Source organism: Allobosea sp. (assembly GCF_035999205.1).
Classification (GTDB): Bacteria; Pseudomonadota; Alphaproteobacteria; order Rhizobiales; family Beijerinckiaceae; genus Allobosea.
Map to the genome: position 1 here is coordinate 340,528 of NZ_DASYHA010000025.1, position 54,845 is coordinate 395,372.

At 65.7% G+C, this 54,845-nt stretch carries 56 protein-coding genes, 2 tRNA genes and 1 other annotated feature (2 of these 59 only partly in view); of the genes, 24 read left to right on the forward strand and 34 right to left on the reverse strand.

What is annotated here, in order from left to right:
- On the forward strand, positions 1 to 770 hold the 3' portion of the coding sequence (locus VGN82_RS17030; protein ID WP_327528229.1) for an ABC transporter permease. Its footprint begins 67 nt before the window's first position; only the last 770 of its 837 coding nucleotides appear in the window; the start codon falls outside the window, past its left edge; its stop codon occupies positions 768 to 770.
- Positions 771 to 805: 35 nt separating this feature from the next.
- Here VGN82_RS17030 and VGN82_RS17035 read toward each other — a convergent pair whose 3' ends face one another.
- Positions 806 to 1,093, reverse strand: a complete 288-nt coding sequence (locus tag VGN82_RS17035; protein WP_327528230.1) for an AIR carboxylase family protein — start codon at positions 1,091 to 1,093, stop codon at positions 806 to 808.
- 664 nt (positions 1,094 to 1,757) lie between these two features.
- Here VGN82_RS17035 and VGN82_RS17040 point away from each other — a divergent pair.
- Positions 1,758 to 2,087 (forward strand): hypothetical protein, encoded by a 330-nt coding sequence (locus VGN82_RS17040; protein WP_327528231.1) that lies wholly within the window; start codon positions 1,758 to 1,760, stop codon positions 2,085 to 2,087.
- On the opposite strand, the gene VGN82_RS17045 is transcribed toward VGN82_RS17040, so the two are convergent.
- Complete coding sequence (locus VGN82_RS17045; RefSeq protein ID WP_327528232.1) at positions 2,088 to 3,056, reverse strand: hypothetical protein; 969 nt, start codon at positions 3,054 to 3,056, stop codon at positions 2,088 to 2,090. It abuts the gene before it with no gap.
- Positions 3,057 to 3,222: 166 nt separating this feature from the next.
- Here VGN82_RS17045 and VGN82_RS17050 point away from each other — a divergent pair, with 166 nt between their 5' ends.
- Entirely contained in the window at positions 3,223 to 6,081 is a 2,859-nt protein-coding gene (locus VGN82_RS17050) for a tetratricopeptide repeat protein (RefSeq protein WP_327528233.1), read from the forward strand.
- Between the two features lie 101 nt (positions 6,082 to 6,182).
- On the opposite strand, the gene VGN82_RS17055 is transcribed toward VGN82_RS17050, so the two are convergent.
- The 5 genes from VGN82_RS17055 to VGN82_RS17075 all read right to left on the reverse strand — a co-directional run bounded on the left by VGN82_RS17055 (position 6,183) and on the right by VGN82_RS17075 (position 10,161).
- Positions 6,183 to 7,028, reverse strand: a complete 846-nt coding sequence (locus VGN82_RS17055) for a hypothetical protein (protein WP_327528234.1) — start codon at positions 7,026 to 7,028, stop codon at positions 6,183 to 6,185.
- A 251-nt stretch (positions 7,029 to 7,279) separates the two neighbouring features.
- The gene (locus tag VGN82_RS17060) at positions 7,280 to 8,854 is read right to left on the reverse strand and encodes a hypothetical protein (protein WP_327528235.1); all 1,575 of its coding nucleotides are present in this window, start codon (positions 8,852 to 8,854) and stop codon (positions 7,280 to 7,282) included.
- A 163-nt stretch (positions 8,855 to 9,017) separates the two neighbouring features.
- Entirely contained in the window at positions 9,018 to 9,227 is a 210-nt protein-coding gene (locus VGN82_RS17065) for a hypothetical protein (RefSeq protein ID WP_327528236.1), read from the reverse strand.
- 12 nt (positions 9,228 to 9,239) lie between these two features.
- A complete protein-coding gene (locus VGN82_RS17070; protein ID WP_327528237.1) occupies positions 9,240 to 9,953 on the reverse strand; it encodes a hypothetical protein in 714 nt (237 codons plus the stop codon).
- Between the two features lie 7 nt (positions 9,954 to 9,960).
- Positions 9,961 to 10,161 (reverse strand): hypothetical protein, encoded by a 201-nt coding sequence (locus tag VGN82_RS17075; protein WP_327528238.1) that lies wholly within the window; start codon positions 10,159 to 10,161, stop codon positions 9,961 to 9,963.
- Here VGN82_RS17075 and VGN82_RS17080 point away from each other — a divergent pair.
- From VGN82_RS17080 to VGN82_RS17090, 3 genes are all read left to right on the forward strand, one after another.
- Positions 10,160 to 10,312 carry a hypothetical protein gene (locus VGN82_RS17080; protein WP_327528239.1) on the forward strand — a complete coding sequence of 51 codons (153 nt, stop codon included), beginning with the start codon at positions 10,160 to 10,162 and terminating at the stop codon, positions 10,310 to 10,312. The genes VGN82_RS17075 and VGN82_RS17080 overlap by 2 nt on opposite strands.
- The gene (locus VGN82_RS17085) at positions 10,313 to 11,041 is read left to right on the forward strand and encodes a helix-turn-helix domain-containing protein (RefSeq protein WP_327528240.1); all 729 of its coding nucleotides are present in this window, start codon (positions 10,313 to 10,315) and stop codon (positions 11,039 to 11,041) included.
- A 486-nt stretch (positions 11,042 to 11,527) separates the two neighbouring features.
- Entirely contained in the window at positions 11,528 to 12,391 is an 864-nt protein-coding gene (locus VGN82_RS17090; protein WP_327528241.1) for a universal stress protein, read from the forward strand.
- 230 nt (positions 12,392 to 12,621) lie between these two features.
- On the opposite strand, the gene VGN82_RS17095 is transcribed toward VGN82_RS17090, so the two are convergent.
- Genes VGN82_RS17095 through VGN82_RS17110 form a run of 4 tightly spaced genes read right to left on the reverse strand, consistent with a single transcriptional unit; the run spans position 12,622 to position 16,073 of the window.
- The gene (locus VGN82_RS17095) at positions 12,622 to 13,452 is read right to left on the reverse strand and encodes a shikimate dehydrogenase family protein (protein WP_327528242.1); all 831 of its coding nucleotides are present in this window, start codon (positions 13,450 to 13,452) and stop codon (positions 12,622 to 12,624) included.
- Between the two features lie 43 nt (positions 13,453 to 13,495).
- A complete protein-coding gene (locus tag VGN82_RS17100) occupies positions 13,496 to 14,560 on the reverse strand; it encodes a LacI family DNA-binding transcriptional regulator (protein ID WP_327528243.1) in 1,065 nt (354 codons plus the stop codon).
- A 45-nt stretch (positions 14,561 to 14,605) separates the two neighbouring features.
- On the reverse strand, positions 14,606 to 15,295 hold the full coding sequence (locus tag VGN82_RS17105; protein WP_327528244.1) for a hypothetical protein: 690 nt from the start codon (positions 15,293 to 15,295) through the stop codon (positions 14,606 to 14,608).
- Between the two features lie 22 nt (positions 15,296 to 15,317).
- Positions 15,318 to 16,073: a 3-ketoacyl-ACP reductase gene (locus tag VGN82_RS17110; protein ID WP_327528245.1), complete on the reverse strand. Its 756-nt coding sequence runs from the start codon at positions 16,071 to 16,073 to the stop codon at positions 15,318 to 15,320.
- 145 nt (positions 16,074 to 16,218) lie between these two features.
- On the opposite strand from VGN82_RS17110, the gene VGN82_RS17115 reads away from it, so the two are divergent.
- A complete protein-coding gene (locus VGN82_RS17115) occupies positions 16,219 to 17,844 on the forward strand; it encodes an acyl CoA:acetate/3-ketoacid CoA transferase (RefSeq protein WP_327528246.1) in 1,626 nt (541 codons plus the stop codon).
- Between the two features lie 3 nt (positions 17,845 to 17,847).
- Here the strand turns inward: VGN82_RS17115 and VGN82_RS17120 are convergent, their stop codons facing one another.
- Positions 17,848 to 18,783 (reverse strand): ketopantoate reductase family protein, encoded by a 936-nt coding sequence (locus tag VGN82_RS17120; protein ID WP_327528247.1) that lies wholly within the window; start codon positions 18,781 to 18,783, stop codon positions 17,848 to 17,850.
- 195 nt (positions 18,784 to 18,978) lie between these two features.
- Here VGN82_RS17120 and VGN82_RS17125 point away from each other — a divergent pair, with 195 nt between their 5' ends.
- The 6 genes from VGN82_RS17125 to VGN82_RS17150 all read left to right on the forward strand — a co-directional run bounded on the left by VGN82_RS17125 (position 18,979) and on the right by VGN82_RS17150 (position 23,961).
- Positions 18,979 to 19,833: an ABC transporter permease gene (locus VGN82_RS17125; protein ID WP_327528248.1), complete on the forward strand. Its 855-nt coding sequence runs from the start codon at positions 18,979 to 18,981 to the stop codon at positions 19,831 to 19,833.
- Between the two features lie 80 nt (positions 19,834 to 19,913).
- Entirely contained in the window at positions 19,914 to 20,912 is a 999-nt protein-coding gene (locus VGN82_RS17130) for an ABC transporter substrate-binding protein (RefSeq protein ID WP_327528249.1), read from the forward strand.
- 44 nt (positions 20,913 to 20,956) lie between these two features.
- Entirely contained in the window at positions 20,957 to 21,469 is a 513-nt protein-coding gene (locus tag VGN82_RS17135; protein ID WP_327528250.1) for a MaoC/PaaZ C-terminal domain-containing protein, read from the forward strand.
- An 11-nt stretch (positions 21,470 to 21,480) separates the two neighbouring features.
- Entirely contained in the window at positions 21,481 to 22,305 is an 825-nt protein-coding gene (locus tag VGN82_RS17140) for an ABC transporter ATP-binding protein (RefSeq protein WP_327528251.1), read from the forward strand.
- 3 nt (positions 22,306 to 22,308) lie between these two features.
- A complete protein-coding gene (locus VGN82_RS17145) occupies positions 22,309 to 23,112 on the forward strand; it encodes an enoyl-CoA hydratase/isomerase family protein (protein WP_327528252.1) in 804 nt (267 codons plus the stop codon).
- A 36-nt stretch (positions 23,113 to 23,148) separates the two neighbouring features.
- Positions 23,149 to 23,961, forward strand: a complete 813-nt coding sequence (locus VGN82_RS17150) for an IclR family transcriptional regulator (protein ID WP_327528253.1) — start codon at positions 23,149 to 23,151, stop codon at positions 23,959 to 23,961.
- A gap of 494 nt (positions 23,962 to 24,455) precedes the next feature.
- Here the strand turns inward: VGN82_RS17150 and VGN82_RS17155 are convergent.
- Positions 24,456 to 24,546, reverse strand: a tRNA-Ser gene (locus VGN82_RS17155).
- A gap of 202 nt (positions 24,547 to 24,748) precedes the next feature.
- Between VGN82_RS17155 and VGN82_RS17160 the strand changes: the two genes are divergently transcribed.
- Positions 24,749 to 24,824 (forward strand) — tRNA-Phe (locus VGN82_RS17160).
- Positions 24,825 to 25,190: 366 nt separating this feature from the next.
- Here the strand turns inward: VGN82_RS17160 and VGN82_RS17165 are convergent.
- Positions 25,191 to 25,337 (reverse strand): hypothetical protein, encoded by a 147-nt coding sequence (locus VGN82_RS17165; protein WP_327528254.1) that lies wholly within the window; start codon positions 25,335 to 25,337, stop codon positions 25,191 to 25,193.
- Between the two features lie 446 nt (positions 25,338 to 25,783).
- Between VGN82_RS17165 and VGN82_RS17170 the strand changes: the two genes are divergently transcribed.
- Positions 25,784 to 26,392 (forward strand): class I SAM-dependent methyltransferase, encoded by a 609-nt coding sequence (locus tag VGN82_RS17170; RefSeq protein WP_327528255.1) that lies wholly within the window; start codon positions 25,784 to 25,786, stop codon positions 26,390 to 26,392.
- Between the two features lie 8 nt (positions 26,393 to 26,400).
- On the forward strand, positions 26,401 to 27,957 hold the full coding sequence (locus VGN82_RS17175; protein WP_327528256.1) for a tetratricopeptide repeat protein: 1,557 nt from the start codon (positions 26,401 to 26,403) through the stop codon (positions 27,955 to 27,957).
- A 261-nt stretch (positions 27,958 to 28,218) separates the two neighbouring features.
- On the opposite strand, the gene VGN82_RS17180 is transcribed toward VGN82_RS17175, so the two are convergent.
- The 5 genes from VGN82_RS17180 to VGN82_RS17200 form a co-directional block, all read right to left on the reverse strand.
- Positions 28,219 to 28,503 (reverse strand): hypothetical protein, encoded by a 285-nt coding sequence (locus tag VGN82_RS17180; RefSeq protein ID WP_327528257.1) that lies wholly within the window; start codon positions 28,501 to 28,503, stop codon positions 28,219 to 28,221.
- Between the two features lie 116 nt (positions 28,504 to 28,619).
- The gene (locus tag VGN82_RS17185) at positions 28,620 to 28,973 is read right to left on the reverse strand and encodes a hypothetical protein (RefSeq protein WP_327528258.1); all 354 of its coding nucleotides are present in this window, start codon (positions 28,971 to 28,973) and stop codon (positions 28,620 to 28,622) included.
- Positions 28,974 to 29,084: 111 nt separating this feature from the next.
- Positions 29,085 to 29,324 carry a DNA gyrase inhibitor YacG gene (gene yacG / locus VGN82_RS17190; protein WP_327528259.1) on the reverse strand — a complete coding sequence of 80 codons (240 nt, stop codon included), beginning with the start codon at positions 29,322 to 29,324 and terminating at the stop codon, positions 29,085 to 29,087.
- Positions 29,317 to 30,138, reverse strand: a complete 822-nt coding sequence (locus tag VGN82_RS17195; protein ID WP_327528260.1) for an SDR family NAD(P)-dependent oxidoreductase — start codon at positions 30,136 to 30,138, stop codon at positions 29,317 to 29,319. The genes yacG and VGN82_RS17195 overlap by 8 nt, the downstream gene beginning before the upstream one ends.
- Positions 30,139 to 30,282: 144 nt before the next feature.
- The gene (locus VGN82_RS17200) at positions 30,283 to 30,891 is read right to left on the reverse strand and encodes a Maf-like protein (protein ID WP_327529166.1); all 609 of its coding nucleotides are present in this window, start codon (positions 30,889 to 30,891) and stop codon (positions 30,283 to 30,285) included.
- A gap of 335 nt (positions 30,892 to 31,226) precedes the next feature.
- Here VGN82_RS17200 and VGN82_RS17205 point away from each other — a divergent pair, with 335 nt between their 5' ends.
- Positions 31,227 to 31,610, forward strand: coding sequence for a hypothetical protein (locus tag VGN82_RS17205; RefSeq protein WP_327528261.1), 384 nt, complete (start codon positions 31,227 to 31,229; stop codon positions 31,608 to 31,610).
- A gap of 179 nt (positions 31,611 to 31,789) precedes the next feature.
- Here the strand turns inward: VGN82_RS17205 and VGN82_RS17210 are convergent, their stop codons facing one another.
- From VGN82_RS17210 to VGN82_RS17235, 6 genes are all read right to left on the reverse strand, one after another.
- On the reverse strand, positions 31,790 to 32,626 hold the full coding sequence (locus VGN82_RS17210; protein ID WP_327528262.1) for a CDP-alcohol phosphatidyltransferase family protein: 837 nt from the start codon (positions 32,624 to 32,626) through the stop codon (positions 31,790 to 31,792).
- A gap of 75 nt (positions 32,627 to 32,701) precedes the next feature.
- Positions 32,702 to 33,478: a phosphatidylserine decarboxylase gene (locus VGN82_RS17215; protein WP_327528263.1), complete on the reverse strand. Its 777-nt coding sequence runs from the start codon at positions 33,476 to 33,478 to the stop codon at positions 32,702 to 32,704.
- Positions 33,479 to 33,542: 64 nt separating this feature from the next.
- The gene (locus VGN82_RS17220; protein WP_327528264.1) at positions 33,543 to 34,073 is read right to left on the reverse strand and encodes a hypothetical protein; all 531 of its coding nucleotides are present in this window, start codon (positions 34,071 to 34,073) and stop codon (positions 33,543 to 33,545) included.
- Positions 34,070 to 34,624 (reverse strand): hypothetical protein, encoded by a 555-nt coding sequence (locus tag VGN82_RS17225; RefSeq protein ID WP_327528265.1) that lies wholly within the window; start codon positions 34,622 to 34,624, stop codon positions 34,070 to 34,072. The genes VGN82_RS17220 and VGN82_RS17225 overlap by 4 nt, the downstream gene beginning before the upstream one ends.
- A gap of 131 nt (positions 34,625 to 34,755) precedes the next feature.
- Positions 34,756 to 35,244 (reverse strand): hypothetical protein, encoded by a 489-nt coding sequence (locus tag VGN82_RS17230; RefSeq protein WP_327528266.1) that lies wholly within the window; start codon positions 35,242 to 35,244, stop codon positions 34,756 to 34,758.
- A 103-nt stretch (positions 35,245 to 35,347) separates the two neighbouring features.
- On the reverse strand, positions 35,348 to 37,261 hold the full coding sequence (locus tag VGN82_RS17235; RefSeq protein ID WP_327528267.1) for an ABCB family ABC transporter ATP-binding protein/permease: 1,914 nt from the start codon (positions 37,259 to 37,261) through the stop codon (positions 35,348 to 35,350).
- Between the two features lie 169 nt (positions 37,262 to 37,430).
- Between VGN82_RS17235 and VGN82_RS17240 the strand changes: the two genes are divergently transcribed.
- Positions 37,431 to 37,778, forward strand: a complete 348-nt coding sequence (locus tag VGN82_RS17240; RefSeq protein WP_327528268.1) for a hypothetical protein — start codon at positions 37,431 to 37,433, stop codon at positions 37,776 to 37,778.
- 106 nt (positions 37,779 to 37,884) lie between these two features.
- Here the strand turns inward: VGN82_RS17240 and cimA are convergent, their stop codons facing one another.
- Complete coding sequence (gene cimA / locus VGN82_RS17245; RefSeq protein ID WP_327528269.1) at positions 37,885 to 39,483, reverse strand: citramalate synthase; 1,599 nt, start codon at positions 39,481 to 39,483, stop codon at positions 37,885 to 37,887.
- 158 nt (positions 39,484 to 39,641) lie between these two features.
- Positions 39,642 to 41,102 carry a cysteine--tRNA ligase gene (cysS, locus tag VGN82_RS17250; RefSeq protein WP_327528270.1) on the reverse strand — a complete coding sequence of 487 codons (1,461 nt, stop codon included), beginning with the start codon at positions 41,100 to 41,102 and terminating at the stop codon, positions 39,642 to 39,644.
- 326 nt (positions 41,103 to 41,428) lie between these two features.
- Here cysS and VGN82_RS17255 point away from each other — a divergent pair, with 326 nt between their 5' ends.
- Positions 41,429 to 41,767, forward strand: a complete 339-nt coding sequence (locus VGN82_RS17255) for a hypothetical protein (RefSeq protein WP_327528271.1) — start codon at positions 41,429 to 41,431, stop codon at positions 41,765 to 41,767.
- Between the two features lie 93 nt (positions 41,768 to 41,860).
- Here the strand turns inward: VGN82_RS17255 and VGN82_RS17260 are convergent, their stop codons facing one another.
- From VGN82_RS17260 to VGN82_RS17270, 3 genes are all read right to left on the reverse strand, one after another.
- On the reverse strand, positions 41,861 to 42,379 hold the full coding sequence (locus VGN82_RS17260; RefSeq protein ID WP_327528272.1) for a CreA family protein: 519 nt from the start codon (positions 42,377 to 42,379) through the stop codon (positions 41,861 to 41,863).
- 74 nt (positions 42,380 to 42,453) lie between these two features.
- Positions 42,454 to 42,987, reverse strand: coding sequence for a hypothetical protein (locus VGN82_RS17265; RefSeq protein ID WP_327528273.1), 534 nt, complete (start codon positions 42,985 to 42,987; stop codon positions 42,454 to 42,456).
- 105 nt (positions 42,988 to 43,092) lie between these two features.
- Complete coding sequence (locus tag VGN82_RS17270; RefSeq protein WP_327528274.1) at positions 43,093 to 43,908, reverse strand: fumarylacetoacetate hydrolase family protein; 816 nt, start codon at positions 43,906 to 43,908, stop codon at positions 43,093 to 43,095.
- A gap of 63 nt (positions 43,909 to 43,971) precedes the next feature.
- Here VGN82_RS17270 and VGN82_RS17275 point away from each other — a divergent pair, with 63 nt between their 5' ends.
- Both VGN82_RS17275 and VGN82_RS17280 read left to right on the forward strand, forming a co-directional pair.
- Complete coding sequence (locus tag VGN82_RS17275) at positions 43,972 to 45,057, forward strand: TRAP transporter substrate-binding protein (RefSeq protein WP_327528275.1); 1,086 nt, start codon at positions 43,972 to 43,974, stop codon at positions 45,055 to 45,057.
- 35 nt (positions 45,058 to 45,092) lie between these two features.
- Positions 45,093 to 45,587, forward strand: a complete 495-nt coding sequence (locus tag VGN82_RS17280) for a MarR family winged helix-turn-helix transcriptional regulator (protein WP_327528276.1) — start codon at positions 45,093 to 45,095, stop codon at positions 45,585 to 45,587.
- Between the two features lie 12 nt (positions 45,588 to 45,599).
- On the opposite strand, the gene VGN82_RS17285 is transcribed toward VGN82_RS17280, so the two are convergent.
- Entirely contained in the window at positions 45,600 to 46,550 is a 951-nt protein-coding gene (locus VGN82_RS17285) for a phosphoribosylaminoimidazolesuccinocarboxamide synthase (protein ID WP_327528277.1), read from the reverse strand.
- A gap of 305 nt (positions 46,551 to 46,855) precedes the next feature.
- On the opposite strand from VGN82_RS17285, the gene VGN82_RS17290 reads away from it, so the two are divergent.
- Positions 46,856 to 48,028, forward strand: a complete 1,173-nt coding sequence (locus VGN82_RS17290; RefSeq protein ID WP_327528278.1) for a DUF2865 domain-containing protein — start codon at positions 46,856 to 46,858, stop codon at positions 48,026 to 48,028.
- 204 nt (positions 48,029 to 48,232) lie between these two features.
- Entirely contained in the window at positions 48,233 to 49,558 is a 1,326-nt protein-coding gene (locus VGN82_RS17295; protein WP_327528279.1) for an MFS transporter, read from the forward strand.
- 81 nt (positions 49,559 to 49,639) lie between these two features.
- Here VGN82_RS17295 and VGN82_RS17300 read toward each other — a convergent pair whose 3' ends face one another.
- Entirely contained in the window at positions 49,640 to 51,238 is a 1,599-nt protein-coding gene (locus tag VGN82_RS17300) for an ABC transporter substrate-binding protein (RefSeq protein WP_327528280.1), read from the reverse strand.
- A 204-nt stretch (positions 51,239 to 51,442) separates the two neighbouring features.
- Positions 51,443 to 52,786, reverse strand: coding sequence for a glutamate--tRNA ligase (gene gltX / locus VGN82_RS17305; RefSeq protein WP_327528281.1), 1,344 nt, complete (start codon positions 52,784 to 52,786; stop codon positions 51,443 to 51,445).
- A 103-nt stretch (positions 52,787 to 52,889) separates the two neighbouring features.
- Positions 52,890 to 52,945: a sequence feature (sul1 is cis-regulatory element that is thought to sense ions involved in sulfur or methionine metabolism; They are found in Alphaproteobacteria), on the forward strand.
- A 62-nt stretch (positions 52,946 to 53,007) separates the two neighbouring features.
- On the opposite strand from gltX, the gene VGN82_RS17310 reads away from it, so the two are divergent.
- Complete coding sequence (locus VGN82_RS17310; protein WP_327528282.1) at positions 53,008 to 54,489, forward strand: SulP family inorganic anion transporter; 1,482 nt, start codon at positions 53,008 to 53,010, stop codon at positions 54,487 to 54,489.
- A gap of 15 nt (positions 54,490 to 54,504) precedes the next feature.
- Here VGN82_RS17310 and VGN82_RS17315 read toward each other — a convergent pair whose 3' ends face one another.
- Positions 54,505 to 54,845: the 3' portion of an NAD+ synthase gene (locus VGN82_RS17315; protein WP_327528283.1), read on the reverse strand. It continues 1,399 nt past the right edge of the window; 341 of the gene's 1,740 nt are visible here — the last part of the coding sequence; the start codon falls outside the window, past its right edge; the stop codon is at positions 54,505 to 54,507.

Below are 54,845 nucleotides of genomic sequence, written 5' to 3' on the forward strand. Positions count from 1 at the left end.
GGCTCGGCCTCTGGGTCGCGCTGTTCATGACCTTCCTGCTGCTGCCGATCATCGCCGTGGTGGTGGTCTCCTTCTCCTCTGCGACCTACATCGCCTTCCCGATGCCGGGCCTGTCATTGCGCTGGTATGCGCGCATCTTCGAGTATCGCCCCTTCATCGACTCGCTGATCACCTCGCTGCAGATCGCGATCGGCTCGGCAGTGCTGGGCATCGCGATTGGCGTTCCCGCCGCGCTCTGGATCGCCCGTTCCCGGACCACATTCGCGGGGATGGCCGCCAACCTGCTGCTGGCGCCGCTCTCCGTGCCGGCGATCGTGCTGGGCTTCTCGCTGCTCTATCTGCTGTCGGCGCTCGGGTTGGGCATCTCGTTCAATGCTCTGCTGATCAGCCACACCGTCGTCTCGATCCCCTACATCACGCGGACCGTGCTGGCAGTCTATCGCGCGCTGCCGCCCGATTTCGAGGAGGCCGCGTCGGTGCTGGGCGCGACGCGCTGGCAGACCCTGCGCCACACGACGCTGCCGCTGATCCGGCCGGGCATCTTTGCCGGCAGCCTGTTTGCGGTGCTGATCTCGCTCGACAACCTGCCGCTGTCATTCTTCTTCGGCACGGCGCAGGCGAACACGCTTCCGGTGGTCATGCTGAGCTACATGCAGACGCAGTTCGACCCGTCGATTGCTGCGATCAGTACCGTCCAGATGCTGATCGCGGTCGTCGCGCTGCTCATCCTCAACGCGACCTACGGCATCGACAAACTGACGGCCGCATGAGGGTCGACGTCGAGGCAAGGGCCCTTCGGCCCTGCTCAGCGTGACGCCCGGACCATGCGCAGGGCGGCCTGCGCCGCGCCAAAGCCATTGTCCACGTTGACGCAGATCAGGTCCGGAGCGCAGCTCGCGAGCGCAGAGTGAAGCGCGACCAGCCCTCCCTGCGACACGCCACGACGGACCGAGGTCGGCACCGCGTTGATCGGCGCCGCGATCAGCCCCGCAAGCACGCTGGACAGCGCGCCTTCCATGCCGGCGACAGCGATCACCAGCCGCGACTTGCGGATGTCCTCGATGCGATCGAGCAGGCGCCAGAGCCCGGCCACACCGACATCCGCGACGATCTCGCAACCGACGCCACAGAAGCGAGCGTGCGGGCAGCCTCGCCGACGACCGGCATGTCCGACAGCCCGGCGGCGACGATCATGATGCCGGATGGGCCCCGGGACCGGCGGCGCATCCGAAATAGCGCCGCTTCAGCCCGCCTCATCAGGAGGGACGAACAGCGTCAGCTGACAGACGCGCTCGCCGTCATCTGACGATCATGATGACGCCGGCGCTGGACTTCCCCTCAAAGGTACAGTTGCAAGGCGCGTTTTCCTTCGTCGATCGCGTCGGGCACGACCTCTTGCCGCTCCTGCAGACGAAGGTTTGCGCGACGTCGTCCTCGCCAAACCCCAGTCCGCTTCGCGGCAGCGTGACCGGCTTGGTCCGAACCACCGAGGGGTCGGGCGTCAATGGACTGGTCGCCTGTGCCAGTACAGCGTCAGTGCTTCCGCAAATGAGCCCGAGGCAAAACAGGAAAATAATGCAGGATCGGGAAGACACCGTTACGCCTTGTATGCCAATGGTGTGACCATAAGGAACTTGTCCCGTGATGAGAAGGGCCCGCGGCTTGCAGGCTGACCTGTCGCGGAAGCAGGAAGCCAATGACGGGGCTCAACGATGCGACGGTCGATATTCGCCGGGTTTCTGCTCCTGGCGTGGTGCGTGCAGCCGAGCCTGGCGCAGCAGGGGCAGAAATTCGATCCGAACATGGACTACGACGAGATGCAGCGGCAGTATCTGCCCGGCATGCTCCAGGAACTTCGGACGGACAAGCGCAAACAGAGGGAAGCGTACGACGGCTGCGTGAAACTGTTCCAGCAGACCCTGCCTGTGCAATGTCGCAAGAACCTCCCGCACCTGGACAAGTCACGCTGCACCGAATTGATGGGAACTCGCAGCGAGATCGAGCGGACTTGTCGCGCCATGGCGTCCGGCAAGACCGCTTCCGGATACGTCGATAAGCAGGGCCGCCACCGACATGCTCCTGACTAGTCACCGAAGCAGATCGCATTTGGGAATCGCGCCTCCGCCTACGGCCGCATAGGCAACGCGATGCATGTCAGTTATCCGCTCCATGATGTCGACGCGATCACGATAAGGCTGCAACAGTCGCTGGACATCCGTTTCGCCAGTGAACCGCGCGTCATCGAACAGGAAATAGACAAAGCGGCATTCTTCAGGTGGGTGAGCCCTCGCCTTCGAGAAGGGATCGCTGGTCCTGTACCTCGCCATGAGATCGAAGATTATCGCGGCCGGTATGCGTGATGCCGCGGTGCCGAAAAGGACGGACCCGGTCTTTTCGGCCTCTTCCTCCATATCGCGCAACTTCGCGACGGCGTTCGTCTTGACGGGAACGTGGCGCAGCAGGTGGTGCGCGTATTCATGCCCGAGAATGAGCCCCAGGCCGGGGAGAAGCGTCTGGCGGAAGATCGCGCCCGCCTGCTCCCGGAACCTGCCGTCCTCTCGTAGTCCCGGCACCCCGCAATAATCGGCCGGGCGCACGACCGTGGCCAGGAACGCCTCCGGCTCCTGCCGCGCGCTGGTTTTGTAAAATTCCCCGAGATAAGTCAGATAATTCTTGCAGTTTCCATTATGCCGGCTTGGATAATGCGTCCGGATCGTCGCGTATTCCGAATAGATGTGGACAGCCACCGTTACGCCGACGTTCATCTCGATTGACTTCTTGCCGTCTTGAGCAAGAGCTATTCCACCCGGCCGTACAAAATCCTTGACATCGACTTTCACGGAATCGAACAGGGGCAGCCAAGACGGCATTTGCTGCTCAACCGTGACGCGAAGCACCCGCTTGGCGATGAGGTTGCTGACGACCTCGGTCAGCTTGTGCAAATCGACCGCAGATTGGGACGGCGACCATTCGACGATCTGAGACCAGGCAGCGGTCGGAGCAAGGAAAGCCGCGGCGAGAAGGCCGCATGCCCAGCGTCTCAATGTCGTCGGCAAGTGTTTCGAGCCCCCGGATCGTCCTTCGCCATCGCTGCCGTCATGCCGCGCTGACGACGCAAGGTTAGCGAAATATCGCGGTCTTCCAAGTGGGTAGGGGCGAAGCCGCTGGCGGGCTGACGCTGCGTCGTGCAAGATGCAGCACAACCAGCGAATTCGGATCTCCATGCCACCCGTCCGTGACGGTCACCTACCCGCCGCCAACAAGCAGTTCGTCGATCGCGAGGAGCCGCAGCGGACGTTCGAGAAGGCCGCGTTCTCGATCCCGAACGACCGGGCCATCCTGCGCGTCTTCTACGGTGTCGGCGGGCAGGGCAAGACCGCGCTGTGCCGCGAGCTGGTCCGCAAGACGCGCGCGGCGGACGATCCGGCATATGGCCATCTCCGCACGGCGCATATCGACCTGAGGAACAAGCCGACCGACCCGGATCTCCTGCTCGTCCTGATCCGGAACGAATTTGCGAGGGCCGGCATCGTGATGCCGTGCTTCGACATCGCGCTTGCCATCGTCTGGGAAGGCACACGCGGCGAGCAGCCCTTCCCTGCCCTGGTCAACCCCTGGCTTGGGCGCCTGACCAGCGGCGCCAAATCGGCCGTCGATCGCGGAGCCGACAAGGCCGGCGACTGGCTCGGCGCCACGGGGGCGACCGAACTCGTCGGCGACGTACTCGACCAGATTCCGGGCGTGGGCTTTCTGCTCAAGCGCATCGGCCATTGGGCGATCGACCGCGGCAAGCGCCTGTATCTGGCTCGCACGCGCGACCACCTGCAGCGGCTCCACCGGGACGGCAATCTGCGCCCGGCGCATGAGCTGTCGATGCTGCTGCCTTGGATGCTGGCGCAGGATCTCAACCATCATCTCGTCGAGCACTCACGCGAACGCTTTGTCCTCTTCGTCGACGAGTACGAGCGGGTGTTCGACCAGGGAGGGGCCGGAAGCCGCTGGGTCGACAACCCGTTCGACCGCCACCTGCGGACCTTCATCCAGGAGACGAACGGGCTGCTCGCCGTCCTCTTCTCGCGCGAGCGCCTTCCTTGGGCGGAGGATCCCGACTGGCGCGCCGATCTCGCCGACAACCAGCACCTCCTCGGCGGCCTGTCCGACAAGGACGCCAACGACTTCCTGGCTGCCGTCCCGATCACCGACCCGTTGATCCGGGCGGCCATTCTGGAGGGAGCGAGGGAAACCGCCGCCCCCAAAGCACCGGTCTATCCGCTGATGCTCGACCTCCAGGTCGAACATTGGCGCTCCCTCACCGCGCGCAACGAGGTTTCGCCGGATCGCTTCGATGTGTCCGAAGAGACCTTCGAGGGCCGTTGCCGCGGCATGGTCGGAATCGTGCTCCGCGATTACGATCCCTCACTCCAGGCGACGATCGACCGCCTGTCGGCAGCCCGGCGCTTCGATCGGGCCGCCTTCCGGCACGTCGTTCGCGAGTTCGGCACGGGCCTGCCGCTCGACCGCTTCGAGCGGGTCACCGAACTCTCCTTCGTCACGACGGGCGCAGACGGCTTCTTCAGCTTTCACAACGCCATCGCGACGGCCATCCGGGAGCTTCTGGGCGATGAGCGCCAGACAGAGTCGGCAGCCAGTCTCCTCGCGCATTTCGAGGAGCGCGCCGGCTGCGAAGCAGGATCGACGCCCTCGCCGGAGAATCTCGCGGCGCTCATCGAGGCGGCGCATCTTCATCGCGGGCTCGATGAGCGAGGTCATGTCGCCTGGCTCGAGGACGCGACACGCGCGCTTGGACCGGGCAGCTGGCGCGCCGAGCAGGCGCAGCTATGGCGCGATGGCGTTACCGCCAGCGAGGTCGCCAACGGGCCCGATCATCCGGCGACGGGGCGAGCGCTCGGCCATCTCGGCGTCATCCTGCACAATATGGGCGATCTTGCGGGGGCACGTCCCTTGCTGGAACGAGCCCTTGCTATCTTCGTAGCAACGGCGGGTTCCGAACACCCCGCGACCGCGCTCGCGCTCAACGATCTCGGCAGCCTGATGAAGGATATCGGCGATTACGCCGGTGCCCGCCCGCTGTGCGAACAAGCCCTGGCGATCAACGAGAAGGTGCTCGGGCCCGACGCCCCGATGACCGGCCGGAGTGTCAACGACCTTGGCCTGCTGCTGCATGCCACGGGCGCCTACGGTGAGGCCCTCGTCCTGTTGAGGCGCGCCCTGGCACTGGCCGAGCGAGAGCATGGCCCAGAGAGCGCCGCGACGGGGATCGCCCTGAACAATCTCGGCTTGGTGCTCAGGGACATGAGCGATCTCGCGGAGGCACGGCTCCTTTACGAGCGCGCCCTCCGCATCAGCGAGCGGATCAACGGCACCGACCATCCCTGGACAGCGGTCAGCCTGAACAATCTCGGCGGCGTCTTGCAGGACTTGGGAGACCTGGCCACCGCCTTGCCGCTGATGCAGCGGGCGCTTGCGATCGGGGAGCAGTGCGACGGCGCGGATCACCCGGTGACGGCGACCGCGCTGAACAACCTTGGCCTGCTGCTGCGGGACATGAACGACCACGACGGCGCAAGGCGTCTTTTCGAGCGCGCGCTCGGCATCAGCGAGGCTGTCAACGGCGCAGGGCATCCCGCCACGGGCGCCAGCCTCAACAATCTCGGCCTCGTCCTTTGGGACATCGGCAAGCCCGCCGAGGCCCTGCCGGTCTTCGAGCGTGCGCTCGCCATCAGCGAGGAGACCGAAGGTCCGGAGCACCCCTCGACGGCCGTCAGGCTGAACAATCTGGCCCTGGTCCTGAGGGATCTTGGTGACCCTGCTCGCGCTCAGCCCTTCTGCGAGCGTGCGCTCCGTATCACGGAGGCGGCCAATGGTGCCGAGCACCCCTTCACCGGACGGATGCTGGACAATTTTGGCATCCTCCTCGAGGCGTCAGGCCTCCGGCATCAGGCCGGAGCCGCCTTCGAACGGGCTGCGCGCATCCTGGACGACACCCTGGGGACAGCGCATCACTGGACGATGAGAGCCCAGGACAACCACCGTCGATTGTCCGAGAACAGCACCTCGTAGCGTGGCGCCGGGCTGATCCCGGCCGCCACGAAGACGATGGCTTCCCGCTGGCTCTCCGCAAACGCGCCTTGCGAGACCATCATGACGGCTTGCCGGCCACTCTACAAGCAGCGCGGGCGCGTCAGTTCCCGCTGCCGCCTCGCGACTTTCGACGCGGCGCTTGACTTCGCCTGAACTGCCGCTCGCGAGGTCGGGCAGGCATTCGCCGCGCTGATGATACGCCGGGCAACTGCGATCTCCTCCTGGGCGAAGGGGCAGAAATTCCAAAAGAACTGCGGGGTGCTGCGCATATGGGCCCCGAACGCGCCGGCGAGTTGAAGTTCGCGCTGACGCAGGGGCGCATAGGCGCGGTCAAAGGCAGCCGAGCAGTCCGGCTTCGGTTGAGGAGCCACCCGGGCCGCAGAGGCGCCCGCCCCCAAGGCTACCGCTTCCCTAGGGAGAGCGACATCAGGACAACGCAGATATTCGACGGTCTGCCCGCTGTAAAAGGGGCCCATCCCGTTGATCGCGTCCGCGTTCTCGATCTCGATCCGCAACACCTGATTGCGCGTCGGCAGGCCATGCCCGAGCTTGTCCTCGACCCGGATCGTGAGGTTGTAGACCATCTCGTTCAGGCGCTCGACCTTGACGATCTTCGTGACATCGGTCCCGGTCGGACTGGGTTCGACGATCGCATATCGGGTGAATGTCTGCGCGTATTCGCAACTGTCTGTATGGCGGCGCTGCCGCCAGGTGCCCTCGAATGGCAGCCGGTCGGCTCGGTTCGCCACAGCGGCGAGCGGCACGACATCGGGAGGCGCGGCCGGCAGGCTCGGTACCGCAGGCTGGGCAACGGGCGGCGCAGCGGCCGGAGCACTGGCTGCTGCCGGCGCGGAATCCTTGCGGATGCTGGCGATGCAAGCTTGCTGCTGGCGCGGCCGGAGCGTGGCCTTGGCGGCATCGTCCATGCTCGCCATCGCAAACTCGTTGAGGCCCATGCAGGAGCAGAATACCTCGATTTCGCCGACCCTCAGGTCGCCCGGAGCGGATGCCAGATTCGCCTTGCAATGGGCAGCGCCTTGGGCTGCGCCGCGGCGTAGCACATCCGCAGGATCCGGAGCGGCCGGCGTCTGCGCTCCAGCCGCCGCCGACAGGATCAGCATGGCGCCCGCAAGGATCGTCTTCAGCATAGCTCCTCCGGGAAGGTGTCGCCCACGTCTCAGCAAGGCACGCCTCGACGCATGTTCGCGTTGTTCTGCGCGATCGCCTGGTTCGCCTGCCTGATGATGTCCTTGACGAAGCCGAAGGAGTCGCAGGCGCTGACCGAACGCTTGACCTCGTTTTGGATGGCGTTGAAGGCGCGCAGCGACGAGCAGGCCAGCGGGACCGAGTTCTGTGCCTGGGCACGGCTCATGGTCTGCAAGGCCTGGTTGAGCCTCGGCGCGACGGCATTCGCCGTCCGAGCGACCAGCTGACGGCACTCCGCTTCGCTGTGGATCTTCGCGAGCCCGGTCTTGGGCGGTGCGCCTGCAGTCACCGAGGCCGGCAGGACGACGTTCTCGTCGGCGAAGCCATCGATTCCTGTCGTGTCGAAGTTGCCGACTGGAGCGCCGTTCGCGACCGCGGTGGCGCACTGGCTGCGCAGGCGAGTTCGAGCGGCACCCAGGCCTTCGAGAACGACGTTGCCGGCGATGTGATAGGCCGCCTTGCTGCCCTGCCCTCGTATGAAGCCGAAATCGGTGCTGGGATTGAAGTCGGGGCTCGTCCTGACATCTGCCGGGGTGTGCCGCTCTCCTTCTTCCCAGTCCTGTACCAACGAGGCCCAGGCTTGCTGCGTGGCGACCCCATGCCGATCCAGCTTGGCCTCGGTAGCATTGCCCGCGGACAGGGTCATGGCGATGCCATTTTCGCGGTTCCCGGGTTTGAAGAGAACCCGGAAGCCGATGGTATCCGGGGCCCGGCAGAACATCAGAAAGGCATCAACAGGCAATGGCCGGTCCGCGCCGCCGCCACTGGGCGGGTCCTTGACCGGCGTTGCCCGTACATAGGCGATCGGCGCGCCAGCGCGATTCCTTGTGAGCGTCCAGGCCTCCACCTGCTCGGTCGAAGCGGATGCAGGAGGAGTCGGGACGACGCGCGCAGTCTCCGGGAGCACGGGGGCCGTCGGAGCAGCCTGGGATGGCGCCGGGCCCTTGCGGATCTCGGCGACGCAGGCTTGCTGCTGGCGTGGCCGCAGCATCGCCTTGGTGGCGTCGTCCATGCTCGTCATCGCGAATTCATTGACGCCCATGCAGGAGCAGAAGGCCTCGATCTCGCTAATGGCCAGGTCGCCCGGCGCCGTGGTGATGTTCGCCTTGCAATAGGCCGCCCCCTCCGCGGCACCGCGGCGCAAGGCTTCGGTTTCGGCCAGAGCTGGAGCTCGTGCCTGTGCAGCGGCGGGATTGGACGGCGTCGCCGCCGACGCGATGCCGCACATCTGCTCGATGCGGCCGATTTCACGGTCCGCATTGCGCAACGGGATCGTGTCGTAGCCTGCCTTCAGCCCCGCATCCCGAATCTTCATGACCTTTCCAGCCTTGAGAGCTGCGAAGAATCCGGGCGGAAGGGGGGCGGCCCGATTGGTGAACTGCAGCTGCGGCGAGCCGGGCTTTCGAAACGTCATCGGAAACCGTTGCCCGTCGATGTCCAGGACCACCTGACCTTCAATGTCGGGCCCGGGCGCCGCCGCGTAGAAGTTCATGCTGCCCTTGGCGTCACAGCGCACGAAGGTGCAGACATAATCGTCGCCGGGCATGTCCGCGCAGCTCTGCGCGGCGTTCCTCTTGTCCTCGGCGGCCGGCTCCCAGCCCGCTGCCGATGCTGCAAAGGCCGAGAGGATGAAACCGGCGAATGCCAGCGCCCGGCCGATAGTCCTGCCCAACATACTTCCCCCAGCCACGTCGGCGCGATCGCGCGGTCTAACCCTTCGAATCCTGCTTCTGCTCTTTGATGAACCGGGCAGCGGCGATACCGCCTTTGACGGTCGATTTCGTCAGCGATCCCATCCCCATAAACATCATGCCCAAGCCCGAAATGGCCATTGGGATGCCGACGATGATGCCAATCCCGGTGAAGGAAATGGCCACACTGAACAGAAACAGAAACGTCCCGAGAATCAGCTTGATCATGGTAGCACCGCCTTATTCCGTAGGGGCAACCCAGGTGGCGCGAGCAATGGCCCTGCTCGCGATCGGCGGGCGCCCACGCGTGACGTAGTCGCGAACGGCTTCTTCGAAGTCGCCCTGCGACCGGAAGACGTGAAACTCTCCGGAGTCCACGCTGACCTCCCCGACAAACCTGCCCTGCTCGTCGTAGAAGCAACGGAACCCCTGGAATCGATTGTTTCTGTCCTGTAGGGCCGCCTTCTGCTGCTCCCGGGCAGCTTCGGCCCGGCTGGCGATCTGGTCTGCGATCTGCGCCAGGTAGGCTTTGTCGCCGATCGCGAGGTACTTCTGCGCCAGCTCGTCGACATAACCCTGGCCGAAGGGCGCGAGACGCTGCACCTGGGCGGCAATATCGGGATCGACATCCGCCAGCACCTGCCATCTCTTGCCGTCGCCCTCCTCGGGCCGAGGCGAGCCAGCGGCGGGCGCCGCGCCCCTTGCGATGGATATCAGGCCGAACGCGGCGATGAGCCCGATCCCGACACCAGCGGCAAGGTACAGGCCGAGATGGGTCAGCAGCTCGGACTTGAACGGCGCGTCGCCCGGGTACCGGCTGGTGACGACGGACAGGGGAATCTTCACGCCCATGAAGGTCGGGCGCGCGAGAATGCCCGCGACGAGGCCGAGGGCGGCACCTGCTGCGCCCAGCCCGACATAGCGCTGGCGGTCGAGGATCGTCTGGTCGACCATTGCCGCCTCACGCCCGCGACTGCGAATTGAGGAGCCTGGCAGCGGCCACGCCGCCCTTGACGGTCGATGTCGCCAGGGAGGCGTAACCGGCCATGGACATGCCGAAGCCGGCGATCGCCATGGGCACGCCGAAAATCGCCCCGGCGATGGTGAATGTGAATGCGATCCCCGCGACGAAAAGCAGGGAACCGATGACGAGCTTGATCATGTTTCTCTCCGTGCCGGATGAGCGTGAGCAGCGGCAGGAGAACTTCTCGACCAGATCGCCATCAGATGAAATCGTAAGTAATTTCAGCAAGTTGCAGCAGAATGAAAATTCTGCGATTTCTTGCGATGGGATTGCAGATCGGGAGCTATGAATGGCTGAGAAATGGAAGCCCTCCGAGGAGGTCAGGGGGCGTATCAGCCAGGCCTTGAATGCCCGAGGGCTCAATCGCCAGCGGCTCTACAAGATGGTTCCGGGCGTCTCCCAGTCCACCATCGAGAAGTTCATGGCGGGGACCGGCTCCCAGAAGACCTACATGGCAATCCTGAAGGCATTGAAGATTGACGACCCCGATCTGCTGGCACCAGCCGGATTGGCAAGCCCGGAGAAGGGGCGATACGACCGCGCGCGCGTTTCAGGATATGAAGGCAGCTATACCTGGATCAGGCCGGCCTTCGATAATCCTGCCGAGATCTGCGCGTTCCCCGTGACCATGGCGTGGAGTGACGAGAAGAACTGCCTCGTTCTGCGCTCCGGTACAGAATACGACTACAGCGACGAGGCCATCATTCACATGCCTCAGCACAGGTCGATTCACATCACGAATATCGAGCAGGGGCAGTGCAGCCTGACGATCATCTCCTACGTCAACAGCAAGGGTCATCTGTTCGGCCTGATGCTCTCGCTCGGCTGGGTCGGCCGCGGCGACAACTGGTCGCCGATGTGCGTTCCGGTCGTGTTTACTCAGGACCCATCGCTAGCCATCCCGACATTCGGCCGGTTCGGCCCGGGCCAGGGGCATTACGAGCGCTATGCCGAGCTGTTGAGCAGGGTCAAGACGGACGGGTATGGTGAGATGCTGTCGGCAGCCGGCGCGGCCTAATCCGGGATCGCGACGACGCCGCGTATGGATCGACCGCTGATCCTGCAATCGCAGGGAGCGCCGATGGTCCTGGCAGCGTCGAGTCGGCAGCTGCCACGCCGGGTCCGGCAGATTCGCGAAACCGGTTCGTCATCCTCGTTGAAACCGCGGCCACTCGGAGGCGGGCTGCCGGGCTTCGATCTGACGACGGGCGGGTTACCGAAGGGGGAGCCGATCGCCTGCGAAAGCGAAGGGGCCACGGAGGAGGCCAGCATGCTCAGGCTCACCAAGGCAATCGCGAACAACCGGAGCATCGACAGGCTCAATTCCGACTCAAGCTGTGGATTTTCTTAGCGGGCGGGCACCTGCGCGCAAACAGGAAACTCCATGCCTTGCCCTGACGACGTCGACGGGATGGCGTGACGCCGATTTCGTGGATACCGAGATGATGTGCTTCGTGAACCCTGTGACGCTCTCATCCGTCCTTTTGACCAAGAGGAGATAGCAATGCGCGCGCCCATCGTCCTGGCGACGGATCTGACAGCACGGAGCGACCGCGCCTTTGACAGGGCGGTTGCGCTCGCCAGGCAATGGGGGAGCCGTCTGGTCATCGTTCACGTGCTCGAGAACCTGACAAGCGAGCAGGACGAATCCGCACGCGCTCGCGCCGGCGATGCGCTGAAAGACCTGGTGGACGACCTCGATGTCCCCCATGAAACCATCGTCGAGCTCGGCTCGCTTCCAGAGACGGTATCCGCCATTGCGGATGGCCTGCAAGCTTCCGTCATTGTCGTCGGAGCGGCCCGCTACAACCATGTCACCGACTTTTTTCTCGGCACGGCGATCGACTACCTGGCTCGCTACTCAGCCATTCCGATCCTCATCGTCAAAGAGAGGGTCAAGCAGCCCTATGACGGCATCGTCGTCGGCACGGACTTCTCTGAACGATCAAAGGAGGCCCTGATCGGGGCAGCCGGTCTTTTTCCGGAGTTGCCGATCAAACTGGCGAACGGCTACCCGCAGCCCTTCCCCGGCCGGATCGGCATCGAAGCGGCACGCGCTCACGGCGAAGAGACGGCACGGGAAGAAGCCGAGGCGTTTCTCGACAATCCTGACCTGGCTTCGCTCCGCGATCGCATTGACCTGCGCTTCGCGCAGACATCGGCCTCAGATGCCATCGCACGAATGGCGGCGGGTCTGAAACAGCCACTCGTCGTGCTTGGCGGACGAGGCAGGGGAGCGGTCTTGCATGCGCTGCTTGGAAATCGTGCGTCCGAGTTGACCATCGTCCTGCCTTACGACGTGCTGGTGGTACGACAGAAGCCGCCGCCGGCCGTTCTGCCTGTTGGCATCGTCACTAAACCGACCTGAGATGAACTCGAGAGGCCGTCGATGTCTGGGCAGGGATTGCACCGTCTCGACAGGATGGGCCGCAATTGCCTTCATGTCGGACACTGACGTGCCCGCAGGGTCAGCCTGATCGCACAGGCAGGAGCGCACGGAACTCCAGCGATCGGTCTCGACTCGATGCGCTGTCGGGGATCGAGCCCCTGCCGGGAGGACGGATCGCGGTGGCTGCGCTCGACAGGGCCCAGCCCCAATCAATCGCCCCTTGCCCCTCCCGCAGGATCGAAGCCCAGAAACCGCAGGATCGCCTTCGTCTGGGCCGCGACCATCGCGCTGCCACCGGCATGCGGGCAACCGAGCGCGGCCGCAGCCCTCAGCAGGGAAGTGTCCGGCTTCGTCACGATGTCGACGACAGCCGTGCCTTCCGACAACGCGCGGATGTCTATGGGAAGCCCGTCGCCCGGCGCCATGCCGACCGGCGTCGCATGGACGAGCAGGTCGAGCCCGCCGACCTCGAACGCGCCCGCGGCAGGGGCGAGCGGCCCGAAGGCGGAAACGCGTTCGCAGAGTTGCTCCGCGCGAGCGCCATTGCGGTCCATGACGGACAGGCTCGCCACGCCGGCCTCCGCCAAGGCGAAAGCGATGGCAGCTCCGGCGCCACCCGCTCCGATCAGCCCGACCTTGAGGCCACGGGGCGAGATGCCGAGGCTTTCGACCGCGCCGACCAGCCCTTCGCCATCGAAGATGTCGCCCACCCAGTGCCCTTCGGACGTCCGCTTCGCCGCATTGACCGCGCCGATAGCGCGGGCGCGCGGGCTGACTTCGTCGAGCTGCGCCATCAGCCGCTCCTTGTAGGGCATGGTGACGACAAGCCCGTCGAGATTGGCGAGTGCCATCACACCGCCGATGGCCGCATCGAAGTCGTCCTGCCGCAGATGGAGCGGCACCAGCACCGCGTCATGGCCGGAAGCGGCGAGCAGCGGGTTGAAGTTCTGAGGCGATTTCGCGTGGATCACGGGGTCGCCGAGGAAACCGAGAAGGCGCGTGGCTCCGCTGATCGCGGGGAACGAGGCGTCGGGAAGCATCTTGGCAGCCTTCTCAATGGTGAGCGGGGAAAAGCTGGCGCCGCTATGGAGCGGGAGCCGGGCCGGAAGAGCGCCGGATCACCAGCTCGGCCTCGGCCTCGAGCGGCGCCGAATAGCCCCGTCCTTCCAGCCTCGCGATCAGGACGCGCGCCGCAGTCCGGCCGATGTCGGCGCTCGGTACCCTCACCGTCGTCACCGGAACCGGCAGATGGCTCATGATCTCGATATCGTCGTAACCGACGATCGACAGCTCGTCCGGCAGGCGCACGCCCATGGACAGCGCCTCCAGAACGGCCCCAACCGCGAGATGTGCGTTGCCGCAGACGACCGCTGTCGGCTTCGGATCGGTCTGCATCAGCTTGCGGAACAGGCTGCGCCCTTCGGCGATGGACCACTCGCCCATGGCGAAATGCTGGGGGCGCACCGCAAGGCCGCGCAGGGACAGAGCATCGCGCACGCCATCCAGGCGCGCACTGGCGCGGTCGTTGTTGCGCGTCGACTGCGCAATCACGGCGAACCGGACATGGCCGAGATCAGCCAGATAATCCGTCATCATCATCAGGGCCTTGCGGTTGTCAGGGCCGATGCAGTTGCCGGGAGTCGCGGGGTCGTAGACGAAGGTGTTGACGAAGGGCACCTGCCGGCGCGCCAGCAGCGGCTCCAGTTCCGGGTGGTGAGCCTGTCCGACCAGAATCAGCCCATCGACGCCGCGCTCGACGAATTTGCGGACCTGATGCAGTTCGAGATCGGGCTCATACTCCGAACAGGCGAGCAGCAGCGTATAGCCGGCCTGCGACAGTTCCGACTGGATGGCCTGCGTCGCATGGGCGAAATCGCCGATCGACAGCGCAGGGAAGACCGCGCCGATGGTCTGCGAGCGGCGCGTGCTCAGCGCCCGCGCCGCCCCGTCCGGCACCCAGCCCAGTTCCTTGACCGCGACCGCGATACGCTCACGCAGATCGGCCGAAACGACCTCGGGACTGTTGATGGCCCGCGAGACGGTCGCGGTGGAGACCCCCGCCGCACGCGCGACTTCGCGCAGCCCGACGCTGCGGCGCCCGTCCCCCGTCGCTGGTGCCGCGTCAGCCTCGATTCGCGCGGTTTTCACCCTCGGCATCTCGTTCGACTGCTCCTCATCAACTGCACGCGCGGTTCAGGCGATCTGCTGTTTCGCGAGCCCGTATTGCAGCCGATAGATGCCACAATCGCGCCGCGCATCGTAGCCATTCGCGATGGCTGACAGGGCCTCCGGCGAAGCCGTGCGTTTCAGCGCCTCGTCCAATGCGGCACGCTCCGCCGCCTCGACCAGCAGGATCCAGTCTGCGGTCGCGTCTGGCTGGCTGCGCAGTTCCTTCTCGGCGGTCTGGCCGTTGCTGCCTCCGCCCTGGCCTTCGAGCAGATGGACGCCGACGATGCCAGGTTCAGCAGCAAGCTCGGACAGCGCAGGCCGCATCGCGGCAGAAAAGGCCGCCGGCTCCACCAGCGCGGCGAGTCGCAGAGTAGCGAGATACGCGCCGTCGCCCAGACCCAGGCTGGCCGCCACGCTGCAGACCGTGCGCGAGGTGTCGCAGAAGTGGCGAACGACGCGCTTCGTCCAATCGGACGGCGTATTGAGGCGCGCGACATAATCTGGCGAGACCAGGGTCTCGGGCAGTTCGACCTCGTAGAAATTGAAGTATTTCGGGTGCCCGGCCTCGGCGACATAGCGCCGCCCGCGCAGGAAGCCGGGAACGGCGACCCGCTCGGGGATGTGCTCGCGCATATGCCAGGCGACGAAATCGGCTTCCGCCTCAGCGGCGATGCCGTTCCAGATCGCCAGCACGCCCTTGCCTGCCAGTGCCACGTCGCTCTCTCCCTCTCAGATCCTAGACTCGATGTAGCTGCAGGCCGCCGCCGACATCGATGTGGATGCCGGTCGCATAGGGGATAGCCCCGCTCGCCAATGCGGCCACGGTGCGGCCGATATCCTCCGGCTCTCCCCAGCGCCGCATCGGAATGCCGCCCTCGGCCAGCAGCGCGTCATATTTCGCGGTGGCAGGCTCGGTCATCGCCGTGCGGATCACGCCCGGCCTGACCTCGAAGACGGCAATGCCCTCGGCCGCGAGCCGCGCCGCGAAAAGCTTCGCCATCATCGCGACGCCCGCCTTGCTGATGCAGTAGTCGGCCCTGTTCTCGCCGACGATCTCGGCATTGGCCGAGCCGATGAAGACGATCGAGCCTGGCTGTCCCGGCGACTTGGCAGCCGACTTGGCGATGCGTCGGCGCGCAAAGGCCTGGGTCAGGAAGAAGCCGGCGCGCAGATTGATGGCGAGCGTGCGGTCATAACTCTCCGGTGAGAGATCGAGCAGATCGCCCCGCTGCAACGAGGTGACGCCGGCATTGTTGACGAGGCATTCCGGCTCGCCGAGATCAGCCACAATCCGGTCGAGCAGCTCAGCGTGAGCGCCAATGTCCGAAACGTCGCAGCTGTAGTAGGCGCCCGTGCCGCCGGTTCGGACCTCCGCTTCGGGCTGCGCCTCCAGGCTGACCCGAGCCACCACGAAACCTGCCTTCGCGAGCGCCTCCGCGATCGCCCGGCCGATCCCACGTCCTGCCCCGGTGACGATTGCTACGCGGCTCACCCTTGCCCTCCCCGGCCGGCACGCCTTCCCGACGAACTTGCTCTGCGACTTGACACTCGACACATCCCAATCTTATGCAAGCGGTTACAAATCCGGTCGCAAAAGTCAATCGCAGCGACACGAAACGACATTCGGGAGCGGGACGATGAAGGTGATCAGCGCGAGCGAGGCGGCCTCGCTCATCCACCCCGGCGACAGCATTCTCGTCAGCGGCTCGGGCGGTGGACACTGCGTTCCCGAAGCGATACTTGAGGCGATCGAGGCACGCTTCCTGGAAACCGGCGCTCCGCGCGATCTCTGCCTGATCCATGCCGTCGGCATCGGAGACAGGAAGCTGAAGGGTGCGGCCCGCTTCCGCCATCCCGGCATGCTCCGGCGCAGCATCACCGGCGCTCTGGTCGACTCACCGCCTCTGATCGAACTCGCCCAGAAGGACCTGATCGAGTCCTACACGCTGCCCCAGGGCGTCATCGCGCAACTGACCCGCGAGATCGCGGCCGGACGTCCCGGCCTCATCACCAAGACTGGCCTGCATACCTTCGTCGACCCGCGCCAGCGCGGCGCGCGCCAGAGCTCCAGCGCTCGCGAGGACCTGGTCGAACTGCTAGAAATCGCCGGTGAAGAATGGCTGCGCTTCAAGCCCTACCCGCTCGACGTCGTGCTGCTGCGCGGCACCAGCGCGGACGAGGACGGCAATATCAGCATGGAACAGGAGGCGATTCCGGGCGAAATGCTCTCCTCGGCCCAGGCCGCGCGCCGACTCGGCGCCGCCGTCGTGGTTCAGGTCAAGCGGCTCGCCCGACGCGGGGCGCTGCCCCAGCGCAACATCAGGATTCCCGGCGTGCTGGTGGACTACGTCGTCGTCGACGAGAACCAGCGCCAGACTTATTGGAGCGACTACAACCCGAGCTACTCGGGCGAGATGCGCATCCCGCTCGAAGGCATGCGCAAGCTACCCTTCACCGAGCGGAAGATCGTCGCCCGCCGCGCTGCGATGGAGATTTCGCCCGGAGCGATCTGCAATCTCGGCGCAGGAATCTCGACCGGCGTCTCGGCGATCGCCGCCGAGGAAGGCTTCCTCGATGAGATCGTACTAACCAACGAGCAGGGCTTCCTTGGCGGCGCACCAGTGACGGGGCCGGATTCGGGCGCGGCGCAGAATTATGACGCCATGGTCGACCAGCCCTACCAGTTCGACTTCTATGACGGAGGCGGACTCGACATCGCCTTCCTCTCTTTCGCAGAGGTGGACTCGGAAGGGCACGTCAATGTCAGCCGCTTCGGCGATACGATCGTCGGGATCGGCGGCTTCGTGAACATCAGCCAGAACGCGCGCAAGGTCGTGTTCAGCGGCACCTTCACCGCCGGTGGCCTGCAGATCGCGACCGCCGACGGGAAACTGAGGGTCCTGCAGGAAGGCCGCAGCCGCAAGTTCGTCCAGGACGTTGAGCAGATCTGCTACAATGGCCGCTTCGCCCGCGAGCAGGGGCGCGTAGCTGTCTTCGTCACGGAGCGCGCCGTGTTCCGCGTCGGCGCCGCGGGCCTCGAGCTTTGCGAAATCGCGCCGGGGATCGACATCGAGCGCGATATCGTCGCGCATATGGCGTTCCGGCCGGCGATCGCGGCCGATCTCAAGACGATGGATGCGCGCCTGTTCCAACCCGAGCCTATGGGCCTGAACGGCGACATCCGCGCGCGCGGCTCGCAGGCGCGTCGGCCACGGCGCCAACTCGGAGCCGGGCAGCCGCAGAAGATTGTGGAGCCGGCCTGAGGCCTAGATCTGGCCGGATGCGGCTTCCAGCCCGAGCACCAGAGCGGCGAACGCATCGAGCGTTGGTGTCGGCACCCCCCTCGCCCGCCCGCGCTCGATCACACTGAGATAGATCGCCTCGACCTCGCTGGGACGGCCGGCCTCGATGTCGCGGCGCATGCTCGTCTTGTTGCGAGCGGCTCCGCTCGCCACGATGCCGTCGAAGATCGCATATCGCGTCTCCTGCGGCAGCGAGACGCCGCAGGCCTCCGCCACGGCCGCCGCCTCGTCCATCGCTCGGCGCGCAACCGCCGACAGCTCCGGCTGACCCGCGACGCCGCCGATCGTCAACCCGGTCAGGCCGCTGGTCGCGGACATCGCGACATTGAGCATGAGCTTGCGCCATTTCTCCGCGAGAATCTCTTCGCTGGCGCGGGTTGGAATACCGTGCGCCGTCATCAGGGCGGCTAGATCCTTCACCCGCGTCGAGAGGCCACCGCGCAGTTCGCCCACCACGGTTGGCAGCGATGCATAGTTGCGGACCACGCCCGGCCCTTCCAGCGTCGCCCCGAGCGAGGTCAGACCACCGAGCACCGCTTCGTCGCCCAGCGATTCCGCCATGATTTCCTCATTGCCGAGCCCGTTTTGAAAGCTGACGGCGAGCGAGCCCTTCCGCATCAGCGGCATGACGTTGGCGCTGACGATCCGTGTCGCGTCAGCCTTGCACTGGACCAGCACGATGTCGGCAGGCGGCAGGCCATCGACCGAAGTCGCCGCGCCGATCGGCACATGGCGCTCGCCGCCTTCGCCGACGATCCGCAGGCCGCGCTCGCGTATCGCGGCGACATGTTCCTGACGCCGCGCCAGCAGGGTCACGCGCAAGCCACGCTCCGCGAGCAGGCCGCCGAACAGACAGCCCATCGCGCCCGCGCCGGCGATCACCACATGCGGATCCTTCATCGTCCCCTCCCCTGCGCGAGCCAGCCCAAGCCGCTCTCTTAGGCAATGTAAACGGCTACATTTCGCTTGTCATCGGCCGGAAGCTGGAATAGCGTTCAAGCATCGAAAGCCGAGCGGGCCTTGCCCGCCGCACGCCAAGGAAGAAGCGCGGCCCTCGCGGACACGCGCCGAGCGTCAGGGAAGGAGAGCCAAGAGATGGCTTCGCAAACGACGTCGCGCGCGGCGTCAGACTTCAACGTGCCCGCTTCTCCGGAAGGCCTCGTCCGCCGACGCTCGCCCGGCATGCGCAGGCTCAGGGCGATCGGCTGGAACCTGATCCCGCCGCTGACCTTCGTCGCCATCATCGGGCTGTGGTCGGCGTCGATCCAGATCTTCAAGATCCCCGCCTATCTGCTGCCGGCGCCCGGCGCGGTCTTCCAGCGCCTCATCACCGATGCCGGCATGCTCTGGCTGAACGCCAAGGTCACGCTGACCGAGATCGTGCTCGGCTTCGGGCTGACCGTCCTCGGCGCGATTCCGCTCGGTCTCCTGATCGCACTGTCACCGCTGGCCAAGCAGACGCTCTACCCGCCGATCATGCTGCTGCAGCTGGTGCCGAAGATCGCGGTCGCGCCGCTTTTCCTAGTCTGGCTCGGCTTCGGCATGGAGTCGAAGGTGCTCCTGACGGTACTGATGACCTTCTTCCCACTGCTGCTCGCCAGCATCAGCGGCTTCCAGATCCTCGACCAGCGGCTGCTTTACCTGACGCAGTCGATGGGTGCGAGCACCTGGCACACCTTCTGGTATCTGCGCTTTCCGGCGGCGCTCCCGGTGATCTTCTCGGGCGTCAAGACCTCGGCAACCATCGCCGCCACCGCCGCGATCGTCGCCGAATTCGTCGGCGCCAATCAGGGGCTCGGCTATGTGCTGCTGCGCGGCACCAGCACGCTCGACATCGAGCTCACCTTCGCCGTGCTCGTCGTGCTGACCCTCATCGGCATCGTCATCAACTACGTCGTCGAGTTCAGCGAATGGCTGCTGACGCCCTGGCAGCGCTCGGGAGGCCGCTGACGCGGGGAGCGCCTCTTCGGGTGCGCCTCATCGATCAAGCAACGACAAGAGCAACCACAAGAACAACGGGAGGAATTGTCATGAAGCATTGGATCAACCGGTCGCTCGCCACGGCGACGATCGTCGCCGGGCTCGGCCTAGCAAGCGCCCACGCGCAGACACCGGTAACCTTCCAGCTCAACTGGACGGCGGGCGGTCCGAATGCCGGCTTCGCCTCGGCTGTCGGTGAAGGCTACTACAAGGCCGCGGGTCTCGACGTCACGGTCGTGCAGGGCAACGGCTCGGGCAACACCGCCCAGCTCGTGGCCAGCGGCCGTTCGCAACTGGCCTATGCCGACGCCGTCGCGGTCAGCCAGCTCATTGCCAAGGGCGCACCGATGAAGGTGATCTCGACCATCTACCAGTCGAACCCCAATGCCGTGAACGCCCTGAAGAAGACCGGCATCAAGTCGGTGGCCGATCTCAAGGGCAAGAAGATCGGCGTTCCGGCCGGCGGCTCGCAGGGCCCGATGCTGCCGCTCCTGCTGAAGGCGAACAACCTCAAGGAATCCGACATGACACTGATGAACATGCCAGTGGCGGCCATGGTGCCGTCGCTGCTTCAGGGGCAGGTCGATGCGATTCTCGGCTCGACCGATGCCTACCAGATCCAGCTTGAGATGCAGGGCGCCGAGCTGACCAACTTCCCCTTCGCCGATCACGGCGTGCCGACGGTTGCGACCTCGATCTTCGCCTCCAACGACTTCATCAAGCAGAACCCCGAGGTGGTGAAGAAATTCATTGCCGCGAGCCTCAAGGGCTGGTCCTTCGCGCTCGACAACCCCGCCAAGGCGATCGAGCACACCAAGAAGCTGTTCCCTGACATGAACGAGAAGCTCGCGACCGCCGAGCTCGCCGCCATCACCCCGCTGTTCTGCAGCGGCGGCGCCAAGTTCATCGGCAAGGCCGAGGACGCGCATTGGACGCGGACCCAGGCGCTGCTCTCCGAGGTCAAGCTCCTGCCGGAAGGCCAGGATCCGAAGAGCTACTACACCAACGAATACCTGCCAGCGGATGGCGAGCTGCGCGCCTGCAAGTAAGCGCAGCCCTCAGCCCCACCGGATCGGAATCGGGACGACAGCTCATGAAAGACAAGCCGAGACTTGGTTACCGCTATGAGGATCTCTTCGTCGGGATGCGCTTCCGCAGCCCCGGCAGGACGATCACCGATGCCGATCTGGTGGGCTTCGCCGGACTCACCGGCGACTATTCCGAACTTCATACCAGCGACGTCTACGCGCAGAGCAGCCAGTTCGGCCGCAAGGTCGCGCATGGCATGCTCGGCCTCGCCTACGCCCACGGCCTGATGTGGGCCCGCACCGGCGAATTGCGGGAAACCGCAATCGCCTTCCTCGGGATCGACGGCTGGAAGTTCGCCGGCCCCATCTTCGTCGGCGACACGATCTTCGTCGACTACGAACTGGCAGAGTTGCGCGACAGCCGCTCGCGGCCGAGCCAGGCGATTGCGACCTTCGACGTCAAGGTCGTCAAGCAGGACGGCACGGTGGTGCAGCAGGGTCGCAAGGCGCTGCTCGTCTCGAAGATCCCCCTCGAAGCCGTCGCTGCCTCGACCACGGTCGCGGCAGCGGCAAGCTGACGGAGCAAGCCATGAGCGACAATCAGGCGAAATCCGGAGTGCCGATCGTCATCCGCAATGTCTCGAAGGTGTTCGGCGAAGACCTCGAAAAGCCGTTCCGTGCGTTGAAACCCATCGACGTGACGATTCCCGCTGGGCAGTTCATTTCGGTGGTGGGCGCATCAGGCTGCGGCAAGAGCACGCTGATGTTGATGATCGCGGGGCTGCTCCGGCATTCGACCGGGGAGATCTCGGTCGACGGTCGCCCAGTGACAAGGCCGATAACCGATGTCGGCATCGCCTTTCAGGACCATCTCCTGCTGGATTTCCGGACCGCCTTCGAGAACGTCATGCTCCATGCCGACATTCGGGGGCTGGATCGGGAGGCCCTGGCCCGGCGTGCCAGGGATCTGTTCAAGCAGCTCCGCCTCGAGCATGCGATGGACAAGTATCCGCGCCAGCTCTCCGGCGGCATGCGCCAGCGCGTCTCCCTGATCCGCACGCTGGTGCACGAGCCCTCCGTGATCCTGATGGACGAGCCCTTCGGCGCGCTCGATGCGCTCACCCGGCTTCAGGTGCGCACCGATCTCGAGAATCTGTGGCTGCGCAAGCGGCCGACCGTGGTCTTCATCACCCACAGCGTCGAGGAGGCGGTCGGCCTGTCCGATCGCATTCTGGTGATGAGCCCGAGTCCCGGGGAGGTCATCGACGACATCCAGGTGGATCTGCCGCGGCCGCGCCCGATCGTCCTCGGCGACGCAGCCGAATTCGCTGCTTATGTCGACCGGATCCACCGCCAGTTCGAGCGCATGGGCGTGCTGCACGGCATCGCCCTGCCCCAGCCCGACGCGGCCTGAGCCATGGCGACCGCCACTGCCACGAGGGCCGTCGCGGCGGGCACGGCCAGGCTGAGCGAGCGCGGCCCGATCGCGGAGATCGTGCTGTCGAACGGCCCGCTCAATCTCGTCACGCGCCCGCTGCTGCGCGAGCTCAACCGCATCGTCGCGGATCTGTCGCGCCGGCAGGACCTGCGCTGCGTCATCCTCCACGGCGGCGAGGCGCGCGCCTTCTGTGCCGGCAGCGACATCAAGGAGTTCGGGCCCGTCCGGCACGACGCCAGCGAGCAGAAGATCCTGTTCGAGGACATGGTGCTGCGCAATCTGGCGCGGCTGCCAATGCCGACCATCGCCGCCATTGACGGGCCGGCGCTGGGCGGCGGGCTCGAGATTGCGCTGTGCTGCGACCTGCGCGTCCTGCGCGGCGGAGTCCGCGTCGGACTGCCCGAATGCCATCTCGGCGGCCTCGCCGGCAATGGCGCGATCCGGCTGACGCGGCTCGTCGGGCCGGCGCGCGCCAAGCAGATGCTCTTCACCGGCGTCACGATCCCGAGCGAGCAGGCCCTGGCCTGGGGCGTGGTCAACGAGGTTGTGGAGGCTGGCTCGGCACTGGACGCCGCGCGCGCACTCGCCGAGACGATCGTTCAGCGCGGCCCGATCTCCAATCGCCTGGCGAAGGAGCTGGTCGATCTCGCAGACGATCTGCCGCTCGACGCCGGCCTTCTGCACTCGACCGTCTCACAGCAACGCATCTTCGATTCCGACGATCTGCAGGAGGGCGCCGCCGCCTTCTTCGCAAAGCGGCGGCCCGTCTTCACCGGCCGCTGAAGAGCCTGACCGAGCAGCTCACGAACCGACATCGCCATGGCCCAGATCCCCGCCGAACGCTGCCTCTCCATCGTCCAGCTCCTCGTCGAGGAAGCCGGTGAGATGCAGCTCGGCGAGATCGCGCTCCGGCTCGGTCTGCCAAAAAGCGGCGTCCATCGCCTGCTCGGAGCATTGATCGAGCAAGGCTGGGTCGAGCAGGATCCGCAGACGAGCGCCTATCGGCTGACCATGCGCCTCACCATTTTGGGCCAGCGCCTCTACAACGCGACCGGAATCCCCGACATCTGCCAGCCCGTACTCGACGAGCTGGCCGCGCAGACGCGCGAGTTCGTCCGGCTGGCGGTCATCGATGCCTATGCTCTGGTCTGGGTCGCCGATGCGCAGGGTGCTCGCGGCGGGCTGATGTACCAGCCCCTGCTCACGACCAACACAGTGCCACTGCATGCGACGGCAAGCGGCAAATCCTGGCTCGCGCGCCTGCCGCGGACGCAGGTGCGCGAGATCATCGGGCTCAATGGCGGGTTCGGCGAGCCAGGGCAGTACGGTCCCAACGCAGTACGCTCCTTCGAGCAGCTTTTCATCGAACTGGAGCGAACGGCCGCGCGCGGCTACGGCGTCGCGGTCAGCGAGGCGGAGCCCGGCGTCACGGCGGTCGCCGCTGCGATCTGCTCCGGCGTTGACGGTGCCCCGGTCGGGACGGTGAGCGTTGCAGGTCCGGGCGTGCGCATGAGCGATGCACGCGTCAGTGAACTGGGGGCGCTCGTAATCGACGTCGCACGGCAGCTTTCGGAGCTCTGGCCTCTGCGCAAGAAGCTCAAGCGCCCCGGCCGCGTTTCTGCCGCCGCCTGAGATTGCTCCGGTCGCGTCATGAGGATGCGAACCGTCCAACCGTCTCGATCAGCGCGCTCGCCTCGCCCCTGCACGTTGCGACGAGGGGTGCGCAGGAACCGACGTGCGGCCCCTCAACGCAGAATGTGCACTTCCGGGCGGTGGCCCAATGTCCGGTTGAAGGCACCGCGGCATTGGCGTTGGGGAGCTTCGAGCTTTGAATGAAGCGCCGCGCTTACCTGACGTACTCCGTGCTCAGGCGCGGCGGCAGCAGGCGCTTCCGGCAATCAAGCAGCGGCTGGCTGGCGCACCCGGACGTCTTCGATCAGAATCGTCGCCCGGTCGAACCCAGATGCGAGCGCGGCTCGGGCGTCCGGAGCCGGCCGTTCTATGAGCCCTTTCGCAACGCGAACTAGAGAACCCAGCCAGAAGCCGTCTTCCAGAGGCAGCTCGTGCGTGTCGAATCCTGCGTTGTCGCAGGCTCGACGGGGGATTCTTCTTCAATGCGTTAGGAGTGGCGGAGACGGAGGGATTCGAACCCTCGATACCCTTGTGGGGTATGCTCATTTAGCAAACGAGTGCCTTCAGCCTCTCGGCCACGTCTCCGTTGAGATGCTCTATGCCCGATTGCCGCTTGCTTTGACAAGCCATCAAACCGACAAATCCCGCGGGTTTCCGCAGCCTGCTGCCCGCGGCCATTCGCCTTGTGTGGATCGCTGTCGCAAAGCTGTCAAAGCGACTGGACAGCCCGTTCGTCACCGACTATACCGCGCCAACCAACAGGGACGCGCCGCAACGCTTCCCCGGCGCCCAGATAGCTCAGTTGGTAGAGCATGCGACTGAAAATCGCAGTGTCGCTGGTTCGATTCCAGCTCTGGGCACCATTCTCTCTTCACAAACTTGAATGTAGCTACTTCACCCGAGAAACGAGGTGTTGTTACCGCCGCCTGTTGTGGCCCTATTCCTGCGTACCATGCACCGTTCGCCGGCCCTGCTCGACCTGACCACACTGCCGCGGTCGGCTGCGACAGCGCGTTGGCCGGCCGCAAACTCATCAGCGCCACTGGCGCAGACGGGGTCGTTGCGGACAGCGTTTCGGCCGAATCACAGGCGGGCTACAGTCACTGCCGCGACCGCACGATGGGGCGCTTGGCAAGAATGGCATGCATTTGGTGTGTTCGAAGATCATCGAGTTCAGCGCGTCGCTTCGGGCACATTCCACACCGTTTTCGCGGGCTCGACGCTCGATGTCACTGGATCAACAGCGCGTTGATCGACAGAGCTGGTGTGGGAAGCAGAACCATCGCGATCGATAGGCCCATCAGGAAACGCCAAGTGCGCGATATCTGATGGATGGGACGCACCGGATGCGCCGTTGGGTTCAGCACGAGCTTCACCGATGACGGCGCATCCGCTTTGGTGTAGCAGGCCCCTGCCACCCTTCCGGATTCCTGAGCGGCTTATGAGCGTGTCAATCGATAGAGAATGGCCCTACCTCGCTCACGGACACCCATGTCCGATGAACCATGGCACGACGGCCAGACCCTGACCGATTGCATCCTCTCGGACGATCGAGAGGGCGGATCGCGAGAGCTCTGAAGGATCGAGAGATTGTCGAGTTTCGCGATCTCTGAGCTTGGCCGAGCATACTGCGGCGCCCCTCAAATAGCCTTATTTCAGACGCTCAATGTATACACGGAGAGAACTTAAATATATGATCATTAATTGCATTAGAAGCTACGCGTCAAAATTCTTAGTAATTTATACTAATTTTGGATTCAACTTTTAGGGCAAATTAAACTCCACCTCTAAACGAAAAATATACCACTCAACCTCGAACGAAATGAATAATCTCACCTACCATCAGCGCCAAATATGCAACTTCATGCTCACTCCAAGCATCGACAGTAACGGTCCTACACAAATCTACGACGAGACGTATCGGCGCGATCAAGACCTGGATCGCGATGGCCGCATGACGGAGGCCTTGCGTCTCGTCGCGCCTGCGAACAAGCGCGTAGACCAGAGCGAGATCCCGAACATGGGCAGCGACATTGGCGGCTTCCTCCACACGAGCCGCCGTACCCGCAAACTGAACACGGGCGGGACGGACATTAGTCCACCAATGGCCGACAAGGAGTGGCCTCCGAAAGGCCTTGGCGACAGGGAGTTCGACGTTGTCGCCACCGGCAGCGTGATCGAGCACTTTCCTAACCCGCGAAAGGTCTTCAACTTCATCTGGAGGCATCTGAGGTCTCCCGGTCTTTTCGCCTTCCAGACCGCGCACCGGGACCCGCAGTCGGTCGATCGCAACTGGTGGCTTCTTGGCCCGCACAACGGGCACGTCGGCCCCCATAGCCGGGAGAGGCTGCTGCACGTCACCAAAGACGTTGGCCTGAATGATCGCTGCCACTGGGGGCGACTACCCGGGCTTGCAGGCACGGCATTTTGAGTGAAACCATGTCAACCTTCACTCTGATAGGGATCCAACGATCCGGGACGAATTACGTCAGCACGTTGCTTCGCGAGCGCTTCGGCCTCGATGTGACGACGAATTCGAGAGTATGGAAGCACGCCTTCGTCAGCGAGTGCGCTGGTGAAATGGAGGGGAGACGTTTCCTCGCCGTGACCCGCCACCCGGTGATGTGGCTGCAAAGCTGCCTGCTGCATACGCCGCGTGATCTGGTGACGCGTCGGCCGGAGTTTTTCAAAGGCAAGGTCAACGACCCGGCGTCCTTCGCAGATGTGTATTCGCACTACTACAGCGGCTGGAGCGCTCTGTGTTCGGCTGGGCAGGGCTTGCTGGTGTCATATGAAGAGACGTTAGAGGGCTCTGATCGCTATCTGGCACGTCTGCTCGGCACCGAAGCGGTCGGCGAAGCCGAGCACGTGGCGGGCGTGCCAATGTCGATCGCCTTCGCCCCGGAAGACATCGAAGCGTATCGCCGCCTCGAATGCTCTCTCGATCGCCATGTCGTGCTTGAGTTCTGGTCCCGATTGGATGCGGCGCTGCCCGCTGAACTCGGTTACGATCTAGAGAAGGTTTCTTTCGTTGCATCGAAATCCGCCCGCAGCATCGGCTACCACTTCCTACAAGATCCCGCGAAAGTCGACGTCGCCGAATACCAGCAGCTATTGCGGGAAGCGGATGGCCGTTTCGCGAACGATGCCCATATCCTCGACGCGCTCTCCGTGGAGCAAGCTCGGCGGGGAGACACAAATTCGGCAATGCTGCTCGGAAGCCGCGCGGTCGTCGCCTACCAAGACGCGATTGATCGCTTCGCCATGGAAAGTGGAGCGCACGCGCCGCAGGTGGTTGCAATCGATCGGCTTATCAAGGCGCTGGAGGAGCGCCGGGCCCGTTCGATCCAGAGCACGATCGATTGTTTCAATGCGCGGCTGGCAGAGGACGGTCTGACGGCCGCACGGGCTTCGGAAGCGTGTTTCTATCTCAGCGATGCCTACTATCGAAGGGGGGACTTGGCGAAGGCGATCGAGTTCGGCTATCGCGCAATCGAGCCGGTAGGCGACACAGGCACTCGCATCGTCATCCCGTGGCTTCATCACCATCTCGGATGTCTTTTGGCAGAAGCCGGGCGACATGAGGAGGCCGTGGCGCGATTCGCCAAGGCGTTTGAGCTGGAACCACATGAATTCCGCTACCCCCTGCATGCCACCAAATCGTGCATGGCGTTGGGATGGCTCGACGACGCGGCGCGGTGGGCCACTCTAGCCGTCTCGAGCGACCCCGAAAATCCGGCTCACCACTACCTGCTCGGCGAGATCGAACTGCGGCGGGGGAATGTCGACGCGGCAATCAGCGCCGCGAGAGTTGCGACCGATTTGAAGCCACCGGTCGCATGGTACTTCCACTTCTTGGGGCGGCTCTACGCCATGAAGGGTGACTACGAGGCGGCAAGCGCCTCGTTCGCAGAAGCTATTGCGATTGACCCGGGCGATCCGGAGCACAGGCGAGGCCTTGAGGATATGGCGAGCGCTGCAGCGCGCTGCAGCTGAGCCTCCTGACGGCGTGCTTGGGCATCGACGAGGTGCCAGAGATGCCCGCGAAGTTCGCGGCCGGGCACGTGATCACGGCCCCATGGGGTCTCGGCTAGCCGCCGACGCCAAGCCGCTCACTCGGGCGGTCGCGACGAAGGCTGCGTGTCTTTCGCTTCCTTGCGGAGATCCGCATGACCGTCAACGAGGTGTGCCGGCGGGCAAGCTGCGAAGCGGCTCCGACGCATCCCTGTACCGTCCTCAAGAACCCTTGTGCCGTTCTCAAGACAGGCGACGATCCTGGATGTCGAGGATGCGGTCGCAGAGCGCCCGGTGTTCGGCGAGAAGCTCCTGGAGCGGCGTCAGCGGCCGGAAGGCGCGGGCGTCGTGCTCGTCCTCGGCTTCGGCGGCCCAGGCCCCGATCGCCTCGTCGGCTGCCAGCACATCCTGCTCCGACGGCGCGTCGACAACCGAATCGCCCCGCTCCTTCGCGAGGCGGAGCGCGATCCTGCGCCGCAGCGCCTGCTCGGCTTCCAGCACCAGTTCGAGTTCGTCGATATAGGCCATGACATCCACCTCGGCGACGCAAGCCGCGCCGATCGAGCCATAACGCAAAAAAGGATAGGGGCGGCAGATCCCTGCCGCCCCTCTGTCATGTCATCCGCGGCGATGCGGCCAAGCGTCTACTGGACGATTCCGCGCTTCGTCAGCCCGTCGATGTCGCAGCGGCAGGGACTACCGGGCTGGATCGGCGGCGCCGGGCAGGCACCGCGCGAGGTCACGCACATGGCCCTGCCCCGGCCACGGCGCGGGCCGTCGTCATAATATCCCCGGCGACGGTCGTAGCCCCGATCGTAACCGCGATCATAGGGTTCCTGGTAGCGCGGAGGACGGGGCTGGTATTCCGGCGGGGGCGGCGGGCGGTAACCCGGACGCATCGGCCCGAACGGGTCGCCATAAATCTGCGCACTGGCCGAGGTCGCCGAAACCAGTGCCGCACCAAGGGCCGCCATGAGTGCGAGCTTACGGAGCATCATGCATATCCTCTCAGCTTGTGCCCTGCCGCAGCCATCAACGACCGGGCGGGCGATGAGGTTCCGGATAGCAGGGCGTTCATGAATGAGGGGTGAAACGATGCGCGAGGCCGCTCAGGCCTCATCATCCTGGCGCGGCGGCAAGCCCGTCTCTGTCTCCTCGACCGCCTCACCCGGGATGACGTAGCTGCCCTTCAGCCAGCGGCCGAGGTCGATGTCGGCGCATCGCGCCGAACAGAAGGGCCTGTAGCGCGCCACGGCCGGCTTGCCACAGATGGCGCAGGGCCTCGCCGGCGCGGCGGGCTCGTTGCGCGCGGCCGCGGCGTCCGGCGGGTTGTTCTCGTTATCAGCCATATTTGAGCGTGATGCCTCCATCGACGACCAGTTCGATGCCGGTCACATAACGCGCTTCGTCGCTGGCGAGGAACAGCGCGGCATGGGCGACATCCCAAGCCTCGCCCATATGGCCCATCGGGACCTGCGCGTCACGTGCCGCCCACATCGCCTCGATGTCGCCCTCCCCATAGGCCGCGGCGAGGCCGGCGGAATGCTCGACCATCGGCGTCTTCATCAGGCCCGGCAGGATCGCGTTCACGCGGATCTTCTGCGGGGCGTACTGCACGGCGGTGGTGCGGGTCAGCTGGTTCAGCCCCGCCTTGGTCGCCGAATAGCTGGCATAAGGCACGCCGGTATGGCGAATCGAGGCAATCGACGAGATGTTGATGATCGAGCCGCCCTCCCCGCTCTCCTCGAACTGGCGCTGCATCACCGGGATGACGTGCTTCATCGTGAGGAAAGCGCCACTCAGATTGACCCTGAAGACGCGCTCCCAAACCTCCTCGGACAGTTCGACGACGCTGCCGACCTCGGCGATTCCGACATTGTTGTCGAGGATGTCGATACGGCCGTAGCGGCCAAGCGTCTGCGCAACGAGATCGGCGACAGCCTCTGTCTTCGTGACGTCGGACCGGACAGCGAAGGCCTGACCGCCCTCGTTCTGAATCAGCGCCGCGGTCTCCTCGGCGGCGTCGCGGCTGATGTCGGCACAGACCACCCGCGCCCCTTCGCGCGCGAACACCGTGGCGGTGGCCTTGCCATTGCCCCAGCCCGGCCCGATGGACCCCGCGCCGGCCACGATCGCGACCTTGCCCCTCAAACGTCCCGTCATGCGCGCTCCTCTCCGGGACGCGCCTCGTCAGGCCGGCGCCCTCCCCGCGGGCGCAGGATCGGGAGTTACCGGCCGAGGCGCAAGCGGGGTGAAGTGAAGCTCTCGCTCGAAGCCGCCCTGATGGCGGTTAGCTTCAAGGCGCCCTCAGCCCACATTCATCCAGCCGAAGCGGATCGGGAAGCCCTCGCCGCCGAGCAGGTTCACCGTCTCGTGTAGCGGCAGGCCGACCACGGCCGTGTAGGAGCCGACGAGCTTGACGACGAAGGAGCCGGCGATGCCCTGGATCGCATAGCCACCGGCCTTGCCGCGCCATTCGCCGGAGGCGAGATAGGTCTCGATATCCTCGGTCGAGAGGCGCTTGAAGCGCAGCCGCGTCTCGACGATGCGCTCGCGGATCGAGCCGTTCGGCGTGACCAGCGCGACCGAGGTATAGACCCGATGGGCCCGGCCCGAGAGCAGCCGCAGGCAGGCGGCGGCTTCGTCGACGATCTCGGCCTTGGGCAGGATGCGCCGGCCGACCGCGACGACGGTGTCGGCAGCAACGATGTAGCAGCCCTCGAGGTCCGGCCTGCCGGCAGCGCCGATCCTCGCCGCCTGGGCCTTTTCGCGCGCGAGGCGGCGCGCGAGATCGCGCGGGCGCTCGCCCTTCAGCGGCGTTTCGTCGAGATCGGCCGGCAGCATCGCATCCGGCTTCAGGCCCGCCTGCTCCAGCAAGGCCAGGCGCCGTGGCGAAGCCGAGGCGAGCACCAGCATCGGGCGCCAGCCGGGGTGTTTGGGGGAGGCGAAAAAGCTCAAGGGCAGCCCGACGAGGTTCCCGCACGGCCCGAACGCCGTGCTGTGCCAACAGGCTCTAGAGCATTTTCGGCGATGGATAAATCCATGTCGCGACCATGCGCCAAACGCGCGAGGCGGGCCATGACCATAGAGCAACCATTCACCCTGCGCATAAATTGAGCAGGACAACCACCCCGTATTGCATTGCACACAGGAGCGAGAACCGCCACATTGCCGCTTTGCATGCCGTCGCGGCCGCCATGCGGGGATCGCTGCTCGGAGATCCCGCCCCGAAGCCCGGAGTATCTCACCTTATGGCGTCATCGATCAGGAAGCGACGCTCCGCCATCGCAGCGGGGGCCGAGGCGCAGGCGCTCGCCAGCAAAGTGCTGACTCTGCAGGCCGATGCCGGGCTGACGATCGCGATGCGAATGCCGCTCCTGATGCAAGGCGCGCTCGGCAGCAGCCGTGGCCAGCGCGAAGCCGCCAAGGCCGTCAGCGAGAAGGTCTCGGCGGTGATGGAGAGCGGGTTCGCCGCCAGCCAGGCCGCTGCAATGTTCTGGTGGGGGCTGGCGCTCAATCCGCTCGGCAACGTCGATCTGGCCGAGGAAGCCGCCAAGGTCGCCAACAGCACGCTGGAGCCGTTCTCGAAGCGGACCCGCGCCAATGCCGCCCGGCTGACCGGCCGCAGGCGCTGAGGCCCCATCCGAGGGGGCTTTTGACGGAACCGCGCAGTCGCCCCGGGTTTGACCCAGGAATCACTCGGGAGCGTGGCCGATCGGAGTCCGGAATGGCTCCCGGAACTCCACTTCGCTACGTCTGGGACGACCCGCGCCGTTCTATCGGCAGCCGCTCATGAAGAACCGGCAGTTCCCGATCAGACGGGCTCCGACGGAGCCTCCGGCGGCAATGCTGTAGCGGCCGCATATTCGCGATCGAGCTTGCGATAGCGCGCGGCACTGAGCGGGATCAGGGCGAGGTAGGCGATGACGATCAGCGCCAGCACCTCGAAGGGATAGGCGAAGAGCAGACCGGCCACGACCACCACCGCGACGAAGATCGGCAGTACCCTCTCGCGCGGGATGCGCGTGCCCAGCGTCTTGCCGGCATAGCAGGGGATGCGCGAGATCGTCAGGAAAGCGATGAAGAGGATATAGAGCCCGACTGGCACCGCGCCGTAGTCCTGCACCGGCACGCCGACGAAGTGCAGATAGAGCGGCAGCATGGCCGTGATCGCGCCGGCGGGCGCCGGCATGCCGACGAAGAAGTTCTTCTGCCACTCGGGCCGGTTGGGATCATCGATCATGACGTTGAAGCGAGCGAGCCGCAGCGCCATCGCGCAGGCAAGCGTCAGCACGATGATCCAGCCGAACGACTTCAGGTCGTGCAGCACGAAGATCCACAGCACATAGCCGGTGGCGACACCGAAATTGACGAAATCGGACAGCGAATCGAGCTCGGCGCCAAAGCGCGACGTGCCCTTGAGCATGCGCGCGAGGCGGCCATCGACGCCGTCGAGCGCGGCAGCGATCAGGATGCAGATCGTCGCGGTCTCGAGCTTGCCCTCGACGACGAGGCGCATGGCGGTCAACCCCAGGCAGAGCGCCAGCAGGGTGATGACATTGGGCGCGATCAGCCGGAACGGGATCGGCTTGAAGCGGGCACGCTTCGATTCGACGCGCTCGGGCTCGAAGGGAGGAAAGAGGTCGCTCATGCGAGCCGGAATACGCGGTTTTCAGTGCGGAGGCTAGGCGGGCGCGGAGATCGATCCACGCCCTCGCCCGAGCATTCAGATGCCGCGGAAGATCCGCGCCACCGGCTCGCTACCGGTGAAATCGGCCAGGACCGTCTCGCCTGCGAAGGCGGTCTGGCCCTCGCCGACCAGCGGGGTAACGCCGACGGGCAGGTAGACATCCACTCGCGAGCCGAAGCGGATCAGGCCGAAGCGCTCGCCGGTGCCAATGACGTCGCCTTCCTTGACGAAGGGCACGATGCGGCGCGCGATCAAGCCGGCGATCTGGACGACGCCGACGATGCCGGCAGAGGTCTCGATCGCGAGCGCGTTGCGCTCATTGTCGTCGCTCGCCTTGTCGAGTTCGGCGTTCAGGAAGAGGCCCGGCGTATAGGCCATTTTGACGATGCGGCCCGGTACAGGTGCGCGGTTCACATGGCAGTCGAAGACGTTCATGAAGATCGAGATGCGCGTCATCGGCTCGGCCGGGAGATTCAGTTCCGGCGGCGGCAGGGCCGAGGCGATCTGGCTGACGCGGCCATCGGCCGGCGAGATCACCAGCCCCTCGCGTTGCGGCGTGATCCGGACGGGATCGCGGAAGAAATAGCAGATCCAGACCGTGATGATCGCCCCGATCCAGCCGAAGGGCGACCAGAGATTGGCGAGAACGATCGTCGCGACCAGCGCGATGGCGATGAAGACATAGCCCTCCTTGTGGATGGGCACGATCACCTTGCGGACGGAATCGACGAGCGACATGAGTGGGTTCCGTTGGTCTTGTTGGCACCGATGTGGCGCATTCGGCTGCGACCTGCAGCAGCATCGCCGCCGCAAGCTTTGGTTGCGTGGTTTAGGGGGTTCGGAGCCCCCGGGAAAGGGGTGTGTGGCGACTTGTCGCCTAAAGAGCGGGACAGTGCTTCACGACATCAGCGAGCGCGCGGTCGGCCATCGCCAGATCGAGGCTGCTGGAAACGGCCTGTCCGCTTGCGGCCGGAGCCGAAATGACGATCCGCCTGCTGGCGAGGACAAGCTGCAGAGTCGGCGCCAGCGCCTGCGGCTGCAGCAGAATGGCGTGTTCGGCGCCGACAGTGCCGTCCACTTCGACTGGAGCCCGCTCGTCGGCCTGCAGCGATAGGGTGACGCCGCGGCGCGCCGTGCCGAAGATGCGATCATCGGCTTGCGGGATCAGCGCGACCGAGAGCTTGCCGTCGATGCAGCGAAGTCCGACCGCGAAGGGCATGCGCGGGGCCGAGACGACTGCGGCAGCATCCCGGCGGCCATCCGGCTTGTCATAGGTGATCATCACCCACGGACCGACCTTTGCGGTTCCGGTCGCCTGCGCCGAAACGACCGGCATGACCAGCGACACGACGCCACCTGACAGCCATGCTCCCAGGAACAGGGCAAACCTTGTCGCTGCATGCGTCATCGCGGCTGATCTGCCATCGGCCTGCTGAGCGGCGTCAACGCAGCGCGCCATTCCGGGGGAACCGGCTGCTCGACCTCGGCCGGAAAGGCCGGCAACAGCGTGAAGGCGAGCGGCCGGCCGGGCCTGTCGTCCTGGATCACCAGCGTATCCGACCTGAGCAGCCGCGCCGAAGCGCGCGGAACGACGCCACCGGCGGCCACCACCACCCCGCGCACGCTCAGCACGAAGCAGGAATCGAACGGATTCCAGGTCCGAGCCTGCGGTGGGGCGGGCACGGCCGGCGCCACCGCCTGGGCGAGCAGCCCACCCTGCCAGCGGATCGTCAATGCCCCGTCCAGACGCTGAGGAACATGGGAGGTCGCCTGGTCCGCCGATTGCGGCCATGCCAGCCCCCGCGGCATGGAGCATGCCGTCAGGAGGCCCGGGCGGCTGCGCTGCGACACCCAAAGCGACCAGCCTTGCTCCGGTTCGGCCGCGAAAGCCCCGATCGGGAGGCCCGAGACGATGCCCGCCCCGACGAGCCCGCCAACCATCCATTGGAAAGCCACCATCTAGCTACGCTCCCAAGGTGCCGCAGCATCATGATCCTGGCCCGGTCCGCCGCCACGCACACCGCGGCGAGGTCAAATCGGCATCGCGCCCCCTGTCCGGGCGAAGAGAGGGCGCCGGGTTGAAACCAATGTCAGGCCAGCACGCGGTAGGTTGTGAAGCGTCGCGCCGCCCGCCAGGTCAGGGCGACGAACACCACGAACAGCAGCGCCTCCGCGACGGCGAAAGGCGGCTCGGACTGGGTCGGCGCCAAGTTCCGCAGCGCCGGGACCTTCGAGAAGAGCTGCGCGACCAGCACGAAGAGCAGCAGATAGAAGGTGAGCATCACCGTGATCGCGTAGATGCGCCGCCACCTGCCCTCGAGCAGCCGGGCGTAGAGCGCATAGCCAGCTGTCCCGACCAGGGCGAGCGAGATCGCGCCAATGATATGCGAGGGCAGCACGCCATTGAAAGGAAAGCCGAAGCCGGTCGCGCTCGTCGCGAAGGCGGTCGACAGGAAGACGCCGGTCCAGCCCGGCCGGATATGCCCGTGCAGCAGGCCTGAGGCGACCGGGAACCCCGCCACGATAGCGATCAGGCTGAGCCAGGTGTGGAAGCCTATGAATGTGGTCGGATCGAACATGCAAGCCCCCCGGCTCTCAGAAGGGGCGCCCGGAAGCTCCCCTTCCGTCAGGATGCCGGAAGCGTGCCGCAGATGCGAGCAGTTTTACACAGAGGCTAAGGCCTCATGTCGTCAGCGAGACCCGCACGCTCGGCTCTTCCTCCGCGGTGGCGCGCTGCAGCGTCGCCTTGGCCTCGTCGACCTGGCGCTGGCGGTTCCAGAGCGCGGCGTAGATGCCGTCCGCCGCAAGGAGATCGCGGTGGTGCCCGCGCTCGGCGATCAGGCCCTTGTCGAGGACGATGATCTCGTCGGCATTGATGACGGTCGAGAGACGGTGGGCGATGACGAGCGTCGTGCGCCCCTCGCTGACGCGGTCAAGCGCATCCTGGATTTCCTTTTCGGTGAAGGAATCGAGCGCCGACGTCGCCTCGTCGAGCACGAGCACGGGCGGGCCCTTCAGGATGGTGCGGGCGATGGCGACGCGCTGCTTCTCACCGCCGGAGAGCTTGAGGCCGCGCTCGCCCACCGAGGTGGCGTAGCCCTCGGGCAGCGACTTGATGAAGCGGTCGATCTGGGCGAGGCGCGCCGCCTCCTCCATCTCCGCTTCGGTGGCGTCGGGGCGGCCATAGCGGAGGTTGTATTCGATCGTATCGTTGAACAGCACCGTATCCTGCGGGACCATGCCGATCGCGGCGCGCAGCGAGACCTGCTGGACATCGGCGATGGGCTGGCCGTCGATCAGGATACGCCCCTGCTGCGGCTCGTAGAAGCGGAACAGCAGGCGCGAAATCGTCGACTTGCCGGCGCCCGACGGGCCGACGATCGCGATAGTGCGCCCCGCCGGAACGGTGAAGGAGATGCCCTTCAGGATCGGCCGCTCGGGGATATAGGCGAAATGCACATCCTCGAAGCGGACCTCGCCGGCCGGCACGACCAGCGGCGGCGCGCCCGGCTTGTCCTGGATCTCGGGATCCTTGCCGATCAGCGAGAACATCTGCTCGATGTCGAGGGTCGCTTGCTTGATCTCGCGATAGACGGTGCCCATGAAATTCAGGGGCATGTAGAGCTGCACCAGCATCGCATTGATCAGCACGAAATCGCCGACCGTGTGCGTGCCGGCGCGCACGCCCTGGACCGCCATGACCATCGAGATCGTCAGGCCGGCCGCGAAAATCGCGGCCTGTCCGAAATTGAGCCAGGCGAGGGAGGTGTAGGCCTTGATCGAGTTGCGCTCGTAGCGCGCCATCGACTGGTCGTAGCGCGCGGTCTCGCGGGCCTCCGCGCCAAAGTACTTCACCGTCTCGTAGTTGAGCAGCGAGTCGATCGCCTTGGAATTGGCGTCGGTGTCGGACTCGTTCATCTGCGCCCGGATGGCGATGCGCCACTCGGTCGCCTTGATGGTGTAGAGCATGTAGGTCGTCACCATCACGACCAGCACGACGACATAGATCCAGTCGAACATCACCAGCAGGACGGTGATGATCAGCGCGAGTTCGATCACGACCGGCACGAGCTGGTTGAGGCCGAGCCGGACCATTTCCTCGATGCCGTTGCGCCCGCGCTCCAGCACGCGCGTCAGCCCGCCGGTCTTGCGCTCCAGATGAAAGCGCAGGGAGAGATGGTGCAGGTGGCCGAAGGTCTGCAGCGCCAGCGTCCGCACCGCATGCATGAAGACCGGCGCGAAAACGGCATCGCGAAGCTGGATGAAGGCGGCCGAGCCGACGCGAGCAAAGCCGTAGAGCACGGTGAGTGCCAGCGGAGCGCCGACCAGCCAAGGCAACCAGTGCTCCAGCGTCGAGGCGGTGTTGGCCAGCGCATCAGTCGCCCATTTGAAGGTGAACGGAACGCCCATCAGGATGAGACGCCCGGTCACCAGCAGGGCGAAGGCGATCACCACCCTCCGGCGCAGATCCGCCCGGTCCGCCGGCCACAGATAAGGCCAGAGCGCACGGAAGGTCTCGACGAAGCCCGAGCCCGGCTTGAGCAAGGCGGGGCGCGCGAGGGACGACGCCGGAGGCGGCGCGACTGGTGGAGACATCTTGGGACGATTCCAGGTTGGGGCGCCGGTATAGGCGCAATTGCCGACAAATGCATGTGGGCCGACGCAATGGCTGGATTGCAGCGGTTGCCGCCTTGCTTACGTCCCAAGCCCGGTGTCAGACTGTACCCGGAGCGCTCAAAGGCGCGTCACCGGGGAAGAAACAACCATGAAGATTCAACGCGTTGTCGTGACCGGACTGATCGGGATGGCTGCCGGCCTCCTGTCTGCCGCCCTCCCTGCCGCCGCCCAGGCGGCCAAACCGCCGGCCCAGATCACCATCAAGAACATGCGCACCGCGCCGCTCACCACCTTCGAGATCGCGACGGGGGGTGAGCAGTCGCGGCTCGTCGGCAAGATCTCCAAGCCGCTGGCTCCGGGCAAGAGCATCGCGGTGAAGCTCAACAAGCCGGCTGGCTGCAGCTATTTCGTGCTGGCGAAGTTCGGCGATGAGGTCGAGAGCGACGCCGAGGGCATGGACCTCTGCAAGGACAAGATCATCCGCCTGACGGAGTGAGGGCGCGACGCTCGTCATTGTCAGTCGGATCTGAAATCTCGCCGTCATCCCGGGCGAGCTGCGCGGCAGCGCAATTCCGGGATGACGGCGCGGATGGCCCAGACCGTCACACCGTCGCGCCGGCGCGCATCAGCTTATATGTGATCGAGTCGACCAACGCCTGGAACGAGGCGTCGATGATGTTGGCGCTGACGCCCACCGTGGTCCAGCGTTCACCTGTTTCATCCATCGATTCGATCAGAACCCGCGTCACCGCATCGCTGCCGCCCTGGAAGATGCGGACCTTGTAGTCCACCAGCCGCAGATCCTTGATCAGTGCCTGATAACGGCCGAGATCCTTGCGCAACGCCTGGTCGAGGGCGTTGACCGGGCCGGACGGCCCTTCCGCCGCCGTGATCAGAACCTCACCCGCAACCGTCAACTTCACGATCGCTTCGGAGAAGGTGACGAGGTCGCCGAGCGCGTTGTGGCGGCGCTCGACATTCACGGCAAAGCGCTCGACCGTGAAGTAATCCGGCACCTCGCCCATGATGCGCTTGGCCAGCAGCATGAATGAGGCGTCCGCGCCCTCGAACGCGTAGCCCTGGGCTTCCTTCTCCTTGATCTCCTCGAGAACACGACCGAGGCGGGGATCGTCGCGACCGAGCGTGACGCCGATGCGTTCGAGCTCGGCGACGAGGTTCGACTTGCCGCCCTGGTCCGAGATCAAGACCTTGCGCGTGTTGCCGATCGCCTCGGGGGGTACGTGCTCATAGGTGCGCGGGTCCTTCAGCACGGCGGAGGCATGGATGCCGGCCTTGGTCGCGAAGGCCGACGCCCCGACGAAGGGCGCGTGCCGGTTCGGCACCCGGTTCAGCATCTCGTCGAGCTGGCGCGAGGCATGGGTCAATTCGCCGAGCTGCGCCTCGCTGACGCCGATCTCGAAGCGGCCGCGATAGCGCTCCTTCAGTTTCAGCGCACCGATCAACGTGACCAGATTGGCGTTGCCGCAGCGCTCGCCCAGGCCGTTCAGCGTGCCCTGGATCTGGCGTGCGCCGGCCTCGACGGCGGCCAGCGAATTGGCGACCGCGCAGCCGCAGTCGTCATGGGCATGGATGCCGAGATGGTCGCCCGGCACGACCTTCGCCACTTCCGCGACGATGGTCGAGACCTCGTCGGGCAGCGTGCCGCCATTGGTGTCGCAGAGCACGACCCAGCGCGCGCCGGCCTCATAGGCTGCCTGCGCGCAGGCAAGCGCATAGTCGGGATTGGCCTTGTAGCCGTCGAAAAAGTGCTCGCAGTCGAGCATGACCTCGCGGCCGGCTGCCTTCGCCGCCTCGACGCTTTCGCGGATCCCGGCGAGGTTTTCCTCGAGCGAGATCTCGAGCGCGACATGGACATGGTAGTCCCAGCTCTTGGCGACGAAGACGATGGCGTCGGCCTTTGCCTCCAGCAACGCGGCGATGCCGGGGTCATTGGCGGCCGAGCGCCCTGCCCGCTTGGTCATGCCGAACGCGGCGAACCTGGCGCCCTTCGTCGGCTTCTCTGCAAAGAACGCCGTGTCGAGCGGGTTGGCACCGGGATAACCGCCCTCGACATAGTCGATGCCGAGCCTGTCGAGCAGACCGGCGACGGCGCGCTTGTCTTCGAGCGAGAAATCGACGCCGGTGGTCTGCGCGCCGTCGCGCAGTGTCGTGTCGAAGAGGTGGACGCGGGCGGCCGTCATTGGTCGCGCCGCAGCTTGAAGCGCAGGACGCGCGGCACGACCATGGCCAGCATCACTAGCTTGATCGCGACGGAAAGGGAGCCGGCGGGGCGGATCTTCGGATTCATGAGCGTCGTTCTTCTTGCTTCTTGATGCGGAAAGCGGGTTGGTGGAGCGAACTATCGCTTCACCTCCCAGGTCGTGGTCGGCTCGCCGGTCGCAGGGTCCTTGCTGTCCTTGAGCGCGATGCCCATGGCGGCGAGTTCGTCTCGAATCTCGTCGGAACGCTTGAAATCCTTGGCGCGACGGGCGTCCAGGCGGGCCGTGATGAGCCGGTCGATCTCCGCCACGGCCACGCTCGCCTGCTCCTCTGCCGGCATGGCAATGCCGAGCAGATCAAGCGCTGCGCGCAAGGCCGGTCCATCACCGGCTTTCCGCAGGGCGTGAAGCTCGGCGAAGACGCGTGCCGTATTGAGGTCGTCCGCCAGCGCTTCGAGCAGTTCAGGCGAGACCTTGGATGCTGCAGCGGGGCGGGCGACATCGGCCCAATCGGCCAGTGTCCTCTCCGCCTCCTCCAGCGCCTTCACCGTCCAGTCGATCGGCTGGCGGTAATGCGTCTTCAGCATTGCGAGGCGCAGCACCTCGCCGGGCCATTTGCGCCCGCCGAAGGTCTCCGTCGCCAGCAGCTCGTTGATCGTGACGAAATTGCCGAGCGACTTCGACATCTTCTCGCCTTCGACCTGCAGGAAGCCGTTATGCATCCAGTAGTTCGCCATTCGGCCGCTGCCGGCTGCACCGCCAAAGGCGCAGCAGCTCTGCGCGATCTCGTTCTCGTGGTGCGGGAAGACGAGGTCGATGCCGCCGCCATGGATGTCGAAGACGTTCTTCTGCGGATCGTCGCACGAAAGCCCGCCGCCGAAGGGCTCGAGCAATTTGGCCATCGACATCGCCGAGCACTCGATGTGCCAGCCGGGACGGCCGGGCGTCCTGATGCCAGCCGGTGACGGCCAGCCCGGATCGATTCCCTCGCGGCTCGGCTTCCAGAGCACGAAATCCATCGCATCCTTCTTGTAGGGCGCGACATCGACCCGTGCGCCGGCCATCATCTCGTCGAGCGAGCGGCGGGCGAGCGAGCCGTATTTCGGCGCCTTCGCCAGATGCGCGACGGCCGGAACGTGGAAGAGGACATGTTCCTCGGCGACATAGGCGACGCCGCGCGCGATCAGGCGCTCGATGATCGCCTTCATCTCCTCGATATGGTCGGTCGCCCGCGGCTCCTGATCCGGCCGCAGGGCGCCGAGCGCATCGACATCGGCATGGAACTGCGCCGTCGTCGACTGCGTGACCTTCGCGATCGCCTCGTTCAGCGGCAGGGCCGGCCAGTCTCGCGCCGCCCGCGCGTTGATCTTGTCGTCGACGTCGGTGAGGTTGCGGGCATAGGTGACGTGGTCGGCCCCGTAGAGGTGCCGCAGCAGCCGGTAGAGCACGTCGAAGACGATGACCGGGCGGGCGTTGCCGATATGGGCGTAGTCATAGACCGTGGGCCCGCAGACATACATGCGGACGTTTTGCGGATCGACGGGGACGAAGTCCTCCTTCTTCCGCGTCAGCGTGTTGTGGAGCCTGAGGGTCGGCGACATCGGGTCGGTATCCTGAAAGCGGCGAAAAGAGGTGACGACGGCAAACCAGTCCTGGCCGCTGGCCGGGGCGCTGTCTGTCTTTCCGTTTCAGGATGAGGACGTGAGCAGCCGGCCAGCGAAAGCTAGCGGCAAATAATGCAAATCAGGTTGAGGGCTCGCGTCATCGGAAAAATGCTTGCCTGTGCGCGCTCCTTGCGTCAAGAGGGCGCCCCAACTTTGCCGCACTGCACCATCAGAAGCGCGGCACTTCATTCAAATTTAACCGAGTGGAACCATCCTCCTGATTCGAGGGTTGAGCGCCCATCGGTCACGAGGACACCACAGAAATGCGCCGCGCCGTTGCCCTGATCGGCCTGTTCGGGATTGTCGGAGCCGGTCTCTCGCTGGCCGTCCTGCCGACGTCAAAGACCGTCGCCGCCCCCAGCGACCAGCGCACCTTCCTCATCCCGGCCAGCGACGGCTATGGCGTGGCGGATTGCATCTCCAGCAAGTCGGAATGCGGCAAGATCGTCGCCGACGCCTGGTGCGAGGCGCAGGGCTTTGCCAAGGCGAGCTCCTTCGGCGTGGCCTCGCGCGAAGACTTCACCGGCTCTCTCTCCAAGGCGCAGGCCGCGACACCCGCCGCTGCCCCCGAACAGCCGCTCGCCATCACCTGCGGCGGCTAGATCGTCCGGCAGACGATCTGGCTTTTTGATTTGGCATCGACTTTTCCCGGAAATCGCACTCCACGTTTCGGGTCGATGCCTTGAGGCCGCGCCTCACTTGATCCAGTCGGCGCATTTCGGCGCCTCACCCGCCGTACCCCAGGGCATAATCGGGACGGTCGAGGTCGAGTTCTGCGGCGAGCCATCGATCAACTTGTCCGTATAGACCAGATAGACCAGCACATTGCGCTTGGCGTCGCAGCCGCGCACGATCTGCATCTTCTTCCAGACCAGCGAGCGGCGCTCGCGGAAGACGACGTCGCCCTGCTCAGCCTTCTCCTTGAACTTGATCGGGCCGACCTGGCGGCAGGCCAGCGAGACTTCGGAGACCTCCTCGGCCACGCCGAACATGCCGGAGACGCCGCCTTTTTCCGGCACGGTGTAATGGCAGGCGACGCCCTCGACGATCGGATCGTCGACACCGTAGACGGCGAGCTTGTCGTTCGGCGTCAGCATCTTCCAGACGGTCGACTTGCGGAAGATCAGATCCTCCTGCGCGCTCGCCGGCAGCGCCTGAGCCGCAAGGCCGAGCACGCCGGCGATGACGGCAGAAGCGATGACATTGATGCGCATGGACGATCTCCTTCGGCGGCGAGGCGCCGCCTGCCGGATATGGTGGCCGGCGAGCGCAGGCGCCAGAGCCAGCGTCACACTGCCAGCGGCTTGAAGGCCAGGTAGGCCGCTACGACCGCGCCGACGGTGCCGAGCAGGAACAGCACCAGCTTGACCTGGGTGATGCGGCTGGCGAAGGCGACATCGCCGGCCTCGACCTTGGGATATTTATCGAGGAGCCGGGCAACCGACAGGTTCTCGACGACATCGCAGAGACCGCCGAGCAGCCAGCCGCCGCCGCAGAGAGCCGCTACCCACCAGGGCTGGCCGCGCATCGCCAGGCCGGCGATCAGGATCGCCCCGACGATGGCGTAGGTGAAGGCGCAGGCGACATCCGCCGGCAGCACCCGGTTACGGTAACGCGCGCGGTGCGTCTCGCCATACATGGCAAAGAGCTTCTCGACATCGGCGACGTTGAAGCCGTTCCAGTCATTCTCGAGCATGCGCGGCACGCCCTGCCGGCTCGACCAGAAGCCGACCGCCCAGAACAGCACCATCACCAGAACCGGCCCCCAGACGAAAAAGGCGAGCGGAACGGTCGTGGAGTAGAACGGCACGGGGTCGATCATGGCGCTTCAGCTTTCACGGCGGGCTTGCGTCGTTGCGTCACGTTATCCGGCACCCAGGCAGGCGCCAAGCCCAACGGGCGCGGACTCCGCGCCCGGACGTCGACATCAGCCGCCCGGCAGGATCTCCTGCTCGATCGCTCCGAAAATCGAATGGCCGGCGGCATCCTTCATTTCGAGGCGAACCGTGTCGCCGAAGCGCAGACGGTCGGGGCCCTGCCCTGCGAGCGCCGCCGCTACAAGCGTTCCCGCGCCGAGCCTGCGCCTGCGGGCGGCCTGCGCGATCAACGCGCCGAAGCCGGACGTCGTGCCGGCTCCCACATCGGGCTTGCCGACGAGCTTGCCGTTGATCTGGGTGAGGAGCAGCAGGTGCCCTTTGCCGTCGCGCCAGCCTTGGCCCAACTCGTCAGGCGTCACCGCGACCGGCGAATAGGCACCGGACGGCTTAGCGGTCGCACCGGCGTCGCTCTGCAGACCGGCGCCATTGGCCAGCATGACGAGGCGGATATGGTCCAGCGCCGCCTCCCCGGTGACACCCATCGGCACATCGCCGGTCACCACCACGACCTCGGCCTGGAAACCAATGCCACCCTCGTCGCTCGCGGAGCGGAAGGGTTCGCGGGAGCCGAGCGGAGTGTCGGCACTCTCGTGCCGCAACGGCGCATCGGCGGCGGGGGCGGCCAGACGCTGATAGGCGCGCGGCAGCGGCGCGGCGCAGTCATGTTCATGGAAACGGAAGGACGGCACGGCGCCGTGCTCGAGTCCCTCGGCCAGGTCGGCAAGGCGTGGGGCATACCGCTCCCAATCGTCGAGTGCGGCCTGCAGCGTTGCCACGACAGGGAAAGCGTCGGTCGCACGCGTCAGATCCTGCGACACGACCACGAGGCGGCCATCCCGGCCATGCATGAGCGAAGCGAGTTTCATGTCTTTTCATTCCTCGCACGACGCGCCAATAAGGGCCCAACAAGCCCGCGGGAGGACTACCTTATGAAACGTCGCGACTTTTTGAAAACAGGCGCGCTCGCTGCCGCCGCCACGCCCGTGGCGATGCCGGCCGTCGCGCAGTCGCAGCCCGAGGTGAGGTGGCGGCTGACCTCGAGCTTCCCGAAGTCGCTCGATACGATTTACGGCACGGCGGAGCAGTTCGCGAAGCTCGTCCGCGAGGCGACCGACGGCAAGTTCCAGATCCAGGTCTTCGCACCCGGCGAGATCGTGCCCGGCCTGCAGGCGCTCGATGCGGTCTCGTCCGGCACGGTCGAATGCGCCCATTCGCCGACCTATTTCTACATCGGCAAGGATCCGGCGCTGGGCCTTGGCACCGGCATCCCGTTCGGCCTCAACGCCCGCCAGCAGCACAGCTGGTGGTATTTCGGCGGCGGCGAGCAGGTGGTGAACGGCGTGCTCGACCGCTTCAACGCCTATTCGATCCCCTGCGGTAATTCCGGCTGCCAGATGGGCGGCTTCTTCCGCAACGAGCTGAAGAGCGTCGACGACCTCAAGGGGCTGAAGTTCCGCATCGGCGGGATGGGCGGCGCAGTGCTGGCCAAGCTCGGCGTCGTGCCGACGCAGATCGCCCCCGGCGACGTCTATCCGGCGCTGGAGCGCGGCACGATCGACGCGGCCGAGTTCGTCGGACCCTATGACGACGAGAAGCTCGGCTTCATCCGCGTCGCCAAGTATTACTACTACCCCGGCTGGTGGGAGGGCGGCGCGATGCTGCACCTGATCATCGGCAAGGAGGCGTGGAGTAAGCTGCCGAAGCACTACCAGGCCATCGTCCAGAACGCCTGCGAGGCGGCCAATAATTGGATGCTCGGCAAGTACGACTTCGTGAACCCGGGCGGGCTGCGCCGGCTGGTCGGCCAGGGCGCGCAGCTCAAGGCCTTCCCGCTTCCCGTCATGGAAGCCGCGCTCAAGGCGGCCGAGGAATACTACGCCGAGACCTCGGCCAAGAGCCCGGACTTCAAGGCCGGCTACGACTCGATGGTCGCCTTCCGCGGCGAGAACCTGCTCTGGTGGCAAGTGGCAGAGCTTTCGTACGACTCGTTCATGAACCGGCTGAAAGCGCGCTGAGGCGCGAGCCGAGCCCGGGAGGCGGCCAGCGAACCATGTCGACGAAACCGCCTTCCGCACAGCCGGAGACGCCGCTCCGGCTGGAGCAGTACCTGCCCTATCGCCTGAACGTCGTCGCCTTTCATTCGGCACGGGCGCTGGGGCGGATCTACGGCGCCCAGTTCGGCATCGGCATCCCCGAATGGCGGGTGGTGGCGCAGCTCGGCGAATTCGGCAAGCTAACCTCACGCGACATCGGCGAACTCGCCCAGATGCACAAGACCAAGGTGTCGCGTGCCGTCTCCGAGCTGGAGCAGCGCGGGCTCGTCTCGCGCTCGGAGAACCGGCAGGACCGGCGCGAGCACTTCGTGGCGCTGACCTCGGCCGGGGAGCGCATCTACGCGCAGATCGTGCCGCTGGCGCTGGCGTTCCAGGCGCGCTGGACAGAAGGTATCGCGGCCGAAGAGCTCAAGGTGTTCGAGCGCGTGCTCTCGACCCTGACCGAACGCAGCCGCCACCTCGCCGGCAGTTACCGCGACGACGAGGGCTGAACAGCCCTTCCCTCAGAAGAAACGCGCGAGGTTGCGGCGGATGCGCTCCAGTGGCGCTTCTCCGGCCGGTGGGGCTACGAAGCTCTGGCCGGTGATCGTCTCGAAGGCACGGACATAGACATCCGTCGTTTGCGCGATCAGCTCCGGCGGAATCGGCGGCAGCTCTTCCTTGTAGGGATCGCAGCGCGCCACCACCCAGTTGCGGACGAAATCCTTGTCGAAGGATTCCGGCTTCTCGCCGGACTCGAAGCGCGAGCCATAGCTGCCGGCCATCCAGTAGCGGCTGGAATCGGGCGTGTGAATCTCGTCGGCCAGCAGAATCCGGCCTTCCTTGTCGGTGCCGAACTCGTATTTGGTGTCCGCGAGGATCAAGCCGCGCTCGGCGGCCATGGCCTGCCCCCGGGCGAACAGCGCCAGCGCGTAGCCGCTGATCATGTCCCACTGCTCGCGGGTGAGCAGGCCTTCCGTGACGATCTGCGTGGCCGAGAGCGGCTCGTCATGGCCGCCGTCGAAGGCCTTGCTGGTCGGGGTGATGATCGCCTCGGGCAGCTTCTCGTTATCGCGCAGCCCGTCAGGCAGGCTCACGCCATACATCTCGCGCTGGCCCTGCTTGTACATCGTCAGGATCGAGGTGCCGGTCGTGCCGGCGAGATAGCCGCGCACCACGATCTCGACGGGGAGGATGTCGAGCCGCCTGCCGATCACGACATTGGGATCGGGGTATTCGAGTACGTGGTTCGGGCAGATGTCGGCCGTGTTCTCGAACCAGTAACGCGCCGTCTGGGTCAGCACCTGTCCCTTGTAGGGGATCGACGCGATCGCGCGGTCGAAGGCGCTCAGGCGATCGGTCGAGATCAAAATGCGCCGTCCGTCGGGCAGATCGTAGTTTTCGCGGACCTTGCCGCGATAGTAGTTCGGAAGCTCGGGGATGAAGGCGCCTTCGAGCGCCAAAGGTTCGGTCATGTCGGCATCGCCCGGTCTGGGTGCCCGCGCGGCGTGCGCGGGCGGGGTTCGAGCGTTCTAGACAGTCGCCGGCCTCGCGCCAACTGCCTCGACGCGTGCCCGGTTCGGCCGGGGCGGACGATTGCCCGGCGGCGGCGAATATGGCATGCGGAGCGGACGCCGACCTTGCCCTCAGCGTCCAGCGAGGCGTCCCTCCTTAGTTCCGTCGCGTTTGGCGGGTGAAGTTCGTCCCCAGGACGAACCGCCAGCCCAGCGCAAGGATCGTCTGGCAGAGCAAGACCGACAAGCAGGTGACGCGACCCGCTATGAATTCGAGACCATTCTGGCTGCGACAGTGCGGCCGCCTCGGCGCGGCGTTCCTGGCCCTGGCGACCATGGGCGGCGCGGTGCTGGCACAGTCGCCGTCCTGCAATGCGTGGCGTTCCGAGCTGGCGAGCCTGCAGGGCCAGCGGGGCGGCGGCGATCCGCGCGCGGCTCAGGCGGCGCAGCGCGTCGGCGCCCAGCTTTCGCAGGCGACCAGCCAGTACCGCGCAATGGGCTGCGAGCGCGGCGGCTTCACCTTCTTCGGCGAGGGCCCGCCCCCTCAATGCGGTTTGCTGCGCTCCCAGATCGGCCAGTTGCAGGCGCAGTACGGCAGCCTGCAGCAGCAGGCCCAGGGCGGCGCGGTGGAGCAGCGGCGGGCGCAATTGGCCGCCGCCATCAACAATAACTGCCGGGCCCAGCCGCGCGGCTTTTTCGAGACGATCTTCGGCCTCGAACCGCGCCGCGGCGAGATCGATTCGACCCTGCCGGAACTCGACCCCGAACAGCCGCTGGAGCCCGAGAAGCCGCGCATGGGCGGGCCGCAGACCGTCTGCGTGCGGACCTGCGACGGCTTTTTCTTCCCGCTCGCCAACAATCCCGGCGGCCGCGAGGGCGGCGACGAAATGTGCCAGGCGCTCTGCCCGGGCACCGAGACGCTGGCCTATGGCATGACCAATGGCGGCGAAATCCAGAACTCCGTCGCCCGCACCACCGGCCAGCCCTATTCCTCGCTGCCGAACGCGGGCAAGTACCAGCGCAGCTTCGATTCGGCCTGCACCTGCCGGGGGCAGGGCCAGAGCTGGGCCCAAGCGCTGAAGGAAGCGGAGTACCTGCTCGACAAGCGCAAGGGCGACGTCATCGTCACCGAGCAGCGCGCGGCCGAGCTCTCGCGCCCGAAGGAGATCAAGCCCGATCCGAAGAAGCGCGGGACACCGGCCGTCCAGCCGGCCGCGGTTCCGGATATCCCCGACGAAAAGCCGATGCCGTCGGAGAATTCCCCGACCTCGGGCACGGAATCGGCCGGCGTCGGTCCGGCCACGGTCGGCGAGCGCGTGCTCGACAAGGGCGACGGGTTGAAGCGCGAGACGCGCAGCGTCACCGGCGAACGCCGCACCGTGCGGATCGTGGCGCCGAATCTGGCTCCTAATCTCGGCCCCGCCACAGCGCGACCGTGACAGCCAGCCTCTTTGCTCCATGCGCAAGAGGCATGGCGACAAGGCACAAATACTCCGAGCGGTCGCTGGACGCATGCCATTCATGGCGCGATAGAGGGGGCAACCTTTCAACCCCGCTTGCCTGGGTTGCCGCCGGACCGTGCCTAACCGTGCCGCTGCGTCGGTGAAGACGAGGTCCTGACGACACCGGGCGCAGAGGCCGCCATGTCAGAAACTGTCGCGACCGCCCATCCCCACCCGATCGAACTGGGCGACGCCAAACGCCGCCTCAAGGCGATCTTCGTCGGCTCCGTCGGCAATCTCGTCGAATGGTACGACTTCTACGCCTACACCGCCTTCGCGCTCTACTTCGCGCCGCATTTCTTTCCGTCGAACGACCCCGTGGTCCAGCAGCTCAACGCGGCGACGCTGTTTGCCGCGGGATTCATCGTGCGCCCGCTCGGCGGCTGGCTCTTCGGACATATCGCCGATCGCTATGGGCGGCGCCTGTCCCTGACCATCTCCGTTCTGATGATGTGCTTCGGCTCGCTGATCATCGCGTTGACGCCGACCTATGCCACCATCGGCTTCGCGGCGCCGGCCCTGCTGGCGCTGGCACGCATCATCGAGGGGCTGAGCCTCGGCGGCGAGTACGGTGCCTCGGCAACCTATCTCTCGGAGATCGCCGATCCCGAGCATCGCGGCTTCTATTCGAGCTTCCAATACGTCACGCTGATCGGCGGGCAGCTCACCGCGATCCTGGTGCTCCTGCTGCTCCAGAACGTCTTCCTGACGCATGAGCAGCTCGTCGCCTGGGGCTGGCGCATTCCCTTCGTGATCGGCGCCCTGCTCGCGATCACGGCCATGTTCATGCGCCGCCACATGCACGAGACGGAATCCTTCGTCGACGCCAACAAGAACCCGGTGAAGCGCGAAAGCTCGCTCCGGGGCCTGCTGCGCTATCCCCGCGAGGTCGCCATCGTGGTCGGCCTGACGGCCGGCGGCACGGCCGCCTTCTACACCTTCACCACCTATATGCAGACCTTCGTGCGCCAGACGGCCGGCTTCTCCGACATCACCACGACCTATGTCATCGCGGGCTCGCTGATCTTCGCGGCCTTGCTGCAGCCGATCTATGGGCTGATCTCCGACAAGATCGGGCGCAAGCCGATGCTGGTTTTCTTCGGCGTCTGCGGCACGCTGTTCACGGTGCCGCTGCTGACGACGCTGGCGGGCACGAAGTCGCCCTGGATGGCTTTCCTGCTGATCTCGGCCGCCTGGATCTTCGTCGCCGGCTACACCTCGATCAACGCCGTGGTGAAGGCCGAGCTGTTCCCAACCTCGATCCGCGCCACCGGCGTCGCCGTGCCCTATGCGCTTACCGTCTCGATCTTCGGCGGAACGGCTCCCGCGATCGCGCTCTGGTTCAAGCAGCAGGGCCACGAGCACTACTTCTTCTACTACCTCGCCGGCATCATCTTCATTTCGCTGCTGGTCTATTCGACGATGCGGGACACCAAGCACAGCTCGGCGATGCACCGGCACGATTGATGCCCCGAGGCACCAAACTCGCAGCCAGAACAAGAAAGGCGCCCTTCGAGGCGCCTTTCGTCTGTCTGCCGCCAGCTGCGTTCAGGCTGCGATCCAGGTGTCGTGATAGTCGCTGGAATCCCAGCGCGGCGTGTTGTGATGGTTCTGGACGCGCCGGTCGGTCGCGGCGACCTCCTGGCGTTCGGTGGCCATCCAGACCGGAAGTTCGTCATTCACGAGCTTGACCCATTCGGCGTAGAGCGCCTTGCGCTTGACGGGGTCGAGCTCGGACGCGGCCTGCGCGGCCAGAGCGTCGGCCCGCGCGTTCTCCCAGCCCCACTGGTTCGTCCAGGGCGCGCCCTTGGGCGAACCCGAGGTGTACCAGACCGTCGTCGAGACCGCCGGATCGCCGCGGAAGCGATGCCAATCTAGAGCCAGGTCGAAATTCCAGTCGCGATTCACGGCATTGATCGCGCCGGCATAGTCATAGGTCGCAATCTCGGTGTCGATGCCGATCGGCCGCAGCGACTGCTGCACGAAGGTGGCGAAGAGCGGCACGTCCTCGCCATTCTGGATCGGCACGATGCGCAGCTTGAAGCGGTTGCCCGAGGCGTCCTTGCGATAGCCGGCCTCGTCGAGAAGCCGCTCGGCGCGGGCGCGGTCGAACGCGTAGGGACGCTCGCCGCCCGGATAGAACGCGGTCGCGACCGACGGAATCGGCCCCGTCGCCGCGCGGCCAAGCCCATACAGGAAGTTCTCGATGAAGAAGTCGATATCGACCGCATGGGCGATAGCGCGCCGGACGCGGACATCCGACAGTTCCTTGCGCCGGAGATTGAAGCCGATCGTGTTGTTGATCGAGCTGCCCTCGAGGCCGCGACTCGAAACCTCGAAGCGACGGTCCTTGCCGAGCCGGTCGAGGTCCGACAGGGTCAGCGTCGAGTAGGTGCTCAAATGAACGCGCCCGGTTTCGAGCGCGGCCGCGGCGGCGGCCTTATCGGGAATGATGTGCCAGAAGATGCGGCCGAGATGAGGGCTGCCGCCGCGCCAGTAACCGGCATGCGCCTCGACCGCGACATGGCGGCCGCGCTCATACTGCACGAATTTGAAGGGGCCGGTGCCGACCGGCGCGGTGTTGGCCGGATTCTCCAGAGGATTCGTGCCTTCATAGAGATGCCGCGGCACGACATAGCCGAGATCGCAGAGCGCGCGCAGCAGCAGATCGAGCGGGATCGGATTGGCGTAGCGGAAGACCGCGGTCAGCGTGTCCGGCGTCTCGACTGCGACGAGGTCACGGTGCAGCTGCGTGCCGTAGTTCTGCAGCTTCTTCCAGAGTTCCAGTGCGTTGTACTGGACATCCGCGGAGGTGAACGGCTTGCCGTCATGCCATTTCACCCCGTCGCGCAGCTTGAAGGTGATGTCGCGGCCATCTGCCGAAGCCTCCCAGGACACGGCCAGGATGCCGACGATCTCGCCGTTCTTGCCGAGATCCACCAGCGGCTCGACGATCTTGCTGGCGACCATGTTGATGCCGACGCCAGCCCGGATCGCAGGGTTCAGCACGCGTTGCTCGAAACTGTAATGGACGTTCAGCGTCCCTCCCTTCACCGGCTCCTGGGACAGGGCCCGGCTTTGCGGCAGCGCCGCCGCCCCCACCACTGCGGTGCCGGCGACGAGGGCCGTTCTGCGTGTCAATTTCATGGGGCTGCAACCTCTTCCGGACGGCGTCGTGAAGCCGATTACGTAGCCGATCGCGCCGCGTAAGAGCTTCTCATTTCGGGCCAGGAGATAGTGGTTCGACACTGCGCGCAGGGCAAGGCGCAGCGCCTCCTTCTCCGCGGGTCAGCGGGCCGCATCGAGGCTGCGTAGAATCCGGAATAGCGCAAGCGCCGCCGTTCCCGGTGTTCAGGCCCTATCGCCCGCGAGCCGGCGCAGCGCCTTCTCCCGCCCGATGAGTGGCAGCAGGGCCGCCAGCTCAGGGCCGTGATCCTGCCCGGTCAGCGCCTGGCGCAGGGGCATGAACAGGGCCTTGCCCTTCGCCCCGGTCGCAGCGGAGACGGCGGCGGTCCAGCTCTTCCAGGTTGTCGCATCGAAAGGCTCGGGCGGCAGCACCGAGGCCGCCGCCGCGGCAAAGGCAGGGTCGGCGATGACGGGGCCAATCGGCCCGCGCACGACATCGTCCCAGAGACGGGCCTCGTCGAGTTTGGCAAGATTGCCGCGGATCGCGAGCCAGAAGGGCTCGGTGCCGGCGACGCCCAGTTCAGCCAGCCTCGGCGCGATCGCCGCGTAGGGAAGCTGGTGCAGGGTTCGTGCGCTCAATGTCTCGAGATCGTGCTCGTCGAACTTCGCTGGCGCCCGCGAGACATGGGCGAGGTTGACGAGGCCTGCCAGTTCGTCGAGGCTGGCGACAGGGCGCACGGCGTCGGAGGAGCCGGTCAGCACGGCAAGCGCCGCGACCGCCAGCGGCTCGATGCCGGCCTCGCGCAGACCGCGCAGCGAGAGATGGCCGAGGCGCTTGGACAGCCCCTCGCCGCTCGCCGTGGTCAGCAGATTGTGGTGCCCGAAGGCCGGCAGGGCCGCGCCCAGCGCCTCGAAGATCTGGATATGGACCGCCGTATTGGTGACGTGGTCCTCGCCCCGGATGATGTGGGTCACATTGGTGGCGGCATCGTCGACGACCGAAGGCAGATGGTAGAGATAGCTGCCGTCCTCGCGGATCAGCACCTGATCCGACAGCGAGGCGCAATCGACATGGGCGTCGCCGCGGATAAGGTCCTTCCAGGCGACGACGCGCGGCTCGAGCAGGAAACGCCAATGCGGCCTGCGGCCCTCGGCCTCCAACTTCGCCCTGTCCTCCGCCGTCAACTTGAGCGCGGCACGGTCGTAGATCGGCGGCAGGCCGCGTGCGAGCTGGCGCTTGCGGCGCCGGTCCAGTTCGTCGGCCGTCTCGTAGCAAGGGTAGAGCCGGCCCGCGACGCGCAGGTCCTCGGCCGCAGCGTCATAGAGCGACAGCCTCTGCGACTGGCTGATCACCAGATCCGGCACGATGCCGAGCCAGGCGAGGTCCTCGGCGATGGCCTGAGCGAATTCGGGCTTCGAGCGCGCCAGATCGGTATCGTCGTAGCGCAGCATGAAGCGACCGCCATGCCGGCGGGCATAGAGACCGTTGAACAGGGCCGAGCGGGCGTTGCCGATATGCAGGTAGCCCGTGGGCGACGGAGCGAAGCGCAGGAGAGGCGATGCGGTCATGGCGGCGCTTATGGCGCGTTTGACGGGCAGCGACAATCGTCTCGCACATTGCGCTTCTCGATGTTGCAACGCAGCGGATAACGACGCTAGAAGGGATCATTCGAATGGACCCGGTGAAAATCCGGGTGGCTCTTCCGGCCGCCGATCCGCCGGACAACCCCAATGTCGATCAGGCCGAACCCTGCATCTGTCGCAGGCGCCGATCGCTCGCGGGTTCCTCAATGCCGACACTCTCCGCCTACCGCCGTGAATGGTTCTCCAACATCCGTGCCGACATCCTGTCGGGCATCGTCGTCGCGCTCGCGCTGATTCCGGAGGCGATCGGCTTCTCGGTCATCGCCGGAGTCGATCCCAAGGTCGGGCTCTATGCCTCTTTCGCCATCGCCTGCGTCTCGGCCTTCGTCGGTGGCCGGCCGGGCATGATCTCGGCAGCGACCGCTGCGACGGCCGTGCTGATGGTCACGCTCGTCAAGGAACACGGGCTGCCCTATCTCTTCGCAGCGACGATCCTGATGGGGCTGATCCAGATCGGCGCGGGAGCGCTCCGGCTCGGGCGATTGATGAGCTTTGTCTCGCGCTCGGTGATCACCGGCTTCGTCAATGCGCTGGCGATCCTGATCTTCATGGCGCAGCTGCCGGAACTGATCGGCGTACCCACTCTGACCTATGCGATGATCGCCGCCGGTCTCGCGATCATCTATCTTTTCCCGTACCTCACCAAAGCGGTGCCCTCGCCGCTCGTCGCCATCGTAGTGCTGACCGCGATCGCCTGGGGCTTCGGGCTCGACCTGCGCACGGTCGGCGATCTCGGCGAGCTGCCGTCAGCCTTGCCGGTCTTCGCGCTGCCACAGGTGCCGCTGACCCTCGAGACGCTGAAGATCATCTTCCCTTACTCCGTAGCGCTCGCGGCCGTCGGCCTGCTGGAATCGCTGCTGACGGCGCAAATCGTCGACGACATGACCGAGACGACCAGCAACAAGAGCCAGGAATGCTATGGTCAGGGCGCGGGCAACATCGCCTCCGCGCTGATCGGCGGCATGGGCGGCTGCGCAATGATCGGCCAATCCGTCATCAACGTCTCATCGGGCGGGCGCGGCCGGCTCTCGACCTTCATCGCCGGCGCCTTCCTGCTCTTCCTCATCCTCGCGCTCGATGATCTCGTGCGGATCATTCCGATGGCGGCACTCGTCGCAGTGATGATCATGGTCTCGATCGGCACCTTCTCCTGGCGCTCGGTCCTCGACCTGCGCCGCAACCCGCTGCCGTCATCGATCGTCATGCTGGCGACGGTCACCACGGTGGTCGCGACGCATGACCTCGCCAAGGGCGTGATCGTCGGTGTGCTGCTCTCAGGTATCTTCTTCGCCGGGAAGGTCGCGCGGCTCGTCGCCGTCGAGAAGCGCGACAGCCCTGACGGGACTGCGACCGACTATGTCGTGCGCGGCCAGATTTTCTTCGCCTCGACGGAGAGCTTCCTCTCGGGCTTCGCCTTCGACGACCGGCCGAAGTGCGTCACGATCGACCTGACCCATGCTCACTTCTGGGACATCTCGGCCATCGGCGCGCTCGACAAGGCAGTGCTGCGCTTCCGACGCAACGGGGCGGAGGTCGAGATTCTTGGCCTCAACGAGGCCAGCGCAACGATGGTCGACCGTTTTGGCAGGCACGACAAGGCAGAGGCGCGCGCGGCGCCGATCCATTGACGCCGACTCGGTCTCTCAAAAGTCGAAGCTCTCGCCACTGCCACGACCGCTACCCTTCACCAACGCAGGGTCGGGCGTGTAGGCGGCCTCTCCCGTGTCGGCAAAGCCGTTGACGATCGGATAGCGCCTGTCGCGACCCAGATTGCGGCCCGTGATCTTGACGCCCGGCGCGGCCTGGCGGCGCTTGTACTCGGCGCGGTGGAGCAGACGTTCGACGGCCAGGACCGTCTCGCGGTCAAAGCCCTGAGCGATGATGTCCGCGACGCGCTGCTCACGCTCGATCAGGGCGACGAGGATGGGGTCGAGCACGTCGTAAGGCGGCAGGGTGTCCTGGTCAGTCTGATCGGCGCGCAGCT

Coding starts and splice junctions, on each gene's coding strand:
- VGN82_RS17050 (WP_327528233.1), top strand. CDS start 3,223: ATGCCACCCGTCCGTGACGGTCACCTACCCGCCGCCAACAAGCAGTTC.
- VGN82_RS17055 (WP_327528234.1), bottom strand. CDS start 7,028: ATGGACGATGCCGCCAAGGCCACGCTCCGGCCGCGCCAGCAGCAAGCT.
- VGN82_RS17060 (WP_327528235.1), bottom strand. CDS start 8,854: ATGCCCGGCGACGATTATGTCTGCACCTTCGTGCGCTGTGACGCCAAG.
- VGN82_RS17065 (WP_327528236.1), bottom strand. CDS start 9,227: ATGATCAAGCTGATTCTCGGGACGTTTCTGTTTCTGTTCAGTGTGGCC.
- VGN82_RS17070 (WP_327528237.1), bottom strand. CDS start 9,953: ATGGTCGACCAGACGATCCTCGACCGCCAGCGCTATGTCGGGCTGGGC.
- VGN82_RS17080 (WP_327528239.1), top strand. CDS start 10,160: ATGTTTCTCTCCGTGCCGGATGAGCGTGAGCAGCGGCAGGAGAACTTC.
- VGN82_RS17075 (WP_327528238.1), bottom strand. CDS start 10,161: ATGATCAAGCTCGTCATCGGTTCCCTGCTTTTCGTCGCGGGGATCGCA.
- VGN82_RS17085 (WP_327528240.1), top strand. CDS start 10,313: ATGGCTGAGAAATGGAAGCCCTCCGAGGAGGTCAGGGGGCGTATCAGC.
- VGN82_RS17090 (WP_327528241.1), top strand. CDS start 11,528: ATGCGCGCGCCCATCGTCCTGGCGACGGATCTGACAGCACGGAGCGAC.
- VGN82_RS17095 (WP_327528242.1), bottom strand. CDS start 13,452: ATGCTTCCCGACGCCTCGTTCCCCGCGATCAGCGGAGCCACGCGCCTT.
- VGN82_RS17115 (WP_327528246.1), top strand. CDS start 16,219: ATGAAGGTGATCAGCGCGAGCGAGGCGGCCTCGCTCATCCACCCCGGC.
- VGN82_RS17120 (WP_327528247.1), bottom strand. CDS start 18,783: ATGAAGGATCCGCATGTGGTGATCGCCGGCGCGGGCGCGATGGGCTGT.
- VGN82_RS17125 (WP_327528248.1), top strand. CDS start 18,979: ATGGCTTCGCAAACGACGTCGCGCGCGGCGTCAGACTTCAACGTGCCC.
- VGN82_RS17130 (WP_327528249.1), top strand. CDS start 19,914: ATGAAGCATTGGATCAACCGGTCGCTCGCCACGGCGACGATCGTCGCC.
- VGN82_RS17135 (WP_327528250.1), top strand. CDS start 20,957: ATGAAAGACAAGCCGAGACTTGGTTACCGCTATGAGGATCTCTTCGTC.
- VGN82_RS17140 (WP_327528251.1), top strand. CDS start 21,481: ATGAGCGACAATCAGGCGAAATCCGGAGTGCCGATCGTCATCCGCAAT.
- VGN82_RS17145 (WP_327528252.1), top strand. CDS start 22,309: ATGGCGACCGCCACTGCCACGAGGGCCGTCGCGGCGGGCACGGCCAGG.
- VGN82_RS17150 (WP_327528253.1), top strand. CDS start 23,149: ATGGCCCAGATCCCCGCCGAACGCTGCCTCTCCATCGTCCAGCTCCTC.
- VGN82_RS17170 (WP_327528255.1), top strand. CDS start 25,784: ATGAATAATCTCACCTACCATCAGCGCCAAATATGCAACTTCATGCTC.
- VGN82_RS17175 (WP_327528256.1), top strand. CDS start 26,401: ATGTCAACCTTCACTCTGATAGGGATCCAACGATCCGGGACGAATTAC.
- VGN82_RS17180 (WP_327528257.1), bottom strand. CDS start 28,503: ATGGCCTATATCGACGAACTCGAACTGGTGCTGGAAGCCGAGCAGGCG.
- VGN82_RS17185 (WP_327528258.1), bottom strand. CDS start 28,973: ATGATGCTCCGTAAGCTCGCACTCATGGCGGCCCTTGGTGCGGCACTG.
- yacG (WP_327528259.1), bottom strand. CDS start 29,324: ATGGCTGATAACGAGAACAACCCGCCGGACGCCGCGGCCGCGCGCAAC.
- VGN82_RS17195 (WP_327528260.1), bottom strand. CDS start 30,138: ATGACGGGACGTTTGAGGGGCAAGGTCGCGATCGTGGCCGGCGCGGGG.
- VGN82_RS17200 (WP_327529166.1), bottom strand. CDS start 30,891: ATGCTGGTGCTCGCCTCGGCTTCGCCACGGCGCCTGGCCTTGCTGGAG.
- VGN82_RS17205 (WP_327528261.1), top strand. CDS start 31,227: ATGGCGTCATCGATCAGGAAGCGACGCTCCGCCATCGCAGCGGGGGCC.
- VGN82_RS17210 (WP_327528262.1), bottom strand. CDS start 32,626: ATGAGCGACCTCTTTCCTCCCTTCGAGCCCGAGCGCGTCGAATCGAAG.
- VGN82_RS17220 (WP_327528264.1), bottom strand. CDS start 34,073: ATGACGCATGCAGCGACAAGGTTTGCCCTGTTCCTGGGAGCATGGCTG.
- VGN82_RS17225 (WP_327528265.1), bottom strand. CDS start 34,624: ATGGTGGCTTTCCAATGGATGGTTGGCGGGCTCGTCGGGGCGGGCATC.
- VGN82_RS17230 (WP_327528266.1), bottom strand. CDS start 35,244: ATGTTCGATCCGACCACATTCATAGGCTTCCACACCTGGCTCAGCCTG.
- VGN82_RS17235 (WP_327528267.1), bottom strand. CDS start 37,261: ATGTCTCCACCAGTCGCGCCGCCTCCGGCGTCGTCCCTCGCGCGCCCC.
- VGN82_RS17240 (WP_327528268.1), top strand. CDS start 37,431: ATGAAGATTCAACGCGTTGTCGTGACCGGACTGATCGGGATGGCTGCC.
- cimA (WP_327528269.1), bottom strand. CDS start 39,483: ATGACGGCCGCCCGCGTCCACCTCTTCGACACGACACTGCGCGACGGC.
- cysS (WP_327528270.1), bottom strand. CDS start 41,102: ATGTCGCCGACCCTCAGGCTCCACAACACGCTGACGCGGAAGAAGGAG.
- VGN82_RS17255 (WP_327528271.1), top strand. CDS start 41,429: ATGCGCCGCGCCGTTGCCCTGATCGGCCTGTTCGGGATTGTCGGAGCC.
- VGN82_RS17260 (WP_327528272.1), bottom strand. CDS start 42,379: ATGCGCATCAATGTCATCGCTTCTGCCGTCATCGCCGGCGTGCTCGGC.
- VGN82_RS17265 (WP_327528273.1), bottom strand. CDS start 42,987: ATGATCGACCCCGTGCCGTTCTACTCCACGACCGTTCCGCTCGCCTTT.
- VGN82_RS17270 (WP_327528274.1), bottom strand. CDS start 43,908: ATGAAACTCGCTTCGCTCATGCATGGCCGGGATGGCCGCCTCGTGGTC.
- VGN82_RS17275 (WP_327528275.1), top strand. CDS start 43,972: ATGAAACGTCGCGACTTTTTGAAAACAGGCGCGCTCGCTGCCGCCGCC.
- VGN82_RS17280 (WP_327528276.1), top strand. CDS start 45,093: ATGTCGACGAAACCGCCTTCCGCACAGCCGGAGACGCCGCTCCGGCTG.
- VGN82_RS17285 (WP_327528277.1), bottom strand. CDS start 46,550: ATGACCGAACCTTTGGCGCTCGAAGGCGCCTTCATCCCCGAGCTTCCG.
- VGN82_RS17290 (WP_327528278.1), top strand. CDS start 46,856: ATGAATTCGAGACCATTCTGGCTGCGACAGTGCGGCCGCCTCGGCGCG.
- VGN82_RS17295 (WP_327528279.1), top strand. CDS start 48,233: ATGTCAGAAACTGTCGCGACCGCCCATCCCCACCCGATCGAACTGGGC.
- VGN82_RS17300 (WP_327528280.1), bottom strand. CDS start 51,238: ATGAAATTGACACGCAGAACGGCCCTCGTCGCCGGCACCGCAGTGGTG.
- gltX (WP_327528281.1), bottom strand. CDS start 52,786: ATGACCGCATCGCCTCTCCTGCGCTTCGCTCCGTCGCCCACGGGCTAC.
- VGN82_RS17310 (WP_327528282.1), top strand. CDS start 53,008: ATGCCGACACTCTCCGCCTACCGCCGTGAATGGTTCTCCAACATCCGT.